General features: G+C 67.3%; 45 protein-coding genes and 1 pseudogene. 25 read left to right on the top strand and 21 right to left on the bottom strand.

Features of this window, described 5'->3' with window-relative positions; translation table 11 throughout:
- Positions 1-560 precede the first annotated feature (560 nt).
- From Mrose_RS08015 to Mrose_RS08035, 5 genes are all read left to right on the top strand, one after another.
- Positions 561-1,493, top strand: coding sequence for a nitroreductase family protein (locus Mrose_RS08015; protein WP_119277190.1), 933 nt, complete (start codon positions 561-563; stop codon positions 1,491-1,493).
- A 25-nt stretch (positions 1,494-1,518) separates the two neighbouring features.
- Positions 1,519-2,472 carry a GGDEF domain-containing protein gene (locus Mrose_RS08020; protein WP_182482732.1) on the top strand — a complete coding sequence of 318 codons (954 nt, stop codon included), beginning with the start codon at positions 1,519-1,521 and terminating at the stop codon, positions 2,470-2,472.
- A gap of 116 nt (positions 2,473-2,588) precedes the next feature.
- Positions 2,589-3,059, top strand: coding sequence for a hypothetical protein (locus tag Mrose_RS08025; protein ID WP_119277192.1), 471 nt, complete (start codon positions 2,589-2,591; stop codon positions 3,057-3,059).
- Between the two features lie 62 nt (positions 3,060-3,121).
- Positions 3,122-3,808, top strand: a complete 687-nt coding sequence (locus Mrose_RS08030) for a response regulator transcription factor (protein ID WP_182482733.1) — start codon at positions 3,122-3,124, stop codon at positions 3,806-3,808.
- Positions 3,805-4,914, top strand: a complete 1,110-nt coding sequence (locus tag Mrose_RS08035) for a sensor histidine kinase (RefSeq protein WP_119277195.1) — start codon at positions 3,805-3,807, stop codon at positions 4,912-4,914. The genes Mrose_RS08030 and Mrose_RS08035 overlap by 4 nt, the downstream gene beginning before the upstream one ends.
- On the opposite strand, the gene Mrose_RS08040 is transcribed toward Mrose_RS08035, so the two are convergent.
- The 7 genes from Mrose_RS08040 to carH all read right to left on the bottom strand — a co-directional run bounded on the left by Mrose_RS08040 (position 4,907) and on the right by carH (position 10,385).
- Positions 4,907-5,374: a c-type cytochrome gene (locus tag Mrose_RS08040; protein WP_119277196.1), complete on the bottom strand. Its 468-nt coding sequence runs from the start codon at positions 5,372-5,374 to the stop codon at positions 4,907-4,909. The genes Mrose_RS08035 and Mrose_RS08040 overlap by 8 nt on opposite strands.
- A gap of 92 nt (positions 5,375-5,466) precedes the next feature.
- Positions 5,467-5,946, bottom strand: a complete 480-nt coding sequence (locus Mrose_RS08045) for a nucleoside deaminase (RefSeq protein WP_119277198.1) — start codon at positions 5,944-5,946, stop codon at positions 5,467-5,469.
- A gap of 600 nt (positions 5,947-6,546) precedes the next feature.
- Complete coding sequence (locus Mrose_RS08055) at positions 6,547-7,347, bottom strand: DNA-formamidopyrimidine glycosylase (RefSeq protein WP_119277200.1); 801 nt, start codon at positions 7,345-7,347, stop codon at positions 6,547-6,549.
- Between the two features lie 104 nt (positions 7,348-7,451).
- On the bottom strand, positions 7,452-7,733 hold the full coding sequence (locus Mrose_RS08060) for a hypothetical protein (RefSeq protein ID WP_119277201.1): 282 nt from the start codon (positions 7,731-7,733) through the stop codon (positions 7,452-7,454).
- A 57-nt stretch (positions 7,734-7,790) separates the two neighbouring features.
- Complete coding sequence (locus Mrose_RS08065) at positions 7,791-8,693, bottom strand: complex I NDUFA9 subunit family protein (protein ID WP_119277203.1); 903 nt, start codon at positions 8,691-8,693, stop codon at positions 7,791-7,793.
- 110 nt (positions 8,694-8,803) lie between these two features.
- Positions 8,804-9,394 carry a transcriptional regulator LdrP gene (gene ldrP / locus Mrose_RS08070; RefSeq protein WP_119277205.1) on the bottom strand — a complete coding sequence of 197 codons (591 nt, stop codon included), beginning with the start codon at positions 9,392-9,394 and terminating at the stop codon, positions 8,804-8,806.
- Between the two features lie 109 nt (positions 9,395-9,503).
- Positions 9,504-10,385, bottom strand: a complete 882-nt coding sequence (carH, locus tag Mrose_RS08075; RefSeq protein ID WP_119277265.1) for an HTH-type transcriptional repressor CarH — start codon at positions 10,383-10,385, stop codon at positions 9,504-9,506.
- Between the two features lie 121 nt (positions 10,386-10,506).
- On the opposite strand from carH, the gene Mrose_RS08080 reads away from it, so the two are divergent.
- From Mrose_RS08080 to Mrose_RS08090, 3 genes are read left to right on the top strand one after another with little or no spacing between them, the layout of a single operon-like run.
- Positions 10,507-11,181 (top strand): class I SAM-dependent methyltransferase, encoded by a 675-nt coding sequence (locus Mrose_RS08080; RefSeq protein WP_119277207.1) that lies wholly within the window; start codon positions 10,507-10,509, stop codon positions 11,179-11,181.
- 41 nt (positions 11,182-11,222) lie between these two features.
- The gene (locus Mrose_RS08085) at positions 11,223-12,050 is read left to right on the top strand and encodes a phytoene/squalene synthase family protein (protein WP_119277209.1); all 828 of its coding nucleotides are present in this window, start codon (positions 11,223-11,225) and stop codon (positions 12,048-12,050) included.
- Positions 12,051-12,082: 32 nt separating this feature from the next.
- Positions 12,083-13,231 (top strand): lycopene cyclase family protein, encoded by a 1,149-nt coding sequence (locus Mrose_RS08090; protein ID WP_119277211.1) that lies wholly within the window; start codon positions 12,083-12,085, stop codon positions 13,229-13,231.
- Positions 13,232-13,382: 151 nt separating this feature from the next.
- Here Mrose_RS08090 and Mrose_RS08095 read toward each other — a convergent pair whose 3' ends face one another.
- Complete coding sequence (locus Mrose_RS08095) at positions 13,383-13,751, bottom strand: acyl-CoA thioesterase (protein WP_119277213.1); 369 nt, start codon at positions 13,749-13,751, stop codon at positions 13,383-13,385.
- Between the two features lie 280 nt (positions 13,752-14,031).
- Positions 14,032-14,442, bottom strand: a complete 411-nt coding sequence (gene tnpA, locus Mrose_RS08100; protein WP_119277214.1) for an IS200/IS605 family transposase — start codon at positions 14,440-14,442, stop codon at positions 14,032-14,034.
- A 22-nt stretch (positions 14,443-14,464) separates the two neighbouring features.
- Between tnpA and Mrose_RS08105 the strand changes: the two genes are divergently transcribed.
- The 10 genes from Mrose_RS08105 to Mrose_RS08160 all read left to right on the top strand — a co-directional run bounded on the left by Mrose_RS08105 (position 14,465) and on the right by Mrose_RS08160 (position 24,728).
- Positions 14,465-15,325: an RNA-guided endonuclease InsQ/TnpB family protein gene (locus Mrose_RS08105; protein WP_119277216.1), complete on the top strand. Its 861-nt coding sequence runs from the start codon at positions 14,465-14,467 to the stop codon at positions 15,323-15,325.
- A 35-nt stretch (positions 15,326-15,360) separates the two neighbouring features.
- Positions 15,361-15,714: a zinc ribbon domain-containing protein gene (locus Mrose_RS19785; RefSeq protein WP_119277218.1), complete on the top strand. Its 354-nt coding sequence runs from the start codon at positions 15,361-15,363 to the stop codon at positions 15,712-15,714.
- Between the two features lie 212 nt (positions 15,715-15,926).
- Positions 15,927-16,955, top strand: a complete 1,029-nt coding sequence (locus tag Mrose_RS08115; RefSeq protein WP_119277267.1) for an imelysin family protein — start codon at positions 15,927-15,929, stop codon at positions 16,953-16,955.
- A complete protein-coding gene (locus Mrose_RS08120) occupies positions 16,952-19,234 on the top strand; it encodes an FTR1 family protein (RefSeq protein WP_119277220.1) in 2,283 nt (760 codons plus the stop codon). Before Mrose_RS08115 ends, Mrose_RS08120 begins: the two co-directional genes overlap by 4 nt.
- A gap of 2 nt (positions 19,235-19,236) precedes the next feature.
- Entirely contained in the window at positions 19,237-20,247 is a 1,011-nt protein-coding gene (locus tag Mrose_RS08125) for a FecCD family ABC transporter permease (protein WP_220452304.1), read from the top strand.
- A 5-nt stretch (positions 20,248-20,252) separates the two neighbouring features.
- Positions 20,253-21,176 (top strand): ABC transporter substrate-binding protein, encoded by a 924-nt coding sequence (locus Mrose_RS08130; RefSeq protein ID WP_119277224.1) that lies wholly within the window; start codon positions 20,253-20,255, stop codon positions 21,174-21,176.
- A gap of 3 nt (positions 21,177-21,179) precedes the next feature.
- The gene (locus Mrose_RS08135; RefSeq protein ID WP_119277226.1) at positions 21,180-22,124 is read left to right on the top strand and encodes an ABC transporter substrate-binding protein; all 945 of its coding nucleotides are present in this window, start codon (positions 21,180-21,182) and stop codon (positions 22,122-22,124) included.
- 265 nt (positions 22,125-22,389) lie between these two features.
- The gene (locus Mrose_RS08145; RefSeq protein WP_119277230.1) at positions 22,390-22,815 is read left to right on the top strand and encodes an SRPBCC family protein; all 426 of its coding nucleotides are present in this window, start codon (positions 22,390-22,392) and stop codon (positions 22,813-22,815) included.
- Positions 22,816-23,204: 389 nt separating this feature from the next.
- On the top strand, positions 23,205-23,741 hold the full coding sequence (locus Mrose_RS08155) for a flavodoxin (RefSeq protein WP_119277232.1): 537 nt from the start codon (positions 23,205-23,207) through the stop codon (positions 23,739-23,741).
- 60 nt (positions 23,742-23,801) lie between these two features.
- On the top strand, positions 23,802-24,728 hold the full coding sequence (locus Mrose_RS08160; RefSeq protein ID WP_119277234.1) for an ABC transporter substrate-binding protein: 927 nt from the start codon (positions 23,802-23,804) through the stop codon (positions 24,726-24,728).
- Positions 24,729-24,913: 185 nt separating this feature from the next.
- On the opposite strand, the gene pxpB is transcribed toward Mrose_RS08160, so the two are convergent.
- The 3 genes from pxpB to Mrose_RS08175 are packed head-to-tail and all read right to left on the bottom strand — an operon-like array spanning position 24,914 to position 28,088.
- On the bottom strand, positions 24,914-26,455 hold the full coding sequence (gene pxpB / locus Mrose_RS08165; RefSeq protein ID WP_119277236.1) for a 5-oxoprolinase subunit PxpB: 1,542 nt from the start codon (positions 26,453-26,455) through the stop codon (positions 24,914-24,916).
- A 19-nt stretch (positions 26,456-26,474) separates the two neighbouring features.
- A complete protein-coding gene (locus Mrose_RS08170; protein ID WP_119277238.1) occupies positions 26,475-27,227 on the bottom strand; it encodes a LamB/YcsF family protein in 753 nt (250 codons plus the stop codon).
- A gap of 45 nt (positions 27,228-27,272) precedes the next feature.
- The gene (locus Mrose_RS08175; protein WP_119277239.1) at positions 27,273-28,088 is read right to left on the bottom strand and encodes an IclR family transcriptional regulator; all 816 of its coding nucleotides are present in this window, start codon (positions 28,086-28,088) and stop codon (positions 27,273-27,275) included.
- 176 nt (positions 28,089-28,264) lie between these two features.
- On the opposite strand from Mrose_RS08175, the gene Mrose_RS08180 reads away from it, so the two are divergent.
- Both Mrose_RS08180 and Mrose_RS08185 read left to right on the top strand, forming a co-directional pair.
- Positions 28,265-29,269 (top strand): FecCD family ABC transporter permease, encoded by a 1,005-nt coding sequence (locus Mrose_RS08180; protein WP_119277241.1) that lies wholly within the window; start codon positions 28,265-28,267, stop codon positions 29,267-29,269.
- An 11-nt stretch (positions 29,270-29,280) separates the two neighbouring features.
- Entirely contained in the window at positions 29,281-30,069 is a 789-nt protein-coding gene (locus Mrose_RS08185) for an ABC transporter ATP-binding protein (protein WP_119277243.1), read from the top strand.
- Between the two features lie 193 nt (positions 30,070-30,262).
- Here Mrose_RS08185 and Mrose_RS08190 read toward each other — a convergent pair whose 3' ends face one another.
- Together Mrose_RS08190 and Mrose_RS08195 are read right to left on the bottom strand one after the other, a co-directional pair.
- A complete protein-coding gene (locus tag Mrose_RS08190; RefSeq protein WP_119277245.1) occupies positions 30,263-30,565 on the bottom strand; it encodes a metal-sulfur cluster assembly factor in 303 nt (100 codons plus the stop codon).
- Positions 30,562-31,725 (bottom strand): hypothetical protein, encoded by a 1,164-nt coding sequence (locus Mrose_RS08195; protein ID WP_119277247.1) that lies wholly within the window; start codon positions 31,723-31,725, stop codon positions 30,562-30,564. Before Mrose_RS08195 ends, Mrose_RS08190 begins: the two co-directional genes overlap by 4 nt.
- A 99-nt stretch (positions 31,726-31,824) precedes the next feature.
- Here Mrose_RS08195 and Mrose_RS08200 point away from each other — a divergent pair, with 99 nt between their 5' ends.
- Genes Mrose_RS08200 through Mrose_RS08220 form a run of 5 tightly spaced genes read left to right on the top strand, consistent with a single transcriptional unit; the run spans position 31,825 to position 33,836 of the window.
- Positions 31,825-32,058: a DUF2249 domain-containing protein gene (locus tag Mrose_RS08200; RefSeq protein WP_119277249.1), complete on the top strand. Its 234-nt coding sequence runs from the start codon at positions 31,825-31,827 to the stop codon at positions 32,056-32,058.
- A gap of 17 nt (positions 32,059-32,075) precedes the next feature.
- The gene (locus Mrose_RS08205; protein ID WP_119277269.1) at positions 32,076-32,852 is read left to right on the top strand and encodes a DUF2249 domain-containing protein; all 777 of its coding nucleotides are present in this window, start codon (positions 32,076-32,078) and stop codon (positions 32,850-32,852) included.
- Positions 32,853-32,855: 3 nt separating this feature from the next.
- Complete coding sequence (locus Mrose_RS08210) at positions 32,856-33,116, top strand: indolepyruvate ferredoxin oxidoreductase subunit alpha (RefSeq protein WP_119277251.1); 261 nt, start codon at positions 32,856-32,858, stop codon at positions 33,114-33,116.
- Between the two features lie 3 nt (positions 33,117-33,119).
- On the top strand, positions 33,120-33,371 hold the full coding sequence (locus Mrose_RS08215; RefSeq protein WP_119277252.1) for an indolepyruvate ferredoxin oxidoreductase subunit alpha: 252 nt from the start codon (positions 33,120-33,122) through the stop codon (positions 33,369-33,371).
- A 15-nt stretch (positions 33,372-33,386) separates the two neighbouring features.
- A complete protein-coding gene (locus tag Mrose_RS08220) occupies positions 33,387-33,836 on the top strand; it encodes a hypothetical protein (RefSeq protein WP_119277254.1) in 450 nt (149 codons plus the stop codon).
- A 354-nt stretch (positions 33,837-34,190) separates the two neighbouring features.
- Here Mrose_RS08220 and Mrose_RS08225 read toward each other — a convergent pair whose 3' ends face one another.
- The 7 genes and pseudogenes from Mrose_RS08225 to Mrose_RS19160 all read right to left on the bottom strand — a co-directional run.
- The gene (locus Mrose_RS08225) at positions 34,191-35,621 is read right to left on the bottom strand and encodes a hypothetical protein (protein ID WP_119277256.1); all 1,431 of its coding nucleotides are present in this window, start codon (positions 35,619-35,621) and stop codon (positions 34,191-34,193) included.
- 14 nt (positions 35,622-35,635) lie between these two features.
- Complete coding sequence (locus Mrose_RS08230) at positions 35,636-37,516, bottom strand: hypothetical protein (protein WP_147371593.1); 1,881 nt, start codon at positions 37,514-37,516, stop codon at positions 35,636-35,638.
- A gap of 296 nt (positions 37,517-37,812) precedes the next feature.
- Positions 37,813-38,607, bottom strand: a complete 795-nt coding sequence (locus Mrose_RS08235; RefSeq protein WP_119277260.1) for a YwiC-like family protein — start codon at positions 38,605-38,607, stop codon at positions 37,813-37,815.
- Positions 38,608-38,611: 4 nt separating this feature from the next.
- The gene (locus Mrose_RS08240; protein ID WP_119277271.1) at positions 38,612-38,935 is read right to left on the bottom strand and encodes a cupin domain-containing protein; all 324 of its coding nucleotides are present in this window, start codon (positions 38,933-38,935) and stop codon (positions 38,612-38,614) included.
- A 207-nt stretch (positions 38,936-39,142) separates the two neighbouring features.
- Positions 39,143-39,823 carry a Crp/Fnr family transcriptional regulator gene (locus tag Mrose_RS08245; protein ID WP_119277262.1) on the bottom strand — a complete coding sequence of 227 codons (681 nt, stop codon included), beginning with the start codon at positions 39,821-39,823 and terminating at the stop codon, positions 39,143-39,145.
- Positions 39,820-41,784 carry an AfsR/SARP family transcriptional regulator gene (locus Mrose_RS08250; RefSeq protein WP_119277263.1) on the bottom strand — a complete coding sequence of 655 codons (1,965 nt, stop codon included), beginning with the start codon at positions 41,782-41,784 and terminating at the stop codon, positions 39,820-39,822. The genes Mrose_RS08245 and Mrose_RS08250 overlap by 4 nt, the downstream gene beginning before the upstream one ends.
- 323 nt (positions 41,785-42,107) lie before the next feature.
- A pseudogene (locus Mrose_RS19160) lies at positions 42,108-42,316 on the bottom strand (ISAs1 family transposase); the annotation flags it as partial.

Consider the following 42,316-nt stretch of genomic DNA (forward strand, 5'->3'; position numbering starts at 1 on the left):
CTTCCTGGTGGGCCTGATGGTCGCGGTGGTGGCGGGGGCGGTGATTGGGCTGGCCCTGCGCGAGCGCAAGGTGCCCTTCGTGCCCTACCTGGCCCTGGGCGGGCTGGTGGCCTTCTTCTTCGGGCAGGACCTGATCAACTGGTACCTGAGCTATCTGGGCGTGGGTCCGTAGCCTTCTTGTCTGCGAGGAAGAAGATGACCCAGAGCGATATCGCCCTTCGACGCCTGCACAACCAGCACGTCGCCCGGCCCCGGCACGCGCAGGTTGCTGGCATACCCAGGCCCGTCCGGCCATGCGGAGGGCGCCCGGCCCCGGCACGCGCAGGTTGCTGAGGTGTCCGCTGGTGGGGGGCGGGCACCTGGAAGCGCAGGCTCGAGAGGAAGGCCCTCACCCTCAGGCTCGAGCTGTTTGGAGACCCAGGCGAAGAGCAGCGGGCGTGGATCACAGACGCCGCTGAGCGCTACGGCCGCTTCCTGGACCTGCCGGTGATCGTGGAGGGGTGAGGCTCCGGGACTTACGCCCCAATCACCTGAGGCCTGGGGGTTTTAGGCTTTAGGGCGTGGACCTCTACACCCTCTTCCTCCGCCGCGCCAGCGTGCGCAAGTTCAAGCCCGAGCCCCTGCGGGAGGGGGACCTCGACAAACTCCTCCTGGCCGCCCAGCGAGCGCCCACCGATGCCACCGCGCAGATGTACAGCCTGCTGCGCGTGACCGATCCCGCCTTGCGGGCCGAGCTGGCCCGGCTCTCCAACAACCCCCACATCCAGGTAGCCGCCGAGTTCTTCCTGGTCTTGGCCGATGTGCACCGGCTGCGCCGCCTGGTCGAATGCCGGGGTGGAGCCTGGGGCTACTGGCCCCGCACGGCGGCCCACTTCGCCATTGTCGATGCGGTGCTGGCCGGCAGCGCGCTGGCGATAATGGCCGAGAGCCTGGGCTACGGGATCTGCTGGATCGGGGGGGTTCTGGAGTGCATCGAGCAGATCGGCGAGCTGTGCGCCCTGCCCGCCGGGGTTTTCCCGGTAGCCGGGTTGTGTGTGGGTGTTCCCGAGGAGATTCCTGCACCCCGGCCCCGCCTTAGTCGCGCCCTGGTCGTTCACGAGAACCGCTACCGCGAGCCCGAGCCCGCCGAGTTGGAGCAGGCCTACGAGGACATGCGTCCTATCACGCGTAGCGGCGACTGGTATAAGGTGCTCGAGCGCTACTTCACTCGAGGCGGGATCATGGAACAGCGCGAGCCAGCCTACCAGCGCTTCACCGCCCGGCAGGGCTTCGACCCCGACCTGCCCCCAGGCTCCGACGCCCCTTCCCTGGGGGGGCTGATCGAGCAGGCCCTCGAACGGGGCTGGCGTGCGGTGCTGTTTCGGGAGGGGGTCTGTTGGCTCGAGCGCGAGGTAGAGGCCAGCCGGGGGGAGGGCCGGCCCGGCGTAGCGCTGAGTGAGGCCCTGGCTTTGGCAGAAAAACCATTCTGGCCGCCCTTGCCCAGAGATACGTAAGGGGGATATGCTTGATGTAATAAGAATGAATTCGCTCGAGTCCCCTCAGCAAAGGGCGTGCCGCGCGTACTGGCTCATCGCGGCACTGGCGATAGGGCCTGCCCTGTTGATCCACCCCTTTTTCGGGCGCTGGCCCGAGTTTTTGCTCGATGGGGTCTATGTCGTGGCTACCTTTGCCGGCTGGCGGCTCGCCCCTCGCTTCACCCCCAAATTGGTGATCACCCTTCACCTCGTCCTGAGCTTTCTGCTGGTGGTCTGGTACATCGCGCAGCCCCAGAGTCTGCCCAGCCGCTTCAGCTTCCAGGAGGAGGCTTACGTAGCCCTGCTGGCCCCAACCGTGATGGGATTGTCGACGGTGTGGGGAACGTGGGGCTTTGCCGTGGCGGTGCCATTGAGCCTCTCCAGGCTGCAAAACCCCACCCTGCCCGAGCAACTCAGCGCAGGTTACGTGCTGGTGTTCGTCGCCTTGCTGGGCTTGGTGACCCACTACGGCCTGCGCCGCCTCGAGGAGGCCCACGAAAACCTGGCCAACGCGGCCTTGCAGGACCCCTTGACTCAGCTGGGCAACCGGCGGGTGCTCGAGGCCGACTTCGTGCGCCTGCAAGCCCTGGCCAAGCGGGCCGGGGTGCCGCTGCTGTTGACGCTGTGGGACCTCGACGACCTCAAGAGCGTCAACGACGACCAGGGTCACGCCGCCGGCGACGCCTACATCCGCGACTTCACCCAGGCCCTCCGGCTCAACGTGCGCGAGGGCGACGGGCTCTACCGGCTGGGCGGCGACGAGTTCTGTGGCCTGCACTTAGGCCTCTCCGAGGGCAGCTCGGTGAGCCTGCGGGTGCGGGCGGTGTTTCCAAACGTCTCGGTGGGCTGGAGCGAGGCTCTGGGCACCCTCGACGAGACCCTGGCCCAGGCCGACCGACACCTCTACGCCGAGAAGGCCAGCAAGCGACCGATCAAGCTGCCCAAGCTGCCCTCGTAATGGGGCCGGAGGGCGTTCTTCAAACGTTCACAATCCTTCCCCAGTCGCTTCACTTCCCCAGACTAGCCTGAAGGCAGCCCTGGGGAGCGTGCTTCCCAGGTGAAAGGAGAACCTCGATGAACACGAAGAAACTCCTCATTGGTGCAGCCTTGTTGAGCCTGGGGCTCTCGCTGGCCCAGACCCCGCAGCAACCGGCCCAGCCTAACCGTCCCGCGCCGGGTCTCAACCGCATGATGGACATGCGCGGGGGGAGCCTGCTGTGGACGGCGGCGCAGTTCCTGGGGGTGATGCCCCACGAGCTGGCCCTGCTGAGCAACGGGCAGAAGACCATCGCCGACGTAGCCCGCGATCTCGGAGCCGACGTGGCCAGGCTCGAGGCCGCCCTGACCCAGGCCCGCAACCAGGCGATCGACCAGGCCGTGCAAAACCAACTGCTCACCGCCGAGCAGGCTGCGACCTACAAGAAGGCTACGCCCACCGTCGTCAAGGCCTTCTTGGCCTACAAGCTCGACGCCAGCAGCCTCGGCCCCGGACGTGGAGGGTTTGGAGCTTGGGGACGGGGCTTTGGCCCCGGTGGACGGCGCTGAGTCTGCGAGTTTCAGGGCTCAGGGACAACCGGAGGGTTGTCCCTGAGCTGTAGGGGCCTAGAATGGGCGCAGTGGCCGGTGGACTCATCCTGATCGTCGAGGACGAGGCCCGCATCGCCGAGGTGCTCGAGCGCTTCCTGCGGGCGGAGGGCTTTCGCACCGAGCGGGCCGCCGATGGGCGGCGGGCGCTGGAGCTGTGGCGGGCAGCCCGGCCCGATCTGGTGCTTCTGGACCTGATGATTCCCCCGCCGGATGGCCTGGAGGTCCTGCGCACCATCCGCCTCGAGGCCCAGACCCCGGTGATCGTGCTCACCGCCCGCGTCGAGGAGATCGACCGGCTGCTGGGGTTGGAGCTGGGGGCCGACGACTACGTGACCAAGCCCTACAGCCCCCGCGAGGTGGTGGCGCGGGTCAAGGCGGTGCTGCGGCGGGTCAACGGGCGAATGGGGGCCCCGCAGCGCTACCGGGTGGGGGATCTCGAGCTCGACCTCGAGGCCTTCCAGGCCCGCTGCCGGGGCCAGGCCCTGGCCCTCACCGCCACCCAGTTTCGCCTGCTGCACGCCTTCATGGCCCATCCTGGCAAGGCCTTCAGCCGCAGCGAGCTGCTCGACGTCTTCGGTGAGGAAGCCCCCGACGAGCGCACCATCGACGCGCACATCAAGAACCTGCGGGCCCGGCTGGGTGATTGCGGAAGCCTGATCCAGACCGTGCGCGGGGTGGGTTACCGGCTGGCCGGGGAGAAGGCGTGAAGCTCACCACTCGCCTGGTCCTCTCTTTTGCCCTGGTCGCGCTGTTCGCAGCGGGGCTGGGGGCTTTTCTGGCGATCCGGGCTGCCCAGACCGACGTGCGGCGCTTTTTCCGCGATCAGTTCGGCGAGCAGGTCATGCCCCCAACCCCTGGCTGGCCGGGGCGGCGTTTTGGCCCTCCGCCGCTGCGCGAGCGTGAGCAACTGCTGGCCCGCTTGCGCGACTCACAGCTTCAGGCGGCGTTTTTCGCCGTGCTGGTGGGCCTGCTGGCCGGGGGCTACCTGGCCTACCGCTCGGTGACCCCTATCCGCCACCTCACCCACGTGACCCGCCGCTATGCCCGGGGAGAGCGCGAAATACGCGTCCAGGTGAGGGGTTCCGACGAGATCGCCGAGCTGGGGGCCTCCTTCAACCAGCTTGCCGACCAGCTCGCCGCCGAGGAAGCTCAGAAGCAGCGCATGGTGGCCGACATCGCCCACGAACTGCGCACCCCGCTCACCGTCCTGCGGGGCGAACTCGAGGCCCTCCAGGCGGGCCTGATGGAACCCAGCCCCGCGAACCTGGGGCGCCTGATCGAGGAGGTGGACCTGCTGACCCATCTGGTGCAGGATTTGCGCCTGCTGACCCAGGCCGACTCGGGAGGCCTGAGCCTCAAGCTGAGCGAACTCGAGCTCTCCAGCCTGGCCCGAGAGGTCCTGGCTGCCTTCCAGGCCCGGGCCGAGGCCAAGGGGGTGAGGCTGGAGTTCAGCGGAGCCGAGCTCTCCCTCACCGCTGACCGCGAGCGCTTGCTGCAGGTGCTCTACAACCTCCTCGACAACGCCCTGCGCCACACCCCGCAGGGGGGAGTGGTGCGGCTCGAGGTACGCGCTGAGGGTTCCTGGGGCCTGCTGCGCGTGAGCGACAGCGGTCCCGGCATTTCCCCGGAGGATTTGCCCCACATCTTCGAGCGCTTTTACCGCGCCGACCGATCCCGTACCCGCGAGACGGGCGGCTCAGGGCTGGGGCTGGCCATCGCCAAGGCCCTGGTCGAGGCCCACGGCGGACAAATCAGCGCCGGCAATGGCCCTGGGGGCGGGGCGGTGTTCGAGGTGCGGCTGAGGGCTACTTGAGCTCGAGCTTCTTGCGTAGCTCGAGCACCTGGGCCTGGCTGAGCTTGGTGGCGCGCTTGGCCTTGACCTCCGCGGCGTTGAACAGCTTGAAGTCCTTGGGCAGGGCCTTGTCGTTGCCCCACTGGGTGGAGATGTGGTTGAGCACGCCCGCGAGCTGCTCGTCGGTGAGCTGGGCGAAGGGGGGCATGGCCCCGCTGTACTTCTGCCCCTTCACGCTGATCTCCCCGGCGAGGCCGTAAAGCAGCACGTTGATCAGGTACTCGCGCCCGCCCTTAGCCGCCAGGACTTGGGGGACATGGCCGGCCAGGGGAGGGAACACGCCAGGGATGCCGGTCCCGTTGGTCTGGTGGCAGCCCTGGCATTGCTGGTAAACATTGCTGGTTTGCGGGCTGGGCTGCGCACTCACCACTACAGCGGCAATTCCTGCGGTCACAAGGGCGAAGATGCTGCTTTTTTTCATGGAATCACCTCGAGCGGGCAGGATTGCTGCCCTGCTCCAAAAGTCTACGCCAGGAAGCTGCGTTTTAGGATGCCAGCTTATCCAGGGTGATCTCACAGCGGCTTCCAGAAGCCCTCGTGAACCTGGATGGCCTCATCCTCGAGGGCCGGACCCCACACCTCGACAGGGCGCTGCCCACGGGCGAAGACCTCGCGGCAGGGCAGGTCCAGGGTGGGGTTGGCCGGGTCGTCGCCGGTGAGGGTACGCAGACGGGCCTCGCTCAGGGCATACACCACCCGCCGGACATTGCCCCAGTAGATGGCCCCCGAACACATCGCGCAGGGCTCGGTGCTGGTGTAGAGCGTGCAGGTGGCCAGGAAGTGGGGGTCGTAGCACCTGGAGGCCAGGCGCATGAGGTTGAGCTCGGCGTGACCCGTGCAGTCGCGCTCGGTTTCCACGGTGTTTTCGGCCTCGAGCACGACCCTCCCCTGCGCATCCACCAGCAGAGCGCCGAAGGGATGGTTGCCGTTGGCCCTGGCCCGCCGGGCGACCTCGAGGGCCTGCCGCAGGAATTCCAGATCGGTGGGGTTCATCGGAATGGGGTCTGGGAGGTAACCTCGAAACCATGCGTCCGGCCCCGGACGCATTCTTCGGTTTCGTAGCCCCCTGGTGTACGGGCAAGGCCCGTCCCGACAGGGGATCGTCCCCAAGCCGCCTGCGCCACGCCAAGGCGCGGCGTGCGGCGATACCCACTCACCTCCTTTACGGTAAGCTGTGCCTTGGGAGCATTGCTCCCGTGAACCTTGTCAGTTGGAGTATGGGGTTCCTGGCACGACACGGCCTTGCCAGGGTAAAACTCCAAGGGCTCGCTCCGAACGCACTCCCTAGGGGAGATGGCTTTAGATGGAGCATATGCAATGCCCTGCGTGCACGGGCTTTGCCCGTCCCGCAGGGGACTCGCAGACATGCCGCCGGGTGCGGCGGCATGCTCGTCTGCGTGGGGATCGTCGCCCGAAGAGCAGGCTCGACGGGCGTGGGCCGCGAGGGAAGCGGCATGGCCGCTGGGCGCTGTGCGCCTGACCTGTGTAAACCGGCCCGGATTCTGAGGGTGTCTTCTCTGCATCGTCTCTCCTCGGAAAGCCCTAACTAGAACGCGTTAGGGTGGTTTACGGAGCCAGGATAGCGCTTTGGGGCTATCGCTGGCACTCGGGGCAGAAGTGCGTGCCCCGCCCCCCCACCACGATCCGGGCGATCTGGCCCGTGCAACCGGGGGTGTTGCAGGGCAGGCCGGCGCGGTCGTAGGCGTTGTGCTCGAGCTGGAAGTAGCCGGGCCGCCCGTCGGGCTGCTGGTAGCTGGCGTCGGAGAGGGTCGAACCCCCGGCGCTGACCGCGCGGGCCATGACCTCCCGGATGGCGGCGTAGAGCCGCTCGACGGCTTCGGGCTCGAGGCTGCTGGCGGGTCGCTCGGGGTGAATGCGGCTCAGCCACAGCGACTCGTCGGCGTAGATGTTGCCCACCCCGGCCACCGCTTCCTGCCCCAGCAGCACCTCCTTGATCTTGCGCTGGGTGCGGGAGAGGGCCCGCCGGAAGCGCTCTAGCTCGAAGTCCTCGGAAAGCGGCTCGGGGCCCATGCGGCGCAGCAGGCCGATCTCGCGGTAGTCGCCGGCCTCGACCACCCACCACCTGCCGAAGCGGCGGGGATCGACGTAGTAGAGGTGGCCCTCGCCCAGGTGGAGGGTGAGGCGGGTGTGACGGTGGGGCGCGAAGCGAAACCCCCCCGTCATGCCCAGGTGGATGACAGCCTCGAGCCCGCCTTCCAGCCCCAGCAGGATGAACTTGCCCCGCCGGTGGCTGGAGAGCACCTTGCGGCCTTCAGCCAGCTCCGTGCGGCGGTAGCGCTGTGGGTCGGCGTGCTCCAGCCGCAGGAGGGTGCGGCCCAGGAGGTGGGGCTCGAGGAGGCGGCGGGTGGTTTCGACTTCGGGCAGTTCGGGCATAGGTGGTTGCGGGCTTCAGCATGCAAAAAACGCGTGCGCTAGACCGTGACCTGCTGCGCTATGGAGGGCTGAGGGCTCGTGGATGTCCCTTGGCCTGTCGCTTTTTATTGCATCAGGCGCCGGTGATGCCGTCTGGGGTTGGCCATGGCCAGGCGGCTCTCGCGCAGGATGTACTGGGCCAGCACGTTCACCGGCAGCCCCGGCAGCTCGAGCGCCTGGCACACCGAGCGGTAGCGTTCTGGGTCGGCGGCCCGCACCAGCGGAGCGATGCAGTGCCAGACCGCGTTGACCAGCTCGCCGTCTAAGGACGCTTCCGACTCGAGCAGCTCGAGCGCTTCGGGGGTATACAGGCGCAGGATGGGTTCGGGGCGAGCGGCGTCCTTCACATCCTTAGAGAATACTCTGGCTCGAAGGATAGACCGTAGGCCGCGCCATGCATTGACTTATCGTCTGACCAAGATGGCGGGCAATTCGGCCTCGAGGCTGCGCTCCTCGAGCTTGAAAGCGGCCCGCATGGGGCCGGGGTCGGCGGTGTTTCCGCTTTTGAGCATGCGGTACTCGTCGGGGGTGATGGGGGTGAAGGGCAGAGGGCTCATGAGCGGCACGGCCAGGTCCATCAAAAACAGCGGTATGGGAAGGATCGGCTTGCGCGAGCCCAGGGCTTGCTTCATCAGGAGCAGCAGTTGGTGGAAGCTGTATTCCTTGGGTCCGACCAATTCGTAGGTTTGGCCGATGGTCTGGGGCTTCTCGAGCGCCTGGGCGAAGGCTTCGGCCACGTCGCCCACCCAGACCGGGCGGAAGGGAAAGTGTCCGTCGCCCACCTGGGGGATGAAGGGAAGCGGAGCTCTGACCAGCCCTTTGAGCACCCTGCCGAAGAAGTCGTCACCCTCGCCGAAGATCAGGCTGGGCCGGAAGATGGTCCACTCTAGGCTCGAGGCCCGCACCAGCTCCTCGGCTTCGGCCTTGGCCTCGAAGTAGCGGCTGCCGGTGCCCCGCGCCGCACCCAGGGCCGACATGTGCAGCAAGCGCCCGACCCCGGCCCGCTGCATAGCAGCGAGGGTGTTGCGCACCCCGTCCACGATGGTCGTTTGGAAGGTCTGGCCGCCCCTCTCCCGGATGAGGGCCACCAGATAGACCACCGCCTCCATGCCCTCCACGGCTTCCCCCAGACCCTCCCCCGTGGCCGCGTCGCCCCGAAGGTGCCGAACTCCCTGATCCGCGCCCCGTACCCGCTCAGTGGGCCGGGCCTTGCGTGAAAGCGTATAGACCGTGTGCCCCCGCGCCAACAGCACGCGCGTCAGGTGGCTGCCCACGTAACCGGTTCCGCCGATGAGCAGGACGTTCAAGGTGGTCTCCTGTGTCTCAAGTCCTACGCCGAACGCCCAAAACCACGCATCACCAGCGCTTTGCGCTTGGCGGCTTCTAGCCCTCGGCCACCGATCCTCGACCTTCCTGCTCAAACTGCCGCCAGCAGCCGCGTTTCGGCCTCGGCCTCGAGGCTGCGGCGGTCCACGAGGTAAATCTTGCGGTAACCGGTGTCGAGGAGGCCCTCGTGGCGCAGATCGGAGAGCAGTTTGCTCACCGACTCGCGGGTGGAGGCGGTGGCGTCGGCGATTTCCTCGTGGGAGGCGCTTACGTAGAGCCCGCGCTCGTCCTGACCATGCGCGGCGGTAGCGGCCAGGTAGAGCAGGTAGCGGCAGATGCGGCTGCGGAGTTCCCCCCATTGAAGGTGGGTTTCGTAGGCGTGCATCTGGCTCATCTGGCTGGCCAGGCTGCTGGCTACCTGGCGCAATTCCTCGGGGGAGAGGCCGTGTGGATCCAGGGCGTGGGCCGCGGCCTCGGTCAGGGCTTCGGCGGTGTAGCGGTGGTTGCGCTCGGATAGGCTCTCTTCCCCGAAGTAATCGCCCGGAAGCACGTGGCGCAGGGTGAGCTGTCGCCCGTCGGGCAGGATTTCGACGATGCGGATCAGGCCCCGCTCGAGCCGGTAGAGCGTTTGGGCATGATCACCTGCGCGGTAGATCACTTCCTTGCGACGCACCCGTTTCATAAATACCCCTCCTCCAAAACCGCAGCACCACTTCCACGACGACGCCAGGACGCTCCCTTTGTTGACGAAGCTGGAAGTTGTACAAGGGGACGAAAGGTTTGACTGAAGCTTACCACAATCCCCTCTCCTCGAGCACCCGCGCCAGGTTGTCGGCCAGCTTGCGGGGATCGTTTCCCAGGTAGCGCGCGCCCAGGCGCTCCACCAGGCCCGGCAGCCCCTCGGCTGCGCGGCCACCCACCACCACCACCGGCGCCAGGTCGGCTAGGGCGCCGTGGGGCAGGGATTCCAGTGAGGCCGCCTGGACCGCCGAGAGCACCACGGCTCGGGCCTCGACGCGCTGCACGAAGCCGTGTAAGTCCTGCAGGGGGGTGTCGGGCCCTAGGTAGAACACCTGATAGCCCGCCCGCCGCAGGAACAGCGCGGTGATCAGGCCGCCCAACTCGTGCTGCTCGCCAGGCAGCGTCGAGACCACCACCACTGGGCCCAGCGAGCCGCCCATCAGCTTGAGCAATTCCTGCAGGCGGCCACGCAGGTAGGTGCTCGCCAGGTGCTCCTGGGCAGTGGTGACGCGGCCTAAGTGCCAGCCGTCGCCGATGCGCCTGAGCACCGGGGAGATCACCTCCATCACCACCTCCTCGAGCGGGTGCAGCCGGAAGGCCTCGGATAGGGCGCGCTCGGCGGCCTCGAGGTCGGCCTGGAGCAGGGCGTTCTCGAGTTCGAGCGAGAGGGCCTCGGGGGGGCGCGGCCCCTCCTGGGTGAGGCCCTCGAGGTAGCGCTTGACCGCCTGCGCCGGGGTGACCCCCTCGGCGATGGAGCGCTTGATGTCCTGTAGCGCCTCGAGGTCGGCCTCGGAGTAGAGGCGGTGCCCGCCGGGGGAGCGCTCGGGGCGGGGGAAACCATAGCGCCGCTCCCACTGCCGCAGGAGAGCGGAGGACAGCCCGACCCGCTCCTCGACCTCCGCAATGGTGTAGACCCCCATGTCTTTGCGCATCATGTTTACCTTTTGTACAAGATCATGCTAAATTGTTGTCCAGGTTGTGTCAAGCCTTGCCTGCCCCCACTGCAAGAGTGCCCTCCAGGAGGGCGCTACGGCCTGTACAAGCTGTGCTCGGGTGTGGCCCCGAGTGGGAGAGTGGACCGACTTCCGCGGCGCGGGGCCGCTGAGCCCGGCTGCCGCCGTCAACCTCTGGCCTCTCACCGCCTGGGGCTACGAGGCCTGGCGGGCGCGGGCGCTGTCGCTGCTGTCTGGGCGGCCCTTCCCCCTGGGTGAGGAGCTAGGCCGGATGCGGGCGAGCCTCGAGCCCGTGGAGGGCGGGGTGTTCCTCGACCTGGGCACCGCCACGGGCCTGTACGCCCGAGCCCTTTTGCAGGCGGGGGCGGGGTGGGTCTATGCCCTCGACCTCTCCCCGGCCATGCTGCGCGCAGCCCGGCGCCGGGCTCGGGGGCTCGGGGGCTTCGTCCCCCTACTGGCGCGGGCCGAGGCGCTGCCCCTGCGCGCGGCGAGCCTGGATGGGGTGGCGGTGGGGGGGAGCTGGAACGAGTTCGCCGAGCCCGAGGCGGTGGCCCTCGAGGTCGCGCGGGTGCTCAGGCCCGGCGGGCGGCTGTGGCTGGTGTTCACCCACCGCTCGGGCAGCCCTTTGCAGCGAGCCTTCGGGCGGGCCGGCCTGCGCTTCCCCCGCCTCGAGGACCTCCTCGCCCTGCTGGCCCCGCTCGGCTTCGCGCTCGAGGGCTGGCGCGAGGGCTCGGCGGGCTTTGTGGCGGGGACAAAACTCCCTACCGGCGAGTAGCCCCATCCTTACGGCAGTACGCCTCGCGAAAGGAGGTCGCCTTGGAACCCAACTGGACCGAAGTCTCCGCGATCATCCGCCGTCACTCGGCGACCTTCTATCTCGGGAGCCTGCTCTTCCGCGGCGAGGCCCGCAAGGGGGCCTGGGCGGTCTACGCTGCCTGCCGTCTGGGCGACGACGCAGTAGACGAGTCGCCCGACCCCCACGCCGACCTCGAGCGCTGGTGGGCAGGGGTGAGCCGGGCCTACGCGGGCGAGCCCGAGGCCGAGTGGGAGCGGGCGCTGGCCTGGGCGCTGCGGCGCTGGGACATCCCGCGGGAAGGCTTTTCTGACATGCGCCAGGGCTTCCTGGCCGACTTGGGCCCGGTGCGGCTCCAGCGCATGGAGGATCTGATGGCCTACTGCTACCAGGTCGCGGGCACCGTGGGCCGCATGATCGCCCCCATTGGCGGAGCGGGCCCTGAGGCCAAGGAGGCGGCGGTCAAGCTGGGGCAGGCCATGCAACTCACCAACTGCCTGCGCGACGTGGGCGAGGACCTGGCGCTGGGGCGGGTCTACCTCCCGGCTGAATTGCTCCTGCGCTATGGGGTTGCGCTCGAGGACCTGCGCCACGGGCGCGTCACGCTCGCCTACGTCGCGTTGATGCGCGAGCTGGCTAAGGAAGCCCGCCGGCTCTACCGTGAGGGTCTGCGCGGCCTGCGCCACCTCCGCAACGGCCGCGCCGCCGTCGCCCTGGCCGCCCTGCAGTACCAAAGCATCCTCGACAAGCTCGAGCACAACGGCTGGGACAACCTCTCCCGCCGCGCCTCGCTCTCGCCCTACGAGCGCTTCAAGCTGCTGCCCAAGGCCCTATGGATGCGGGGGGCCTGAGCGGGCACGGCCTATACTGAGCACCTAAGGCCATGCCGCAACACTTCGACTACATCGTCGCGGGGGCCGGGGCTGCGGGTCTGAGCCTGCTGCACCACCTCGAGCGCGCCGGGCTCTCCGACCGCCGCGTGCTCCTCCTCGACCGCGCGCCCAAAACCCGCAACGACCGCACCTGGTGCTTCTGGGAGGCGGGGGAGGGGCCCTTCGAGGGGATCATCTTCCGCCGCTGGCAAAAGCTGGCCTTTCACGCTCACGGCTTTTCCAAAACTTTCGACATCGCGCCCTATACCTACAAGATGCTGCGCGGCATTGACTTTTACCGCCACATGGAGCAGCGCCTGGCCGCCTGGCCTCACCTCACCCGCCTCTATGGCGAACTCGAGGCCGTCGGCGACGGCTTCGTGCGGCTGGAGGGCCGGACCTACACCGCCGACTGGGTCTTCAGCAGCGTCCTTCCCTCACCCCTCACCCCTCGCCCCCCGTACCAGCACCTGCTCCAGCACTTCCGCGGCTGGGTGCTCGAGGCCCCCGGCCCCGCCTTCGACCCCGGCGTCGCCACGTTCATGGACTTCCGCGTCGAGCAGCAGGGCGAGGTGCGTTTCGTCTACGTCCTGCCCTTCGACGAGCGCCGGGCGCTGGTGGAGTACACCCTGTTCTCGGCGCAACTGCTCAGCGAGGCCGAGTACGAGCAGGGCTTGCGGGCCTATGTCCGCGAGAAATTGGGGCTCGCGGAGTACCGGGTGCTCGAGACCGAGGCGGGCGTGATCCCCATGACCGACATGCCTTTCCCGGCCCGTGTCGGGGAGCGCACCCTGCGCATCGGCACCGCCGGGGGCCAGACCAAGGCCTCCACTGGATACACTTTCCAGCGCATCCAGCGCCAGTGCCGCCACATCGCCCAATCCCTCGCCCAGGGTCGTGACCCTACCCCCCCGCCAAGCCCCGCCCGCTTCGCCTTCTACGACAGCGTGCTGCTCAACGTCTTCGCCCAAAAGCGCTACCCCGGCGCCCACGCCTTCCGCGACCTCTTCCGCCGCCGCCCGGCCCCGCAGGTGCTCAAGTTCCTCGACGAGTCCACCACGCTGCTCGAGGAGCTCCCCGTCCTCTTCAGCATGAACGTCCCCGCCTTCACCCTGGCCGCGCTGGAGGTGCTGGCGTCAGCCGTCAGCCGCAAGCGGTAAGTGGAAGGCTCGAGGCGTGTGGCTCGTGGTTTACCCCTCCCCGCCGGCGGGGAAGGTTTATCCCCCCAGCCCCCCTTGCTAAGGGGGGTGACAAGGCGTCTTGCGTTTTGCGTACGCCGTACGACCCCCGTTCAGCGTTCGATGACCCGCTTCAGTCCGCCGGGTCCACCGGCGTCGGCCTGCCCTCCGCGTCGATGGCCACGTAAGTCAGGTTGCCCCGCGTCGCCAGCACCTTGGCCTCCTTGAGGTTTTCGCGGTACACCTCGACCTCCACCGTGATCGAGGTGCGGCCCACCCGCACCACCTTCGCCACGACCTCGAGCAAGTCCCCCACCTTGATGGGCACCTCGAAGATCACCTCGCCCACCCGCACCGTCACGCAGCGCTTGCGGGCGCGCCGGATCGCGGCGTAGGAGCCCACTTTGTCCATCAGGCCCAGCACGAAGCCGCCGAAGGCGTTGCCGCCGGGGTTGGCGTGTTCGGGGAAGACCAGCTCGAGGGTTCTCGTCTCCGTTTCCACGAGCCCGATTCTACGGGGTGATGCCAGATTCGGTCAGTTCGCCGCCGAACGGCGGCGAACTGACCCGACCGAAGGGAGCGCTCTGGGATTCAAAAAGATAGCCTCTGGAGTTTTTTGATTTGGAAGATTATCTTTTTGAACCAACGGGGTGTGGGGCGGCAGTCCCCGACCAACACGCCACGCCTGGGCGTGGCGTGTTGGTCGGGGAAGGAACCTCGAAACCATGCGTCCGGGCCCGGACGCATTCTTCGGTTTCGTAGCTCCACGCCGCCGAAGGCGGCTACTCTAGGGGCTTGCGCTGGCCCTGGATGTACTGCTTGAGTACCTCCAGGGGCGCACCGCCCGCCGTCAGAATGGCGTAGGAACCCGACCACAGCACCCGTTTGCGGTAGAACTTGCTGAGGTGTTCGGCGTGGTTCTTGCGGATGGCACGGCTGGTGACGGTTTTGAGGTTGTTGACGAACTTGGCAGGTTCGACGGTGGGGGTGGCCTCGAACAGCAGGTGTACGTGGTCGGCTTCACCGGAAAACTCCACCATCTCGCAACCCCACCGCTTGCAGAGTTGAGCCGTTTTCTCTCGCAGGTCTTCCAGCATAGCTTTGGTTAGACACTTTCGGCGGTATTTTGTGACCAGAACCAGATGATAAGACAGCCGAAAAGCAGCGTTGTTAGCGGTCTTTAGCCTGACCATAACTGTATGGCACACTAGGCGCGTGCAGACTCGCCAGGTGCAGATTCCCTATCGGGACGGACGGGCGTCCGTACGCCAGGTGCGCTATAAGCTCTACCCGAACCAAGCTCAACTTGAGACCCTGGAACGGTGGAACCGTCTGCACTGCGAGCTGTACAACGCCTGCATCGAACAGCGCCGTCGGGCCTGGGCCAAAGGAAAGAGCCTGGGCTACTACGACCAACAGAACGAGCTACCCCGGCTCAAGGCGGAGATGCCGGAGTACATCCCCCTGGGCAGCCACGCCCTGCAAGAGACCGTTCGGCGGGTAGACCGGACCTTTCAGGCCTTCTATCGCCGGGTCAAGCGGGGCGAAAAGCCTGGCTTTCCCCGCTACAAGAGCCGTCGCTCTTTTGTGGGGTTCGGCTACCCGGACAAGGCCGGATGGAAGTTCGAGCGGGGGCCGAACGGCAAACACGGGGTGCTGCACCTCTCCAACCTGGGGGCCATCAAGGCCAGAGGCAAACCCCGTCAGTGGGGCGAGCCCCGTCAGGTGGTGCTGACCCGCACGGCACACGGCTGGTACGCCACCATTACCGTTCGCTGCCAGCCCATTCGCGTAGGGGGCAACGACCCCATAGGCATAGACCTGGGGGTGGAAGCGGTGGCCACTTTGAGCGATGGGACACGGGTCGAGAACCTCCGCTTTCTCAAGCGGGCCAGCAATCGGCTCAAAAGCTTGCAACGCAAGCTATCCCGTAGAAAGCGTTTCGGTTCCAACTGGAAACGCACCAAACGAGAGATAGCTCGACTGCACCAGAAGGTCGCCAACCAAAGGAACGACTTCCAGCACAAGCTCACCTCGGAGTGGGCGTCCAGGTACGGGCTCAGGGCGGAAGCATAAAAGCCGGTCTCAACCGGGCGATACTCGACGTGGGGATGGGGGGCATCCTGCAAAAGCTGGCGTACAAAGCGGCAGAGGCTGGTACGCGGCTGGTAGAGGTGCCCACCTCCAAGGTCAAGCCTTCGCAGACCTGCCCCATCTGCTTGCGCCAGGAGAAGAAACCGCTCGCTCAGCGGATACACCGGTGCCCCTGCGGGTGCGAGATGCCCCGCGACCAGGCCGCCGCCTGGGTCATGCTGAGATGGGCTATAGACCCCTGGGTGTACACGCCCGAGCGTGTCCCAAAGGGAATCTACCCCTGGGAACCCGGGGGCGGGGAGGGGCTGAGGTCTGGCCCCGTCGAACCGCGAAACCCCGACCATACCGCGATAGCGGTTGGTCGTGGGTAGTTCATCGTAATCAGTTGCGGTTAGGGATACGAGCTAGCGTTACCAAAAACTTTGCTGCGCATTCATAAAATTTTTTCCCGCAATACGCGAGTAGTAATGGTTATCGCTTCTAATACTCTACAATTCCGAGCGGAATAGTTGACTTTAAGGGGCCATGCTGCATAGACTCGGGAGAGTTTTCACCTGGGGGTCCCCAGGTCGTGGAGGCAGCGATGAGGCTTTGCTTTGTACTGGTTGTGATTGCTCTGGGTGCTGCTCAGGCCCAGGGCGTGGAGACGGTCAAGGGTTATTTGCTCGAGCGCCTCGCGGCGCAGAAAAGCGCCACGAGCCAACTGACGGCGGCGGCGGGCCGCTACTTTGAGGCGGCCAGGAAAGCCAGTTTCGACTACCGCAGGCTGACCCAGGCCCCTGCCGCCGAGGCCGTGCGGGCTTCCCTCAAGGAGGCACGTGCAGCCTGGATCAAGGCCAGCCCCCTCTACGAGAGCGTGGAGGGGATCGTGGCGGGGGTAGAACTGCTCGCCGACTTTGACCTGAACATAGACGCCGGGGCTTCCCAGGCCGAGGGTGGCGACGCGGTGGTGAGCTTCGACCTCGAGCTGCCGGATGGGAGGGTGCTGAAGAAGCCGGGCAACGCTTTCGGATTGGTGGAGGGGAGCCTGTGGGGCACGGAAAGGGCCTTCTCCTCGGGCGTGGCCTTCGACGTCGATGGCGACGGCAGGCTGGGCTTCGGTGACTGGCTGCCCGATGCCCCCTTCCTCAAGGCGGCGGCTGAGAAACTGGACCAGCTCACCGCCGAGCTCATTGCCGCGGCGAAGACCTGGAAACCCACTGCCCAGGACGTCTTCGGGGCCCTGGCCGCCAATGTGCCCACCGCCGCGCCGGTGTTCTTGGAGCGCTGGAAAACCAGCCGCTTCGTGCTGGGCGACAAGGCCACCCGCCGCGACTTCAACGTGATCTCTTCCCTGAGCGACCTGGTGGACAACATCACCAGCTGGCAGAAGCTCTACGAAGGGGTATCCCCCCAGGTCCGGGCCAAGGATGCTGCTTTGGACACGCAGATCCTCGAGGGGCTTCGTAACCTCAAGGCCTGGACCCAGCGCCTGCTGGAGCAGGAGAAGATCCGCCGCTTCACCCCCGAGCAGGCCGAGATCCTCCTCAAAGAAGGCGACGACCGGGCCACCGCCATCACCGGCAAGATCGTGCAGGCCGCGGCCCTTCTGGGCATCAGGGTAGAACAGTGAGAGGCTCAACCCTTCTGATCCCGCTGCTGTGCGCCCTGGCCTCTTTGGCCCTGGCCCAGTCCCCGGTGAAGTCGCACCCGCAGCCCGGCGATGCCGGTACTCCGGCCCAGTCTGGGGAGGCCCTGCGCTCGGCCCTGGCCGAGGCCCAGCTCGAGCTGGTCTTCGACCCGCAGCAGGCGCAACGGCTGCTGCAAAAGGCGGCGGTGGCGCTAGACGAGCTGGAGCGGGCCGGGCTGGAGTTCGACGCCCAGGTCCTCACCCGCTTGCAGCACCTGGTCCGCTCGGGCGACGAGGCAGCCTTCGCCCGGGAGCGCGCCGCGCTGTGGACCGGGGTGTTGCGGCAGAGCTATGCCCGCCTCGAGGCCGCCGTGCAGCAGGGAAATGCCCCCGAGGCGGCGCGCTGGCTCGAGCTGCGCGAGTACCGCAGCGCCACCCGCTTCGACCCCCCTGACGCCGACGCCACCGAGGCCCTGCGGGGCCTGGCCGAAGGCCGGATTCAGCCTTCCGAGGCGCTCACGGCGGTGCGCGCCGACCTCCTGGACGGCTACCAGTCGCGCCTGAACGAGGCCCTGAGGGGTCTCGAGGTGGCCCAGCAGGCGGGCTGGCGGGTGCGCGGGGCCGAGGAGCGGGCCCTGGCCCAAGGCTACTTCGAGATCCTGGCCCCGGCCTACCGAAGCCAGCGAGGGGAGGCCGCTTTGCAAGAGGCCAGGGCGCTCCTGGCCACGGGCAGCCCCCAGCAGATTCGCCGCGCCCTGGAGGGCTTCCGCGCGGCCCCTCTCTCCCCGCGCGAGCGGGCCAGGCGGGCTGGCCAACTCCTGCGCTTCGTGTCGCTGGTTCCCGTGGAGTACGCGCGGGGGGTGAGCGGGGGGGAGGGTCACGTCAACGTCACCAAAGACCTCGAGATCACCGAGGCCCTCACCTTCCTCAAGAGCGCGGCCTCGGCCTGGAGCGACCTGGAGCCCCTTTTGACCGCCCACCCCAACCTCCCCGCCATCCGTCGGGCCTTCGCCGAGTTGGAGGGGGGGCTGCGGGCTGCCAGCCAGAAAAGCGACCCGCCCACGGCGCGCTGGGTTGGCGAGCGGAGCCAGGCGCTTTTGAAGTGGCTCGAGGCCACCCTTCCCGCCGGGTGGCGGCGGGTTGACCCGGTGGGTGACCTCGAGGTCATCCGCTCACAGCTGCGCTCGGCCCAGAACGCGGTGGCCGCGGGCCGCTACGACCTGGCTGAGCTGGCCCGCATGGACGCCTACGCCCTGCTGGAGAGCGGCCCCGAGGCCAGGCTGCGGGTGTTCAACCCCCAGTTGGCCCTCGAGCTCGAGGGGCTGTTCTGGTACGGGCAGGACCCCAAGGGCCTGGCCCGCCTGATCCGCGAGCGGGCCGGTGCCGCGCAGGTGGCCCAGACCCGCCAGGTCCTCGAGGCCAGGCTGCGGGAGGCCAACCAGGTGCTCGGGCGCGAAGCTTCACCCGCTGCCATCGGCCTCAATGCCGCCATCATCGTCTTCCGCGAGGGCCTGGAGGCGGTGCTCATCATCGCTGCCCTCCTGGCCTCCTTCCGCCGCCCTGAGAACCTCCACCTGCGCCGTCCGGTGTGGCTGGGGGTGGGGCTGGCTTTCCTGGCGAGCGCGCTGACGTGGGTGTTGATGTGGGGGGCCATCCAGCAGTTCGCCCGCTACGGCGAGCGCGTGGAGGCGGTGGTCTCGCTTATCGCCATCGGCGTGCTGCTTCTGATCATGAACTGGTTCTACCACAAGGTCTACTGGACCGACCGCCTGGCGGGCTTCCACCAGCAAAAACAGCAGGCCATACGGCGCACGGGCCTGGCCGCCGGGCTGGGGTTGGTGGCGGTGGGCTTCGAAAGCATCTACCGCGAGGGTTTCGAGACCGTGCTCTTCTTGCAGTCGCTGGTGTTGCAAGGAAGCCTCCTGGACGTGCTGTGGGGGACCTTGGTCGGAGGAGCGGTCGTGGTGGGGCTGGGCCTGGTGATCTTCCAACTCCAGCTCAGGCTGCCGCAGAAAAAGATGCTCATCTTCACCGGCTTGCTGGTGCTCTTCGTGTTGACGGTGATGGTGGGCCAGACCGCCCACGTCATGCAGGTGGTGGGTTGGCTGAGCGTGACGCCCACCGGCTGGGGGTTGCCGTACTGGCTGGGAACCTGGTTGGGCATCTACCCCACGCTGGAGGGGCTGTTGCTGCAAGCGCTGGCCCCTACCGCCGTCGTGGGGAGCTACTTCGCCGCCGAAAGCCTCAAGCGCCGCAGATTGCAACCGCACATCGCACCATGACCATGACTGCAGTCCTCCCCTCCCGCAGAGCCCGAATTGCCTGGCTGGCCTTTCCGCTCGGCCTGGGGCTGTTGCTGCTGGCCTTCTTGCTGTCGATCTCGGTTGGGGCCAAGGACATCCCGCTGGCCGAGGTCTGGCGGCTGGTCTTCCGACCCGATGCCTCCACCGACGGCCTGATCGTGCAGACCCTGCGCCTGCCCAGGGCGGTGGCCGCCCTGGCGGTGGGGGCCTCTTTGGCGGTCTCGGGGGCTATGCTCCAGGGCATCACCCGAAACCCCCTGGCTGGGCCGGGGATCCTGGGGGTCAACGCCGGAGCAGCTCTAGGCATCCTGGTGGCGGTGGTCTTTCTGCCCACCCTGCCGACGCAGGCTTTCGTGGCGGTGGCCTTCGTGGGCGGCCTGCTGGCGGCGGGGCTGGTCTACGCTATCGCCACCTCGGTGGGCCTGACCCCCGTGCGCCTGGCCCTGGCCGGGGTGGCGGTGGGGGCCTTGCTGGCTGCTTTGTCCAACACCCTGCTCACCCTCTTCGAGGAGCGGGCCAGGGGGGCCTTATTTATCCTGGCGGGCAGCGTGGCTGGACGCAGTTGGGAGAGCCTCGAGCCCGTCCTACCCTGGGTCGCGGCCACCCTGACCCTGGCCCTGCTCTCGGCCCATTTCGTGAACCTCCTGACTTTGGGCGAGGACGTGGCCAGGGGCCTGGGGGTCCGGGTGGGGTGGGTGCGGGCCTGGACGACCGCGCTGGCGGTGCTGGCCGCCGCCGCCGCGACCAGCATCGCCGGGCCCATCGGCTTTTTGGGCTTGATGACCCCCCACCTCGCGCGGGGTCTGGTGGGGGCGGACTACCGCCGGGTGCTGCCGCTGTCGGCGGTGCTGGGGGCGGCCATCCTGCTCCTGGCCGACGTGGGCGCCCGGCTGGTGGACAAGCCCCTCGAGACCCCTGTGGGCGTCCTGATCACCGCCATCGGGGCGCCCTTTTTTGTTTACCTGGCCCGGCGCACCGGGCCAGAAAGGTGAGGAAGATGCAGCGAATCGTGATCGTACTCTCGGGCCTGCTCTTAGGCGGCCTGGCGCTGGCTCAGGCTTTTCCCATTAGCCTCAAGCACGAGGCTGGAACCCTGGAACTCGCCGCGCCGGCTAGGCGGGTGGTGGTGCTGGAGTACAGCTTTCTCGACACCCTGCTGGCTTTGGGCGTCAAGCCGGTGGGGGCGGCCATCGGCACCCAGGGCGGCGACCGGGGGCCCGCGCCCTACCTAAAGCCGCTGCTGGACGGGGTGAGCAGCATCGGCTCGAGGGCCCAGCCCTCCATGGAGGCCATCCTCTCGGCTCGGCCCGACCTGATCATCGCCGACGCCTTCGTGCACAAAGACCTCATCCCCCAGTTCCAGAAGATCGCCCCCACCGTGGCCTTCCACTCCCGCCGGGGCAGCTACGACGACCTGATGCAGCAGGTGCTCTTGATTGGCCGGATGCTGGGCAAGGAGAAGCTGGCCCGCACCCTCTTCGCCGACCAGGCCAGCCTGCTGGCCAAGGCCCGCTCCTTCGCCAACCCCCGCGCCGGTGGCCTGGTGGCGGCGGTGGCCACGCCCACCTCGCTCACCCTGCACTCTACCGAGAGCTTCATCGGTAGCCTCTTGGAGCGGCTGGGCCGCAAGAACTTGGTCAAGCCTCAGAACGGCCAGAGCCAGTTTGAGCTCTCGCTCGAGGGCCTCGTAGCCCTCAACCCGCCCACCCTGGTGCTCTTCACCGCCAAGGACGAGAACCCCATCACCCGCGAGTGGGCTAAGAACCCCCTGTGGCAAAACATCGAGGCCGTTCGGCGGGGCCGGGTCTGGGAATTCGACCGTGACCTCTGGACCCGCAGCCGCGGTCCCCTGGCGCTGAAGCTCATCGTGGCCGAGTGCATCGACAGCGGCCTGCTGGCCGACCGGGCTCTCTCGAGGTGAAGCATGCGACGAACCCTGCTCAAACCCATCCTCTCCACCCAAATCCTCATTGCTTCCTGCCTGGCGGCGCTGGCCTTCGCCCTGGGCCAGCCTGCCTCCGCCCAGTCCTGCACGGGCCGCCTGGTCAAGCACGCCATGGGCACGAGCTGCGTCCCCAAGGTGCCCAAGCGCGTGGTGGTGCTGGACACCGGCGAACTGGACAGCGCCCTGGCCCTGGGTGTCAAGCCGGTAGGCGCGGTGACGCCCGCTGGCCAGCCCTTCCAGGCCTATCTGGGCAAGCTCACCGAGGGTATCGAGGTGGTGGGGACCATTCAGCAGCCCAGCCTGGAGAAGATCCTGGCCCTGAGGCCCGACCTGATCCTCACCAGCAAGCTGCGCCACGGCCAACTCTACGACCAGCTCTCGCGCATTGCTCCTACGGTGATGGCCGAGACGGTGGGCGTGGTCTGGAAGGAGAACCTGCTGTTGGCGGGCGAGGCTTTGGGACGCAGCGCCCAGGCCAAAGTCCTGTTGGCGCAATACGAGCGGCGGGCCGGGCAATTGCGCAACCGGCTCGGAGGCCGAGGCCGGCTGCCTACGGTGAGCATCCTGCGCTTCACGCCGGGCCAGATCCGCAGCATGAACCGGGCCAACTACATCGGCACCATCCTCGCCGACGTGGGCCTGCCGCGCCCGGCTTTCCAGAGCAAGGACACCTTCGCCGATTACATCTCCCTCGAGCGCCTGCCAGACCTCGACGCCGACTACCTGTTTTACGCCACCTACGGCGACCCCGCCCAGACCGACCAGGCCGCCGTGCTCTCCAGCCCCCTTTGGAAGGGCCTGAAGGTGGTGCAGAAGGGCCGAGCCATCGCGGTCAACGACGACGTGTGGTTCTTGGCCATCGGGGTGCTGGGGGCGAACCAGGTGCTGGGTGACCTCGAGAAGTACCTGCTCGCCGGTAAGTGATGGATGAAGCGTAAACATGTCCGGGAGAAAAGGTGAGGCAACTCGTTTTGGTCTCGTTGCTGATCGCAGGTATCGGCCTGGCGCAGCCCCTGACTATCCGGCACGATGCGGGCGAGGCGACAATCCCACGAAAACCCGAGTGGGTGCTCAAGCAGACCCGCGTGCCCCTCTTCCACTATGAGTTCGACCTGCAAGAGCCTCAGGGGGGGGCCTCGACAGCCCCGGCCCGGACATGGGTGGGAGAAATGGGTAAAGGAGTCAAACCATGACGGATGTCGCTCTTGTCCACACCGAGGCCCGCCTGACGATTGCCCGCTCTCCCGCAGAAGTTTGGGCGGTGCTGAGCGACTTTCACCGTGCGCCGTTATGGATCAAGAACACCCTGCTAAAGCTCGAGGGGGAGCTTCGCGAGGGAGCCGAGCTGTACTTTAGCTTTCCCAAACACCCTCGTTTTCCCGGCAGGTTGACCCGGCTGAGACCCCTGGAGGAGTTTGGGATTAGCTTCGCCACCCGCGACTTCGTCTTCACCTTGCGGGAGCTGAGCCCCAACCAGACCGAGGTCTGCGTTAGCCTACAAACCCCGGTATACCCCCGCTTTGGCCCCGAGCAGACGGAGCGGGGTAACCTCAAGATTTGCCAAGCCATGCTGCGCCAGTTGCAAGGCGTTGTCGAGGAGGAAAAGCATGTGTAAAGGTAGCCGGACGCTAAGCAGGATCAGTCCGCACCGATTTATCGCCTACTGCGACTGCTGTGGGGGAATCGTTCACTTGGCCTGGGACAACCTGACGCTGGCCCTTTCGCCTCAGGATTTCCGGCGGCTCAATGAGTTTTTCACCCATCACGCTGAGCCACCCAAAGTCCAAGAAGAAGGGGTTGAGGTAGTGCTGTACCAAAGAGAATCCCCTTCTTCTGTAAGCGTTCGGCTTTGGATCGGCAATGTGGGGTTGCGCCTCGAGCGGCTGGGTTGGGGGGAACTGCGGCATCTGTGCTTTTTAGCTAGCCAAACGCTGGGGTTGCCTGAGTTACGGCCTGAAACCCCTACTGCGCGGCCACGCCAACTCAACTGAAAGGATCTTGACGATGTCCAAGATTGGAGTGTTCTACGGTAGCACCTACGGCAACACTGCCAACGCGGCAGCGAAGATTGCTGCACACCTCGAGCGCCTGCTGGGACAGCCAATTCCCCCGCAGGATATCGCCCAGGTGGACCTCAAGACCCTCGAGGGCTACGACAAGTTGTTGTTGGGTTGTTCGACCTGGAATATAGGCGAGTTGCAATACGACTGGGAGGCTTTACACAGGCAGCTGGACACGCTTGATCTCAACGGCAAGCAAGTCGCCCTATTCGGCTGCGGCGATCAGCTCAGTTATCCGGATAGCTTCCAGGATGCCTTGGGGATTCTGGGGGAGAAACTCGAGGAGCGCGGAGCTAGCTTGGTGGGCCTATGGCCGGTGGCTGGCTACGAGCATACCCGTTCGCTGGGGCAGCGTGGGGAGTTTTTTTTGGGGCTAGCCCTCGATGAGGACAACCAGGCCCACCTTAGCGAGGAGCGCATCGCGCACTGGGTAGAGCAGGTGTTCGAGGAGTTCGGGTTGTTGATGAGAGTGGATGGCTAGTTCTACGCGAACAGAAAGGAGTTTGTTGTGAACAATCGCATCGTTGTTACCGTTTTTTCTATGATCGTCGGCCTAGGCCTAGCCCAACCCCTGATCATCCGGCATGACGAGGGCACGACGGTGGTTCCTAAAGAGCCCCAGCGAGTGGTGGTGATGGACGAGGAGGCGCTGGGCTGGCTGACCGCCCTCGGCGTCGCTGATCGCATTGTGGGCCTGGGTAGCGCCTACTTGACCCCCGCCGACATCAGCGGGGGCCGCATCAAGCCCGAGGTGCTGCAAAAAGGCTTCTTGGCCCGCGCGAAGCTCAACAACCCCATCTACGTGGGTTCTTGGCTCGAGCCCAGCCTCGAGACCATCCTCACCCTCAAGCCCGACCTCATCGTGCGCCTGACCTGGAAGGGCAACCAGAACTACGACAAGCTCAGTCGGATTGCCCCCACCATCGGTTACGAGGAGGGCGGGGAGGGGTTCTGGCAGAAGGGCCTGAGGGACCTGGGCCGCATCTTTGGCCGCAGCGCCGAGGCCGAGCGCGTCATCGAGCAGGTCAGGGCCACGAACCGGGCCAACGCGGCTAGGCTGCGGGCCGCCGGGGTGTTCGAGAAGTACCCCAAGGTCGTGGTGGTGGCCCCCTTCGCTGGTGGGAGCAACTGGGTATACACCGGGGTGCGCCTGATCCCCGACCTGCGCGAGCTGGGCTTCAAGGACGGCTTCACCCCCAAGGAAGTCACCCTCGGGGTGGGGGCCCAGATCAGCGACGAGGCGCTGCTCTCGCTGGACCGGCAAACCCTGGTGGTGGTCTTCCCGCCGGGCGGCAAGTACAACGGGGCCGAGGCCTTCTACGCCAGCCCCGTCGGCCAGAAGCTCAAGGAGCAGAGCATCCTCTACCTGCCGGAGGACTACAGCCCTTACAGCGGGCCATTGGTCAGCATCCGCAACTCCAACGAGCTGACCCGGATGATCCTCGAGAAGATCCGGCGCGAACGCTGAGGTGGGGTGATGAGGAGCCTTTCTGCTTTTCTCCTGGCCCTATGGCTTCGCCGGGGCAGGCCCAAAGCTGCGCGGGTAATACCAGATGCGGTTGATTCATCACCGTTCGGTGACGAACCAACCCGACCGAAGTTATCCGCGTAGCGGAGCCTCGACACTCGGAGGAGCGCGAGCTTGTACTGGGCTTATGCCCAGGTTTGTAAAACCGATACCTCGGCCTTGTGTTGGGGCTCGAGGCTCTCCACGAACCACACCTGCTGTCCCGGGCGCAACTGGGCCAGCCGGGGCAGATCGGCCGGATGAACCAGCGCCGGTTTGGCATAGCCGCCGATGCGCCCTCGGTCGTTGAGCAAGACGATGGGCTGGCCCTGGGGGGTGATCTGCAAAGCCCCCAGCGGGGTGGCCTCGCTGATGAGTTCGCCGCCCGGCACCTCCGGCCCCTCCAGCCGCAAACCCATGCGATCCCCCGACTCGAGGGTAAAGGGGGCCGCGCAAAGCGCCCGCAGAGCCTCCGGGCTGTACTGCGGTCCGGGTAGCAGCCGGACGCGGACTTGGGCGGGTAGCGCAGCCTGGTTGAAGCCAAACCCCGCCCGCACCGCTTTAGGCGTCGCTATCCCCAGCACATCCCCAGCTTGCAAGGGGCGGCCAATCAGGCCCTTGGCATCGGTGCTGGCACTGCCCCAGAACGTCCTGCTTTCGATGCCGCCTGCCAGGGCCAGATAGCCCCGCACCCCCTCTGCGGTCTGCCGAAAGCTCAGCACATCCCCCTTTCGCAGGGCAAAACTCCGACCCGGCCCCACCGGCTCGCGGTTGACCAGCGGCACCAGACCATAGCCTGCAAAAGCCGCCACCACCGGCGAAAGCACGCGCAGGACAGGGCCTTTGAGGGTGATTTCCAGCAAGGGCGCATCCGCCGGGTTGTCCAGCAGCGCGTTGGCGGTGCTGGCCGAACGCCCATCCAGTGCCCCCGCCATCGCCAGCCCCAAGTGCCCCCCCATGCGCCGTCCCTGATCCACGACCAGATCCAGCAGTCCTGGCTCCTCCACCTGCAAGACCGGATGGCGCGGCTCGAGGGGCAACAAGGAAATTGCCTTTGGCAGGGCGGGGGTAGGGCCCTCGGCGGGCACCAGGCGCACCCGGTCGCCCGCCCGCAGGTAGAAGGGCTCCTCGCGGTGGGGATCGTACATCGGCACCAAAGCCGTGCCGATGAGGTGCCATCCCCCCGGCGAGGGGAGCGGGTAGATGCCGGTCTGGTTGCCGGCCACCGCCACCGCGTGGGCCGGTACCAGCGGGCGCGGGCTGCGGCGGCGGGGCAGCCGCAAGCGTTCGTCCAGCGGTCCCAGGAAGGGAAAGCCCGGCGTGAAGCCGGTGGCAAAGACGCGGTACTCGGGCTGGCTGTGCAGGCGAATCACCTCGTCCACGGACAAACCCGTCTGCGCCGCCACCCAGGGCAGGTCTATCCCGTCGTAGCGCACCGGCACCTCTACCTGCCTTCCCCCCATCGCCTCGGGAAGGGCTCGCAGGTGCCTCTTCAGCCAGCGCTCCACCTGGGCCCTGGAAACCCCCTCGGCATCGAACTCGATGTACACGTTGACGTATCCGGGCACGATATCGCTGATCCCCGGCAGCAGGTCGGACAGCAAGGCCTGTACCAAAGCCAGCAGCCGGGCATTGGCCGATAGGTCGAGTTGCTCGGAGAAGCGCAGGTAGAAGCCGGTGAGGGTCATGCGGACGGGGAGGGGGGATTCAGTAGCTCTGGATTGCGACGCCTTCAGCCAGTAACGCCTCCCGCACGGCTGCGGCAATCTCCACCGCCTGCGGGTTGTCGCCGTGGATGCACAGGGTCTGGGCGCGTACCGGCACCAGGCCCCCATCCACCGCCTCCACCTGGCCTTTGACCACCATCTGCACGGCCCGCCGCGCGGCTTCGGCGGGGTCGTGAATCCAGGCCCCGGCGCTGCCGCGCGGGGCCAAGCGCCCGTCGCGGCTGTAACCGCGCTCGGGGAAGGCTTCGGCCACGGTGGAAAGCCCCAGTTCTTGCGCCTCGGACTCCAGCGGCGTAGCGGGCAGCACCACCAGCGGAACCCTGGGGTCGAAGTCCTTGACCGCCTGGGCGATTGCTCGAGCCGTCTGGGGGTCTTTGGTGGCCCGGTTGTACAGCGCGCCGTGGGGCTTGACGTGATGCAGGGGGATGCCCGCCACCTTCAAAAAAGCGCTCAAGGCCCCCACCTGGTAGAGCACGTCGGCATACACCTCATCGGGCGTGGCCGCCAGCTCGCGCCGCCCAAAGCCCACCAGGTCGGGGAATCCGGGGTGGGCTCCCACCGCCAGGCCGGTTTTTTGGGCCAGGGCCAGGGTATGTTTTATGGTCAGGGGGTCGCCGGCGTGAAAACCGCAGGCCACGTTGACCGAGCTGATCAGGGGAAACAGCGCCTCGTCCCGGCCCAGTTTCCAGTTGCCAAAGGATTCGCCAGCATCGGCATTCAGGTCTACTCGCATGGAACCTCTCGAGGGCTCAGGTGGCCCCGTTCGCCAAGCCGAGAGCTAAGGCCCTACCGTCTGAAGCGTCCGCAAAAAGCTCCGCAGATCGGCCTGCCAGGGCCCCACATACCCCAGCCGCCGGGAGATTTCCTCGGCGGTCCGGTCGAGGGCTTTCAGGTAGTCCACCAGCCTGTCCTCCTCGCGATAGAGAGCCTCGGCTCCAGCCAGGCTCAGCGCGGCCAGCACCTCGCCCCCGGCTCCCCGGATGGGCGTGGCCAACTCGGCGGAGTGGGGCTCGAGTTCGCCGAAACTCGCGGCAAAACCGCTCTGCTGGGTCTGGGCCAGCAGCCCCTTGAGCTCGGGCAAGCCAAGCGGTGTGGCCGGGGTGTAGCGCTTGCGCTCGCCCGTAAACACCGCTCGCTGCACCGCCTCGGGGGCAAAGGCCAGGAGCAGCCGGGTGGAAGCCCCCGCGTACAGAGGGGCCCGCCGACCGGGTGCAATGTAGAGGCGCACCCTCGAGCGGGCCTCCAGCACCTCCAGGTATACCCCCTCCAGCCCGTCCCGCACCACCCACTGCACCGACTGTCCGGTGGCATCACGCAAGGCCTGCATCAAAGGCAGCGCGACCTGGCGGGCTGGGTAGGCGGCTTTGACCAGTGCGCCCAGATGCACTAGCCGCGTTCCCAGGCGGTAGCGCTCGTTTTCCTTGACCAGGAGCCCGTGGTTTTCCAAGGCCCGCAGGCTGCGCAAGCAGGTGGCCTTAGGCCAGCCGCTGGCTCGAGCCAGCTCCGACAGCCCCCAGTAGGGCTGCTCCTCGCTGAAAAAACCCAGCAAGTAGAGGGGGCGCTCCAGGGTCGGGATGGCTTCCGATGGTTTCATTGAATGAGCCATTTGTTTGTTGAATGAACCACTTGCCGAAAAAGGTACACCTCCCCCTACAGGCTGTCAAGCCCGCCCTTTTCGCGATGGGATTGTGGAAGGCGGGCACTGGGCCTTGACGTCGCCCTCTACGAGTCGGTATTCTTCAAATCCGAGTGGTTTGCTCGGATTTATTTATGACGCTCGCCAAACCTCGACAACGGCCTGCTATCCTCCCCCTGCTGACCCTGCTGCTGGCGGTGCTCTGCGTCGCGGCCTTGGGAGTGGGGGCGATCCGGCTCTCCCCCCTCGAGGTCCTCCAGGTCCTCACCGGTCTCGCCGACGCGACCCACACCCGCATCCTCTACGAACTGCGGCTGCCGCGCATATGCGTGGGGGCCTTGTGTGGGGCCATGTTCGCGGCCTCGGGAGCGATCCTGCAGGGGGTGGTGCGCAACCCGCTGGCCTCGCCCGACGTCGTGGGGGTGGGGGCGGGAGCGGGCCTGGCGGTGGTCGTCACGCTGATTCTCTTCCCGGCAGCACCGCTGTGGGCACTGCCCGCTGGGGCCTTCGCCGGGGCGGGGGTGGGCTTCGCCTTGGTGTACCTGCTCGCGCGCCGTGCGGGTGAGGTGGCTCCGGTGCGCATCGCCCTCATCGGCATCGCGGTGGCCGCCGCCCTCACCAGCTTCCAGCAACTCATCCTCATCCGCGCTCCCGACGACATCGGGCGGGCCTTGAGCTTCCTGGTGGGCACCGTCTACGGGGCCGACTGGGAGCGGCTTTTGCGGATTCTGCCCTGGGCGGCGCTGCTTCTGCCGTCGAGCTGGCTGCTGTGGCGGCGCTTCGACGTGCTGGCCTTGGGCGACCAGTTGGCCAGGGGGCTGGGGATGCGCCTCGAGTTCGCCCGCCTGGTCGCCCTGGCGCTGGCGGTGGGACTGGCGGGCGTGGCTGTCACCGGCGCGGGGGTTCTGGGCTTCGTGGGCCTGATCGCCCCCCACATGGCGCGGCTTCTGGCCGGGCCCAGCTTCGCCCGCCTGCTGCCGGCTTCCATGTTGCTGGGGGCGATGCTGGTGGTGGGGGCCGACGCGCTGGGGCGCGGCCTGGTCCCCCCGATCGAAGTCCCCGCGGGCATCGTCACCACCCTCATCGGCGCACCTTACTTCCTATGGCTCCTGCGGCGTACGGGCGGAATCAGGCGCTAGGAAAGCAAGCCATGAAACTTCAGACCCGATCCCTCCACCTCGGCTACGAGAACCGCCTCGTGGTCAAAGGGCTCGACCTCGAGCTCCCCTCCGGCAAGATCACCACCTTCATTGGCCCCAACGGCTCGGGCAAGTCCACACTGCTGCGCTCACTGGCCCGGCTCCTGAAGCCCCGGCAGGGCAGCGTGCTTTTGGACGGCAAGGCCATCCACCGCCTGCCCACCAAGGAGGTAGCCCGCCAGCTTGCCATCCTGGTGCAGGGGCCACAAGCCCCCGAGGGTCTTACGGTGGAGGCGCTGGCCTGGTTCGGGCGCTACCCCCACCAGGGTTTCTTCGCCCAGCGCACCGAGGCTGACCGCGCCATCGTCGAGCGCGCCCTTCAGCAGACCGGCATGGTGGTCTTCCGCGACCGGCCCCTCGAGACCCTCTCCGGAGGGCAGCGTCAGCGGGCCTGGATCGCCATGGCCTTAGCCCAGGACACCCCGGTGGTGCTGCTGGACGAGCCTACCACCTTCCTCGACCTCTCCCACCAGCTCGAGGTCATCCACCTCCTACAGCGGCTCAACCGCGAGCAGGGCAAGACCATCGTGATGGTGCTGCACGACCTCAACCAGGCCGCGCGCTACTCCCACGAGCTGGTGGTGATCGACGGGGGGGAGGTGGTGGCCCAGGGCCAGCCCACCGAGGTCATCACCCACGACTTGCTGCGCCGGGTCTTTGGGCTCGAGGCCCACATCACCCTCGACCCCGACACCCTCACGCCCCACGTCATCCCCTACGGGCTTTCCCGGCGCTCCTGAGCGCGCTCCGGGTTTCGGCTTCGCCTAGCCGCCATGGGCCTCGAGCCAGGTCACTCCGTCCACAAAGCGCTGGATGGGTAAAACCTGTAGCGTAGACCTCAGACGCGTGCGGCGAAAACCAAGCCGTGCATCAACGTCCAAACTACCGTGGGGTACATGGGAGGGAGGCTCGAGGAGTGGGTTGAAAGGTCCATTAGCCCCAGCCCAGCGCCTTGCGGGCCTCGGGCGAAAGCCTTGCAGGGGTCCAGGGCGGGCTCCAGACCAGCTCGACCGTGACCGCCTCGATGCCGGGGAGCCCGCTGAGGGCCCGGCGCACGGCTTCCTGCATGGACTCGTGCAGGGGGCAGCCGGGGGTGGTGAGGGTCATCTGGACGTGGGCGGCGGGCGGCTCCACGCGGATGTCGTAGATCAGGCCGAGGTTGACCACGTCCAGCCCCAACTCGGGGTCGTAGACCTGGGTGAGCAGGTGGCGGGCTTGTTCTTCTAAAGGGTTCATGATCGGAGCACCTCCTCGAGGGCGTAGGCGCACAGCAGGCCCCCGGCCAGGCACAGCCAGAAGGCCGGTGGCCAGAAGGGAGCGAGCAAGGCTCCCACACCCAGCAGCATCCCCGCCCAGTTGGCGGCTTTTTCGGGGAGCATGGCCTTGAGCGCGGGCACGGTTTCCAGGCCCACCCTGGGTGCGTAGCGGTAGGTCCAGACCAGGAACGGCACGATCTTGTAGAGCATCCCGCTCACGATCAGGGCCAGAAAACCCAGGCCAAACCACAGCCCGGCCCACAGGGTCTGCCCGGCGAGCAGCGCCAGCAGCGCCAGCCCCAGGAAAGCCAGCCCGGCTAGATAGTGCCGCACCCCCACGTCCAGCGCCCGCTTCACCCGGTGGCGCAGGATGCGGAAGGTGTCGTAGCAGGCCAGCCCGACCCCCACAGCCAGCAGGCCCAGCCCCATGGGCTGCTTCAGGGCCAGGCCCAGCAGGCTCAGGTTGAGCACCCATAGCAGCAGCCCAAGCACGCTTTCATCCACCCCGTGACTGAGGGTGAACATCGAGACCAGCTTGTGGCCCACGCCCAGCACCGAAACTAAGAACACGCCCACCAGCCCGGCCAGCACGTGCCAGAGCATGCGCTCGGGGTCGTAGAAGCCGTAGCGCAGGGTGAGGGCTTGCAGCATCCCCAGCAGGGGGGTGAGCACCAGGTAAAAGCTCACCCAGGCCAGCGCGGTGGCCACGGGGCTCCACCTCGAGGCCCGCCGGAAGGCCAGCGCCATGTGAGCGGTGAAGAGCAGCAGGCCCAGCAGGACCAGACCGCCCCCCAGGGCGATCCAGCGGGGCTCGGCCTCGAGGAAGCCCCACGCCTGTAAGGGCAGGCCCGCTCCCCAGAGGGCCAGCGTGGGATAGCCCCAGGAGGGGTGGGGGAGGGGGGACTCGAGCACGACCGGCACCAGAGGGTGCATGGCCCCCACCAGCACCCCCACGCCAAAGCCCAGGAACAGCAGGTGGCTCACGGCCAGCAGCACCGGATGGCGCGCAGCTTGCAAGGCTTGGGGGTGCAGGGCCAGCAGCAGCAGGCCCCATAGCAGAAAACCCGTCGCCAGCCCGAAGAAGCCCAGGGGCAGGCTGAGCGGCACGGGCCTACTTTGGCCGGGGAGTGGGCTCGTCATCGCCTTCACCCTAGGGCTCACCCGGCTGCGCGGGCCATGACTTGGGTCATGGCGGGCCCGAACTCTGGCAAGCAGGCTATGGGGTGTAAGGAGGCACCCATGCAGACCCTACGAACCCTGGACGTCCGCTCCGTCGCCCCCCGCGAGCGCCACCCCGCCATCTTCAACCTCTTCGACGGCCTCGAGCCCGGCCAGTCCTTCGAGCTCGTCAACGACCACGACCCCAAGCCGCTGTACTACCAGTTCAGTGCCGAGCGCAACGGGCGCTTCGTCTGGGAGTACCTCGAGCAAGGCCCCGAGGTCTGGCGGGTGAGGATCGGCAAGAAGGAGTAGCTGTGATCCGGCCCGAGATGCGGGTGAACCAACTGCTGGATGAGCACCCCGAGCTTCTGGGGGTGCTCATCGAGGCCAGCCCGGCTTTTGCTAAGCTTAAAAACCCCCTGTTGCGGCGCACCATGCCCCGGCTGGTAACCTTGGCCCAGGCCGCGCGGATCGGGGGGCTCGAGCCCAGCGCTCTGGTCGAGCGGCTCAACCGGGCCCTGGGCGTCGAGGCATCCAGGGAGGAGGCTTCGGTGGGCCACGAGTCGAAACTGGGAACCCCGCCGCCCGAGTGGCTGGCTTCCCCGCTGGGATTTCACCTCGACGTGCGGCCCATCCTGGCCGCGGGGGGCGAGCCTTTCGGGGCCATCATGGCCGCCGCGCGCGAGGTGGCGCCGGGGCAGCGCTTGTGCCTGGAGGCCCCCTTCGAGCCGCTGCCCCTGTACCGGGTGATGCAGCGCAAGGGTTTCGTGGCCTGGTGTGAGCAGGAGGGCCCTGAGCACTACCGGGTGCATTTCCTGCGCCGCCTGGAGCAAGGAGCAGAGGGCCGCGTGGCGCGAACCCTGAGTGAAGCCGACTGGGCGAGCTACGCCGACGAGGTGTGGGTGGAGGCCAACCTCGAGCCCCCCCTGCCCATGATGCGCGTGCTGGAGGCGCTGGCTCGCCTCGAGCCCGGCCAGCGCCTGCTGGTGCATCACGTGCGCCGCCCGGTACACCTGCTCGCACGGCTGGAACAGGATGGCCACCCCTACGCGCTGCGCGAGCTGGGGCCTGGCCGGGTGGAGTTGCTCATCGAGAAAGCGAGCTGAGCCATGCCTCACGTGATCGCTGAGCCGTGTATCGGCGTGAAGGACCGCAGTTGCCAGGAAGTCTGCCCGGTAGAGTGCATCTACGACGGGGGCGACCAGCTTTACATCCACCCCGACGAGTGCATCGACTGCGGCGCTTGCGTCCCGGTCTGTCCGGTTTCGGCCATCTACCCCGAGGAAGACCTGCCCGAGCAGTGGGTGAGCTACATCGAGAAAAACCGCCGGCTCTCCCAGGGCCCCAACCTGCACCGCCTCGAGGAGTGAACTATGGCCTACGTGATCGCCGAGCCCTGCCGCAGCCAGCGCTGTGCGGCCTGCTACGCGGTCTGCCCGGCGGGAGCCATCGGCGGCGATTACCACGACGAGCAGATGTACATCGACCCCGACCGCTGCATCGACTGCGGCCTGTGCCAGGAGGCCTGCCCCAGCGGGGCCATCTTTCTCGAGGAGGACCTCCCCGAAGCCTGGGCCGAGTATGCCCGGCTCAACCGGGAGTACTTTCGCCGGCCTCCAACCTGACCCCGAGGAGCCACCGTGTCGTTCTGGCAATTCCTGTTCGTGCGCTCGAGCCTGTTCTACCTGCTCTACACCACCCTCACCGGCTCGGCTTTCTACCTCTGGCCCGCGCTGGTGGGTTATTTCAAGACCACCCACGTCCACGCCGGCCTGGTGGGCTTTTTCCTCTCGATGGTGATGGGCGTAGCCTACTGGATGATGCCGCGCCCCGGCCAGATCCGCCAGGAGCGGCTCGAGGGCCTGACCTACGTGCTGCTCAACGCCGGGCTGCTGCTGCGGCTGGTGCTCGAGCCGCTGATGCTCTACACCACCAACCCCGGCCTGCGCCCGGCCCTGGCGGTGAGCGGGTTGTTGCAGGCCGGGGCGGTGGCGGTGTTCGCCTACGCCATGAGCCAGCGGGTCTTCACCAAAGAGCGCCTGTTCCAGATGGCCGAGGAGCGCAAACGCCGCCAGCAGGCGTCTTCCTGAGCCTCGAGTTCGTTTTTCCCCTCCCTGCCAGCGGGGAGGGGTTGGTTTGCGGTGCTGTGGTTTAGTGACCCCCGCTCTGCCGTCGGAGGGTGTAGGGGGAGGCCATTCCACATAGCCTCCCCCTCGCACCCTCCGAGGGACTCGCAGACATGCCGCCGGGGCCGGCGGCATGCTCGTCTGCGCCACCTCCCTCACCCCCTCCCGCGTGAGCCGCACACCCCGGCCGGGGACGGGCCCGCAGGACGAGCGGATGTCCCCTGGGGAGTGGGGCTGTAGTCGGCTGTCAGGCTGGGCGCAACCCCAGTGGATGATTTATCCCAACAAGGCGTTCGGCTATCAGCTATCGACCATCGACTATTGACAACTCCCCCCCACACAGTTGTTCCGCAACTCGTTCGGCTTCGCGATCACCCCCTCGACCTGGCTCTGGGTGTACGAAAGCCCGGCGCGCTCGAGCTCTTCCTGACTGGGCAGCACGATGCGCACGGCCACCAGGCGCAGGTGGCCCAGGCGGTTGTTCTCGACGCGCACCTGGCCCACGCCTGCGGTGGGCAAGCAGACTTTGAAGGTGTCTACCACGGCCTCGAGGGTCACCACGTCGTCGAGTTCGCCGATGGCGTTGCCCCGGATCAGGTGCCTGATCTGGGGGTAGTGGCCCACCTCCTCGGGGAAGCGTCTGGAGCACATGGGGTTGAGGGCGACGAAGTGGTTGACCAGGCCTGGCACCTCGTTGGCCTCGACCAGGCTGTCGGCGGCGGTCATGGCGATGGCGGTGTGGATGCTGGGATAGGTGTTGTGGGCGAGCACCAAGTAGCGCCCGTTGCGGTACTCGTCGGGCTGGATGCCGTCGCGGGGGAGGTCGATGTCTTCGGTGAAGTCGTCGTTGGTGAGGAAGAGGTTGGAGGTGCTCTTGGTGCCGGCCATGTCGGAGTAGATGACCCCGCCGCCGTGCAGGCCGTCCATGTAGGTGGCGATGGAGTAGGGGGCGCCGGGGGCGGCCTCGAGGAAGCGCCCGCCCCGCACCCAGACGTTGTTGACGGCGCTGGCGGCCTCGAGCTGCCCGGCGTGGTGGGAGTCGGGGTCGATGGTGTTGTTGCGGAAGGTCACGTTGTCGAGCACCACGTCGCGCGCGGAGCGCACGTTGACCAGGGGGGCGATGAACTCGTCGCCCCCGTCGAAGGTGATGTTCTTGATGTAGACGTTGCCGGGGAGGTTGCGCAGCACCTCGAGGCACTCGGAGTGGTAGGGGTGGTAGTAGCTGGCCTTGCACGAGGCAGACTCGTCGTAGGTGCGCACCTGGGGGTCTTTGGAGCCCTTGGGGATGGCAAACTGGATGCCGCTGATGAGGATGCGGCCCTTCACCACCACCGTGCCGGGTTCGTCGGCCACGAGCTGGATGTTGCTGTAGCCCCGCGTGACCAGGCTGAAGCGGGCGGTGGGGTCGGTGGAGTGGGTGTGGACGAGGGGCCAGTAGTAGGTGCCGGGCTCGAGGCGGATGGTCACGCCCTGGTCCTGGTATTTGTCGATGATGGCTTGCACGTCATCCCCAGGACGCACGGTGACCACGTTGTTCAGGGGCGCAATTCCTCCGATGAGGATGCCGCCCTTGGCCTCGGGGTTGAGGGGGTGGCGGGCCCACCACTCGGCCACGCTCAGGCTGTAGTCGGGGTCCACGCGGGGCACGCCCTGCCCCGGCTGATAGGGCATGACCGGCTGCTCTTGCTGGCAGGCCGTCAGCAAGCTCAGCAAGGCCGCGCTGCTCCAGATGAGCCAGCTTCGCTTCACGTTTTTTCCCTCCTTTATGGCACCACCTCGAATACCCGCCCGTCGCCGGGGGCGTACTCGAGTTCTGTTCCCTGGGCATAGACCTGGCCGCTCTCGAGGTCCCTGAGCCGGCCCTGTATCTCGTCGGAGCGCACCGCCAGGCGGCGGGGGCTCTGGCAGTCGCGGTTGACCACCACCAAGAAGTGCCGCCCGTCGCGGTGCTGCAGGCTGCTGGCGTAGGGCACGTCGGCCCCGCTCACCTCGAAGCGGTCCGGGACCTTGAACAGCTCCTTCAGCACCCCGCGCAAGGCTGCGACCCGCCGGGCCTGGTGGCTGACCTCGTCGTAGAGAGTGGGATTATCCCTGAGGCCCCGCCAGCCCTGCTGCGAGCTGTAGATGAACCAGAAGATCCCCTTGGCCCCCTCGCCCACCGCCAGCCAGTTCTGGGCCCGAACCTCGCTGGGGGTGGGCTCGCGGAGCTGGTCTTCGAAGGAGTGGGTCTGCAGGATCAGCCACAGCGGCACGCTGCGGGGCTTGTCCTTGGTGAGCAGCCGCAGGTAGCTCACGAAATCCAGGTCGCTGTAGCCGAAGCCCCTGAGGGTGAAGTCTCCCACCGCGTTGGAGTAGCCCACCGGATACACGTCGAGCAGCATCACGTCGGGCCGGGTCTGCTGGTAGATGAGCTCGCCCCGCCCCCGCCCGATCAGCACCGACATCGAGGGGCGGTCAAAGTCGGCCTCCTGGAAGGCTTTTTGCAGCGGCGCGACCTTGGGCACATCCTTGAGGAAGGGTTCGTCGGCCACGTAGTAGCCGCCCAAGCTGGGGTGGAGTGAGAGCCGCTTGACCAACTCCTGGGCGATGCTGCGGGCTCTGGCGGGGTCGGGCGGGATCTCCTCGGGCCACCACTCGCGGTTGAGGTCGTCGCCGGGGTTGAAGTAGACCTCGAGGCCCGCCTCATCGGTGGCCCGCAGCCCGTCGTCGTCGCCGCGGTTGGCCACGTTGGCGTTGATGAGCATCACGGCGTCGAAGCCCCGCGCCTTGAGCTCGGTGGCCCAGCGCTTCATCTCGTCGTAGCCGTGGGTCATGTTGGCGTCCTCGAAGAGGCCCAGCGGGAAGCCGAACTCCATGCCCTGGGCGCTGCGCTGGAGGGTGGTGGCCACCGGCGGTAGGCCACCCACCTCGGCGCGGATGGTCACCGGCCCGCTGCCCCCGTCGCTCTGGTAGGTGATGTAGGCCCAGCCATCCTGGGCGGGGGCCGGGTTGGGCCCCACCAGGCGTCCGGAGCCCTCGAGGCCAAAGCGCACCGTGTCCTGGGCTTCGGTCGCGGTCTGGCCCGAGGCGTCGAGCAGCCGCACCGCGACCGCGACCTCGCCGCCCTGCTGGCGCACGCTGCGGGCCTGGGGGTAGATCTCCAGCGAGGCCGAAGGGGCCACGCCCAGGTACAGGTCGTCGATCCAGACCTCCGCACCTGCGTTGAGCCCCTCCCACACCAGATCCACCCGCCCGCGCCCGTCGGATTCGGTGGTGAACACGGTCCAGAGCTCACGCCAGTCGGTGCTGGAGCGCACTGACTGGGTGTCGGAGGAGCCGCCCGAGGCCGGGGCCCAGCGCAGCCGCACCTCGCCCGTGCTGAGGTTGCGGGCCCGGACCCAGCCGTGCAGCAGGTAGGGGGTGTGGGGTTGGAGCTCGAGGCTCTGCGTAGTGTAGACCTCGGCGGAGGGCCCGCTTATCTTGAGCGCGACCTCGCCTGCGTGGGCGCTGCCGCGGTCGGCCCCGGAGCCCTCGCGCCACTGCCATTCAGCCGGATAGCCGTCGGAGCCCAGCGTTTCGAAGGAGGGGTTGCGCAAGAGGTTGGGGCCCTGCCAGTGGGGTTCCGCCGGAGGCTGGGCCATGTTGCAGGCCGCTAGCATGAGCACAACGCCAATCAACTTGCCTTGCCGGTACAAAGTCATTGCCAGGGCAGCCTAGAGGGGGAGAGGCGGGACAAGTGGGGTAATTTTCGAGCCGCTTCTTGAGCGTTCCTTAGGCTGTTCTTGAGCCTTTCTTAGCCTTCACGAACCGGCCTGTTTTGAGTGGCCCGTGGCTCACCCCTCCCCGCCGGCAGTAGCCGTCAGCCCTCAGCTATCAGCCGTCAACGAAGCTGGCGTCGAGGACCAAGGCGTCTTGCGTACGACGTAAGACCCTCCCACTATGGGCTATCGGCGTTCGATGCCTACGCCCGCACGCCCAGCGCCGTGAGCAGCACCACCAGCAAGCCGAAGGCCATCTGGCTCCAGCCCACCACCCTCGCGGGCACCGGGGGGCGGGCGAAGGTGTAGGCCGAGAAGGGCAGCAACAGCCCCACGGCCAGCACGCTCGGCCAGGGAACCCAGCCCGCGGCGCTGCCCAGCAGCAGCACGCCGATGGCCACAGCTTCGGCCAGGTAGGCCGTGCGGAAGGGGACGGCGAGCCCTCGAGCCCGCATCACCTGGGTGCGGGCGTAGTGGATGGCGGCATAAGCGCGTGCGGCCAGCACCAGCCACAGGCCCAGCGCCAGCGAAGGCTCGAGGCCCCCCGCCAGCCCGATTCCCGCTGCCACCGAGCCCATCGCGGCGGCCCCGGCAAGCTCGGGCAGCAGGTTGCGGCTTTTGTTGTGCGCATCGAACCACAGCTGGATGGCGATGAGTGGGAGGGCGGCGAGCAAGGGCCAGAAAAAGGGCCCCTCGGCTCTGAGGAAAGCCAGGAGCAACCCGAGCACCCCGATCGTGCCATAGGCCAGGGCGAAGCGCCCCGCGATAGGTGTGCGGGGGAAGCGCTTGCCCTTGCGCACGTCGGCGAGCCAGAGCTTGAGCGGGTGGCGGGTGAAGAAGGCCGCCAGGGCAAAGATGCCCAGCCCCAGCCCGGCGAGCGTGGGGGCGACCAGCAGGCCCAGCACGATGGGCTCGAGCGTGAACCCCCAGCCGCCGTGTTCGTTGGGCAGGGCCACGGTCTTGAGCGGGACTTTGACGGTTTTGGGCTGTGCGGTCATGGGTTCACTCCTTGGGGAGCAAGGTTAGCAGCAGGATGAGGGGACTTTCGGCCCGGATGGCGTGGACCAGCCCGGCGGGCATGTAGACCCAGGTGCCGGGGCGGGCCTCGAGCTCATCCGCCCCTAGCTTGAGGGTGCCCGTTCCGGAGAGGATTTGCACGATGGCGGGCCTCGAGGCGGTGTGCTCGGTGAGCTCCTGGCCCGCGTCGAAGGCGAAGATCACCGTGCGAACACCGCCTTCGTTGTGCAGCACGCGGCTCAAGATGCCATCGGGCTGGACGGCGGCTTCCCGGTGGAGGTCGGGGAGGTAGCGGTAGGTCAGGGTCATGACCTCATTGCACCCCGGCTCGAGCCGGCAGGCCATGACCTGGGTCAAGGTTGCTCCCGAGGCTCGGGGGGAGGGCACGCCGCTTTGCTTCGCCATAAGGGGTGATTTCGTTGGTCCGGGTAGAGCAAGACGATTGATCCTGAGTCAGAAGGACCAGAGGCGATGGCGACTGAACCATGCCGCGCACAAGGGCTAGAACTGGCTGGCTCAAGCTTCGGCGATCTGGCGTAGAGCGGCGGGGTCGTTGATCCACACCCGGCGCTCGGCCAGGCGGATGAACCCCTGGCGGAACAGCTCACCCAGCTTGCGGCTGACCGCCTCAGGGACGGTACCCAGCAGCGCGGCGAGTTCGGGGTTGGTGGGCAGGTCGAAGCCCTGGCCCTCGGCCTCCAGCCGCCCCAGCAGGTACTCGGCCAGGCGGGATGCGACCTCGTGGAACACCAGTCGGTCGAGCAGGTGCACGAGTTGCCCCTGGCGGCGGGCCAGGAAGCGGATGAGGGCGCGAGAGAGGGCGGGGTGGGTCTCGAGCAGCCGGTGGAAGGCCTCGGTGGGCAGGGCCAGCAGCAGGCTGTCCTCCAGGGCTTCGGCCGAGGCCGGGTAGCGGGGCTTCTCCAGGAAGATCGCCACCGCGGCCACCGCGTGGTAGGGGCCGTCGAGGTGCAGCACCATCTGGCGCCGCCCCTGGGGGTCCATCTTGTAGACCTTGATCAGTCCCTCGGCGACGATGAACAGTGAGCGGGCGGGGTCGCCCTCGAGGAACAGCGTCTCCCCCTTGTGCAAGGGGCGCAGGGTCGCCACGGCGGCCAGGGCCTCGAGGTCGGCGGGGCTGAGGTCGCGGAAGAGGGGGCTCTGGGCCAGGATTTCCTGGACTTGAGGGCTGTGGGTCATGCCGGTTGCACCAGTCTGGCAAGGTCGGGGTCGATGGGCAAGCCCTCGCGCTCCATGCGGCTTTGGTACTGGCTGAAGAGGCTCTTGGCCTCGAGCTTTTGTCCCAGCTCCACGAGCTGCTGCATCAGGGCGCGGTAGGCCTCCTCGCGCCAGGGGTCGAGCTTGAGGATGCGGCGGTAGGCCTCCAGGGCCTCGCGGGGCTGGCCCAGGGCGCGGGCGATCTCGGCGCTGCGCAGCAGGGCGTCCACCGCCCGCTCGCGCAGGTAGGCGCGCTCGAGTTCGGCCCAGTCGGCATAGGGCTCGTCGCTGAGGAAGTCGCCCTTGTACAAGAGCAGGGCCTGGCGGTAGGCCTCCAGCGCCGCCGTCCCCTCCAGGCCATCGCCTTGGTGGATGAGCTGCTCGAAACGCTCGACGTCGAGGAAGTAGGGGATTTGCGGGGCGAAGCGGTAGCCCTTGCCCTCGCGCAGGATAAGCTGAGGCCGCGCGGGGTCGGGCTCGAGGGCCTGCCTGAGGTCGTGAACCAGCACGTGCAGGCGGGCCTGGGTGGCCTCGGCCTCCTCACCGGGCCACAGGCGCTCGCACAGCTCCTCGCGCGCGAGGGTCTGGCCCCGGTGGGCCAGCAGCAGCTTGAGCAGGGTGAGGGCCTGGCGACGACCGAAGGCCTTAGGCGGCAGCACCTGGCCCTCGCGCCGCACCTGCAAGCCGCCGAAGGTGCGCAGCTCGAGCCAGTGCTCCTGCACGGAACTGACGGAGTGCGGCTGGGGCCACAACACCTCGGCACCCAGCCGCTCGAGCCACAGCACCGGGGCCACTGCCTGGCTGGCGATGGGGGGCAGGCGGGTAAAGAAGAGCTGCTGCAACCCGATCACCCTGGGCCCCGACCACAGCGGCAGGCATTGCCGGGACTGGCCTGCTCCCACGTGGGGGCAGGCGGCCACCCCACCGCGCACGCCCAAAATCTGCCCCTCCCACACTCCGCAGTGCTCGGCGAAGCCGCAGGCCGGGGGGTTGCCTTTGCCGTGGACGTAGGTCTCGCCGTCGGCCAGCAGCAGCCGCACGCACGAGGCCCCGCTCAGCCGGGCGCTCTGCTCGAGGAAGGCCTCGATCCCCTGCCCTTTGGACTGGGCGTGCAGGGCGCTCGCCACCGCGCGCAACCCTGCCTCGCCCAGCCGGGTGAGCACGGTGTAGAGCGAGGCCGCCAGCATGGGCCCGATCAGGGCGAGCTGCTCGAGCAGCGCCTCATCGTCGGCGTCGGGGTCGCGGCTGGCGAGGTTGAGCACCCCGATGAGACCCTGGGGCAACTCCAGGGGGTAGCACACGTAGGTCTTGTAGCCCAGCTTCTTGACCTTCTGCCGCAGGTAGCGGGCGTCGGAGGGGAGGTCGTGGGTGAGCAGGGGGTGGTGCAGCAGGCTCACCAGCCCCGGAAAGCCCTCCCCCCAGGCGAACCAGGCTTTCTCGAGGAAGGCCTCGCGGTGGATGCCGTCGTAGGCGGTGAGCACCAGGTAGCGCTCCTGGGGGTCGGCCAGGAACAGCTCAGCCGCCTCCATATCCAGCGCCCGGCGCAGGCTGCCCAGGAAGACCTGCAACGTCTGGAAGAAGCTGCCCGGCTCGGCGGCCAGCTTGCGTGCAGCCCAGGAGAGCGAGGCCAGAAGCTCGCTCGAGTCCGTGTGGTTTTCCGCCTTCAGCTCGACGTGAATCTCGGATCCGACGTACCCCTGGCAGATCAGGCGTTTACCCCCACAGGAGATGGCGGTGCTGGCCTGGTACGCCCCGCGCCTGATTTCCCGCTGCACCGGGCAGCGCACGCACAGCGGGCGGCCAAACCCGTCGGTCCCCGCCACTACCTCGGCGCAGCGCTTGCCCAGCACGGCTTCGGCAGGCAGCCGGAAAAACGCGGCGGCCCCCGAGCCCCAGGCCGTGATGCGGCCTTCTTTGTCGAGTTGCCAGCGCACCCGGTTCATCGGCAGTTCTAGCCTAGGCAACCCCGGCAGGTCATTTGTCCTCACGTCGGCTGGGGCTAGAGGGCGTGTCTCCCTGCTACTCCATACCTGTTGAACGGCCTGTGGGGGGCCTCGAGCGTCGCTTGCTGGGGTCAGGTGGGCAGGTCTATAATCTCGCCAAAGGGCACAGAATTCCAAGCGCCAGTCAAGGTGACAGGGCTATCGGATTGCTTTAGGGGGCGATGATTAGAGATGGCATCAGCGTTTCACGATGCTGGGTGGTACAACACGCCCCAGAGGGGGAGTTATACCGCGGGTGCAGCATAATTACGAGCAGGCTTTTATCACAACCCTCGAATTAGCTTGAGTAGAGCCTTAGGATTCGCCGAGAACTTTCTAACCGAGCGCAACACCGGCCACTTTTTGAGATGCAAGAGGCTCAGGATGACATCGCGTAAGTACATCAGCCCCACCGCCCCCTTGCGGCTGCGGGAGGCATCCTCTCCCAACACCGTGTCTCGCTTGTGGTGTAGACGGTTCTCCACCTCCCAGT

The organism is Calidithermus roseus, from assembly GCF_003574095.1.
GTDB lineage: Bacteria > Deinococcota > Deinococci > Deinococcales > Thermaceae > Calidithermus > Calidithermus roseus.

Coding starts and splice junctions, on each gene's coding strand:
- Mrose_RS08020 (WP_182482732.1), top strand. CDS start 1,519: ATGAATTCGCTCGAGTCCCCTCAGCAAAGGGCGTGCCGCGCGTACTGG.
- Mrose_RS08025 (WP_119277192.1), top strand. CDS start 2,589: ATGAACACGAAGAAACTCCTCATTGGTGCAGCCTTGTTGAGCCTGGGG.
- Mrose_RS08030 (WP_182482733.1), top strand. CDS start 3,122: ATGGGCGCAGTGGCCGGTGGACTCATCCTGATCGTCGAGGACGAGGCC.
- Mrose_RS08040 (WP_119277196.1), bottom strand. CDS start 5,374: ATGAAAAAAAGCAGCATCTTCGCCCTTGTGACCGCAGGAATTGCCGCT.
- Mrose_RS08045 (WP_119277198.1), bottom strand. CDS start 5,946: ATGAACCCCACCGATCTGGAATTCCTGCGGCAGGCCCTCGAGGTCGCC.
- Mrose_RS08055 (WP_119277200.1), bottom strand. CDS start 7,347: ATGCCCGAACTGCCCGAAGTCGAAACCACCCGCCGCCTCCTCGAGCCC.
- ldrP (WP_119277205.1), bottom strand. CDS start 9,394: ATGAAACGGGTGCGTCGCAAGGAAGTGATCTACCGCGCAGGTGATCAT.
- carH (WP_119277265.1), bottom strand. CDS start 10,385: ATGCGCAAAGACATGGGGGTCTACACCATTGCGGAGGTCGAGGAGCGG.
- Mrose_RS08090 (WP_119277211.1), top strand. CDS start 12,083: ATGCCGCAACACTTCGACTACATCGTCGCGGGGGCCGGGGCTGCGGGT.
- tnpA (WP_119277214.1), bottom strand. CDS start 14,442: ATGGTCAGGCTAAAGACCGCTAACAACGCTGCTTTTCGGCTGTCTTAT.
- Mrose_RS19785 (WP_119277218.1), top strand. CDS start 15,361: ATGGGGGGCATCCTGCAAAAGCTGGCGTACAAAGCGGCAGAGGCTGGT.
- Mrose_RS08115 (WP_119277267.1), top strand. CDS start 15,927: ATGAGGCTTTGCTTTGTACTGGTTGTGATTGCTCTGGGTGCTGCTCAG.
- Mrose_RS08125 (WP_220452304.1), top strand. CDS start 19,237: ATGACTGCAGTCCTCCCCTCCCGCAGAGCCCGAATTGCCTGGCTGGCC.
- Mrose_RS08130 (WP_119277224.1), top strand. CDS start 20,253: ATGCAGCGAATCGTGATCGTACTCTCGGGCCTGCTCTTAGGCGGCCTG.
- Mrose_RS08135 (WP_119277226.1), top strand. CDS start 21,180: ATGCGACGAACCCTGCTCAAACCCATCCTCTCCACCCAAATCCTCATT.
- Mrose_RS08145 (WP_119277230.1), top strand. CDS start 22,390: ATGACGGATGTCGCTCTTGTCCACACCGAGGCCCGCCTGACGATTGCC.
- Mrose_RS08155 (WP_119277232.1), top strand. CDS start 23,205: ATGTCCAAGATTGGAGTGTTCTACGGTAGCACCTACGGCAACACTGCC.
- Mrose_RS08160 (WP_119277234.1), top strand. CDS start 23,802: ATGATCGTCGGCCTAGGCCTAGCCCAACCCCTGATCATCCGGCATGAC.
- pxpB (WP_119277236.1), bottom strand. CDS start 26,455: ATGACCCTCACCGGCTTCTACCTGCGCTTCTCCGAGCAACTCGACCTA.
- Mrose_RS08170 (WP_119277238.1), bottom strand. CDS start 27,227: ATGCGAGTAGACCTGAATGCCGATGCTGGCGAATCCTTTGGCAACTGG.
- Mrose_RS08175 (WP_119277239.1), bottom strand. CDS start 28,088: ATGAAACCATCGGAAGCCATCCCGACCCTGGAGCGCCCCCTCTACTTG.
- Mrose_RS08180 (WP_119277241.1), top strand. CDS start 28,265: ATGACGCTCGCCAAACCTCGACAACGGCCTGCTATCCTCCCCCTGCTG.
- Mrose_RS08185 (WP_119277243.1), top strand. CDS start 29,281: ATGAAACTTCAGACCCGATCCCTCCACCTCGGCTACGAGAACCGCCTC.
- Mrose_RS08190 (WP_119277245.1), bottom strand. CDS start 30,565: ATGAACCCTTTAGAAGAACAAGCCCGCCACCTGCTCACCCAGGTCTAC.
- Mrose_RS08195 (WP_119277247.1), bottom strand. CDS start 31,725: ATGACGAGCCCACTCCCCGGCCAAAGTAGGCCCGTGCCGCTCAGCCTG.
- Mrose_RS08200 (WP_119277249.1), top strand. CDS start 31,825: ATGCAGACCCTACGAACCCTGGACGTCCGCTCCGTCGCCCCCCGCGAG.
- Mrose_RS08205 (WP_119277269.1), top strand. CDS start 32,076: ATGCGGGTGAACCAACTGCTGGATGAGCACCCCGAGCTTCTGGGGGTG.
- Mrose_RS08210 (WP_119277251.1), top strand. CDS start 32,856: ATGCCTCACGTGATCGCTGAGCCGTGTATCGGCGTGAAGGACCGCAGT.
- Mrose_RS08215 (WP_119277252.1), top strand. CDS start 33,120: ATGGCCTACGTGATCGCCGAGCCCTGCCGCAGCCAGCGCTGTGCGGCC.
- Mrose_RS08235 (WP_119277260.1), bottom strand. CDS start 38,607: ATGACCGCACAGCCCAAAACCGTCAAAGTCCCGCTCAAGACCGTGGCC.
- Mrose_RS08240 (WP_119277271.1), bottom strand. CDS start 38,935: ATGACCCTGACCTACCGCTACCTCCCCGACCTCCACCGGGAAGCCGCC.
- Mrose_RS08245 (WP_119277262.1), bottom strand. CDS start 39,823: ATGACCCACAGCCCTCAAGTCCAGGAAATCCTGGCCCAGAGCCCCCTC.
- Mrose_RS08250 (WP_119277263.1), bottom strand. CDS start 41,784: ATGAACCGGGTGCGCTGGCAACTCGACAAAGAAGGCCGCATCACGGCC.